The sequence below is a fragment of the Devosia sp. J2-20 genome, assembly GCF_055808475.1.
On record NZ_CM147870.1, the window covers coordinates 3,057,501 to 3,111,278 of the forward strand.

At 61.0% G+C, this 53,778-nt stretch carries 63 protein-coding genes (1 of these 63 cut by a window edge); 16 read left to right on the top strand and 47 right to left on the bottom strand.

Annotated elements, in window-relative coordinates:
- Positions 1-162: 162 nt before the first annotated feature.
- From AC0L37_RS14995 to AC0L37_RS15025, 7 genes are all read right to left on the bottom strand, one after another.
- Entirely contained in the window at positions 163-666 is a 504-nt protein-coding gene (locus AC0L37_RS14995; protein WP_282222804.1) for a DoxX family protein, read from the bottom strand.
- A 51-nt stretch (positions 667-717) separates the two neighbouring features.
- Positions 718-1,425 carry an HvfC/BufC N-terminal domain-containing protein gene (locus AC0L37_RS15000; RefSeq protein ID WP_282222803.1) on the bottom strand — a complete coding sequence of 236 codons (708 nt, stop codon included), beginning with the start codon at positions 1,423-1,425 and terminating at the stop codon, positions 718-720.
- On the bottom strand, positions 1,422-2,285 hold the full coding sequence (gene bufB / locus AC0L37_RS15005; protein WP_282222802.1) for an MNIO family bufferin maturase: 864 nt from the start codon (positions 2,283-2,285) through the stop codon (positions 1,422-1,424). Before bufB ends, AC0L37_RS15000 begins: the two co-directional genes overlap by 4 nt.
- A 67-nt stretch (positions 2,286-2,352) precedes the next feature.
- Positions 2,353-2,643: a BufA1 family periplasmic bufferin-type metallophore gene (locus AC0L37_RS15010; protein WP_212659624.1), complete on the bottom strand. Its 291-nt coding sequence runs from the start codon at positions 2,641-2,643 to the stop codon at positions 2,353-2,355.
- Positions 2,644-2,764: 121 nt separating this feature from the next.
- Positions 2,765-3,088 (bottom strand): ABC transporter permease, encoded by a 324-nt coding sequence (locus AC0L37_RS15015; protein WP_473315427.1) that lies wholly within the window; start codon positions 3,086-3,088, stop codon positions 2,765-2,767.
- On the bottom strand, positions 3,082-3,336 hold the full coding sequence (locus tag AC0L37_RS15020) for a hypothetical protein (protein ID WP_282222801.1): 255 nt from the start codon (positions 3,334-3,336) through the stop codon (positions 3,082-3,084). Before AC0L37_RS15020 ends, AC0L37_RS15015 begins: the two co-directional genes overlap by 7 nt.
- Positions 3,337-3,412: 76 nt before the next feature.
- A complete protein-coding gene (locus tag AC0L37_RS15025; protein ID WP_282222800.1) occupies positions 3,413-4,108 on the bottom strand; it encodes a CDP-alcohol phosphatidyltransferase family protein in 696 nt (231 codons plus the stop codon).
- A gap of 99 nt (positions 4,109-4,207) precedes the next feature.
- On the opposite strand from AC0L37_RS15025, the gene AC0L37_RS15030 reads away from it, so the two are divergent.
- From AC0L37_RS15030 to AC0L37_RS15050, 5 genes are all read left to right on the top strand, one after another.
- Complete coding sequence (locus tag AC0L37_RS15030; RefSeq protein ID WP_269370782.1) at positions 4,208-4,831, top strand: RNA polymerase sigma factor; 624 nt, start codon at positions 4,208-4,210, stop codon at positions 4,829-4,831.
- Between the two features lie 86 nt (positions 4,832-4,917).
- The gene (locus AC0L37_RS15035) at positions 4,918-5,172 is read left to right on the top strand and encodes an anti-sigma factor family protein (protein WP_282222799.1); all 255 of its coding nucleotides are present in this window, start codon (positions 4,918-4,920) and stop codon (positions 5,170-5,172) included.
- Positions 5,162-5,983: a sterol desaturase family protein gene (locus tag AC0L37_RS15040; protein WP_269370778.1), complete on the top strand. Its 822-nt coding sequence runs from the start codon at positions 5,162-5,164 to the stop codon at positions 5,981-5,983. The genes AC0L37_RS15035 and AC0L37_RS15040 overlap by 11 nt, the downstream gene beginning before the upstream one ends.
- Positions 5,984-5,988: 5 nt before the next feature.
- The gene (locus AC0L37_RS15045; RefSeq protein WP_282222798.1) at positions 5,989-6,753 is read left to right on the top strand and encodes a TVP38/TMEM64 family protein; all 765 of its coding nucleotides are present in this window, start codon (positions 5,989-5,991) and stop codon (positions 6,751-6,753) included.
- Between the two features lie 38 nt (positions 6,754-6,791).
- Positions 6,792-8,240 carry a dihydrolipoyl dehydrogenase family protein gene (locus AC0L37_RS15050; protein ID WP_282222797.1) on the top strand — a complete coding sequence of 483 codons (1,449 nt, stop codon included), beginning with the start codon at positions 6,792-6,794 and terminating at the stop codon, positions 8,238-8,240.
- Here the strand turns inward: AC0L37_RS15050 and AC0L37_RS15055 are convergent.
- Complete coding sequence (locus AC0L37_RS15055) at positions 8,237-8,842, bottom strand: arylesterase (RefSeq protein WP_212659617.1); 606 nt, start codon at positions 8,840-8,842, stop codon at positions 8,237-8,239. The genes AC0L37_RS15050 and AC0L37_RS15055 overlap by 4 nt on opposite strands.
- Before the next feature lie 89 nt (positions 8,843-8,931).
- On the opposite strand from AC0L37_RS15055, the gene AC0L37_RS15060 reads away from it, so the two are divergent.
- The 9 genes from AC0L37_RS15060 to AC0L37_RS15100 all read left to right on the top strand — a co-directional run bounded on the left by AC0L37_RS15060 (position 8,932) and on the right by AC0L37_RS15100 (position 21,491).
- Complete coding sequence (locus AC0L37_RS15060) at positions 8,932-9,633, top strand: ABC transporter ATP-binding protein (RefSeq protein WP_282222796.1); 702 nt, start codon at positions 8,932-8,934, stop codon at positions 9,631-9,633.
- Positions 9,630-12,182 carry an ABC transporter permease gene (locus tag AC0L37_RS15065; protein WP_282222795.1) on the top strand — a complete coding sequence of 851 codons (2,553 nt, stop codon included), beginning with the start codon at positions 9,630-9,632 and terminating at the stop codon, positions 12,180-12,182. Before AC0L37_RS15060 ends, AC0L37_RS15065 begins: the two co-directional genes overlap by 4 nt.
- The gene (locus AC0L37_RS15070) at positions 12,179-12,967 is read left to right on the top strand and encodes a hypothetical protein (protein ID WP_282222794.1); all 789 of its coding nucleotides are present in this window, start codon (positions 12,179-12,181) and stop codon (positions 12,965-12,967) included. The genes AC0L37_RS15065 and AC0L37_RS15070 overlap by 4 nt, the downstream gene beginning before the upstream one ends.
- Positions 12,968-13,115: 148 nt before the next feature.
- Positions 13,116-14,981, top strand: coding sequence for a diguanylate cyclase (locus tag AC0L37_RS15075; RefSeq protein WP_473313233.1), 1,866 nt, complete (start codon positions 13,116-13,118; stop codon positions 14,979-14,981).
- Positions 14,982-15,400: 419 nt separating this feature from the next.
- On the top strand, positions 15,401-17,050 hold the full coding sequence (locus AC0L37_RS15080) for an MGH1-like glycoside hydrolase domain-containing protein (RefSeq protein WP_282222792.1): 1,650 nt from the start codon (positions 15,401-15,403) through the stop codon (positions 17,048-17,050).
- A gap of 70 nt (positions 17,051-17,120) precedes the next feature.
- Positions 17,121-18,410 carry an ABC transporter substrate-binding protein gene (locus AC0L37_RS15085; protein ID WP_282222791.1) on the top strand — a complete coding sequence of 430 codons (1,290 nt, stop codon included), beginning with the start codon at positions 17,121-17,123 and terminating at the stop codon, positions 18,408-18,410.
- A gap of 107 nt (positions 18,411-18,517) precedes the next feature.
- On the top strand, positions 18,518-19,411 hold the full coding sequence (locus AC0L37_RS15090; RefSeq protein WP_282222790.1) for a carbohydrate ABC transporter permease: 894 nt from the start codon (positions 18,518-18,520) through the stop codon (positions 19,409-19,411).
- A 3-nt stretch (positions 19,412-19,414) separates the two neighbouring features.
- Complete coding sequence (locus AC0L37_RS15095; protein WP_212659609.1) at positions 19,415-20,308, top strand: carbohydrate ABC transporter permease; 894 nt, start codon at positions 19,415-19,417, stop codon at positions 20,306-20,308.
- 115 nt (positions 20,309-20,423) lie between these two features.
- A complete protein-coding gene (locus tag AC0L37_RS15100) occupies positions 20,424-21,491 on the top strand; it encodes an ABC transporter ATP-binding protein (RefSeq protein ID WP_282222789.1) in 1,068 nt (355 codons plus the stop codon).
- A 264-nt stretch (positions 21,492-21,755) separates the two neighbouring features.
- Here the strand turns inward: AC0L37_RS15100 and AC0L37_RS15105 are convergent, their stop codons facing one another.
- From AC0L37_RS15105 to AC0L37_RS15120, 4 genes are all read right to left on the bottom strand, one after another.
- Positions 21,756-22,418: a hypothetical protein gene (locus AC0L37_RS15105; RefSeq protein ID WP_282222788.1), complete on the bottom strand. Its 663-nt coding sequence runs from the start codon at positions 22,416-22,418 to the stop codon at positions 21,756-21,758.
- Complete coding sequence (locus AC0L37_RS15110; protein ID WP_282222787.1) at positions 22,411-22,530, bottom strand: DUF6471 domain-containing protein; 120 nt, start codon at positions 22,528-22,530, stop codon at positions 22,411-22,413. Before AC0L37_RS15110 ends, AC0L37_RS15105 begins: the two co-directional genes overlap by 8 nt.
- Before the next feature lie 29 nt (positions 22,531-22,559).
- On the bottom strand, positions 22,560-23,075 hold the full coding sequence (locus tag AC0L37_RS15115) for a glycosyltransferase family 2 protein (RefSeq protein ID WP_282222786.1): 516 nt from the start codon (positions 23,073-23,075) through the stop codon (positions 22,560-22,562).
- Positions 23,076-23,231: 156 nt separating this feature from the next.
- Positions 23,232-24,425, bottom strand: a complete 1,194-nt coding sequence (locus AC0L37_RS15120; RefSeq protein WP_282222785.1) for a hypothetical protein — start codon at positions 24,423-24,425, stop codon at positions 23,232-23,234.
- A gap of 179 nt (positions 24,426-24,604) precedes the next feature.
- On the opposite strand from AC0L37_RS15120, the gene AC0L37_RS15125 reads away from it, so the two are divergent.
- Entirely contained in the window at positions 24,605-25,396 is a 792-nt protein-coding gene (locus tag AC0L37_RS15125; protein ID WP_282222784.1) for a sialate O-acetylesterase, read from the top strand.
- Here the strand turns inward: AC0L37_RS15125 and AC0L37_RS15130 are convergent.
- The 34 genes from AC0L37_RS15130 to AC0L37_RS15295 form a co-directional block, all read right to left on the bottom strand.
- Entirely contained in the window at positions 25,393-26,142 is a 750-nt protein-coding gene (locus AC0L37_RS15130; RefSeq protein ID WP_473313237.1) for a sialate O-acetylesterase, read from the bottom strand. The two genes, AC0L37_RS15125 and AC0L37_RS15130, sit on opposite strands and share 4 nt — an antisense overlap.
- Complete coding sequence (locus AC0L37_RS15135; protein WP_282222782.1) at positions 26,139-28,241, bottom strand: hypothetical protein; 2,103 nt, start codon at positions 28,239-28,241, stop codon at positions 26,139-26,141. The genes AC0L37_RS15130 and AC0L37_RS15135 overlap by 4 nt, the downstream gene beginning before the upstream one ends.
- Before the next feature lie 12 nt (positions 28,242-28,253).
- A complete protein-coding gene (locus tag AC0L37_RS15140; RefSeq protein WP_282222781.1) occupies positions 28,254-28,991 on the bottom strand; it encodes a hypothetical protein in 738 nt (245 codons plus the stop codon).
- Between the two features lie 2 nt (positions 28,992-28,993).
- Positions 28,994-29,761 (bottom strand): hypothetical protein, encoded by a 768-nt coding sequence (locus tag AC0L37_RS15145; protein ID WP_282222780.1) that lies wholly within the window; start codon positions 29,759-29,761, stop codon positions 28,994-28,996.
- 4 nt (positions 29,762-29,765) lie between these two features.
- A complete protein-coding gene (locus tag AC0L37_RS15150) occupies positions 29,766-32,213 on the bottom strand; it encodes a hypothetical protein (RefSeq protein WP_282222779.1) in 2,448 nt (815 codons plus the stop codon).
- Positions 32,213-32,653: a DUF6950 family protein gene (locus tag AC0L37_RS15155; protein WP_282222778.1), complete on the bottom strand. Its 441-nt coding sequence runs from the start codon at positions 32,651-32,653 to the stop codon at positions 32,213-32,215. The genes AC0L37_RS15150 and AC0L37_RS15155 overlap by 1 nt, the downstream gene beginning before the upstream one ends.
- Positions 32,653-33,315 (bottom strand): hypothetical protein, encoded by a 663-nt coding sequence (locus AC0L37_RS15160; RefSeq protein WP_282222777.1) that lies wholly within the window; start codon positions 33,313-33,315, stop codon positions 32,653-32,655. The genes AC0L37_RS15155 and AC0L37_RS15160 overlap by 1 nt, the downstream gene beginning before the upstream one ends.
- On the bottom strand, positions 33,312-33,941 hold the full coding sequence (locus AC0L37_RS15165; protein WP_282222776.1) for a hypothetical protein: 630 nt from the start codon (positions 33,939-33,941) through the stop codon (positions 33,312-33,314). Before AC0L37_RS15165 ends, AC0L37_RS15160 begins: the two co-directional genes overlap by 4 nt.
- Positions 33,941-36,115 (bottom strand): phage tail length tape measure family protein, encoded by a 2,175-nt coding sequence (locus AC0L37_RS15170; protein WP_282222775.1) that lies wholly within the window; start codon positions 36,113-36,115, stop codon positions 33,941-33,943. Before AC0L37_RS15170 ends, AC0L37_RS15165 begins: the two co-directional genes overlap by 1 nt.
- Positions 36,115-36,354: a DUF1799 domain-containing protein gene (locus tag AC0L37_RS15175; protein ID WP_282222774.1), complete on the bottom strand. Its 240-nt coding sequence runs from the start codon at positions 36,352-36,354 to the stop codon at positions 36,115-36,117. The genes AC0L37_RS15170 and AC0L37_RS15175 overlap by 1 nt, the downstream gene beginning before the upstream one ends.
- 128 nt (positions 36,355-36,482) lie before the next feature.
- Positions 36,483-36,860: a hypothetical protein gene (locus AC0L37_RS15180; protein WP_282222773.1), complete on the bottom strand. Its 378-nt coding sequence runs from the start codon at positions 36,858-36,860 to the stop codon at positions 36,483-36,485.
- A 35-nt stretch (positions 36,861-36,895) separates the two neighbouring features.
- Entirely contained in the window at positions 36,896-37,834 is a 939-nt protein-coding gene (locus AC0L37_RS15185) for a phage tail tube protein (protein ID WP_282222772.1), read from the bottom strand.
- 2 nt (positions 37,835-37,836) lie between these two features.
- Positions 37,837-37,989, bottom strand: a complete 153-nt coding sequence (locus AC0L37_RS15190) for a hypothetical protein (RefSeq protein ID WP_282222771.1) — start codon at positions 37,987-37,989, stop codon at positions 37,837-37,839.
- Positions 37,989-38,420: a phage tail terminator protein gene (locus AC0L37_RS15195; RefSeq protein WP_282222770.1), complete on the bottom strand. Its 432-nt coding sequence runs from the start codon at positions 38,418-38,420 to the stop codon at positions 37,989-37,991. Before AC0L37_RS15195 ends, AC0L37_RS15190 begins: the two co-directional genes overlap by 1 nt.
- Positions 38,417-38,992 carry a phage virion morphogenesis protein gene (locus tag AC0L37_RS15200; RefSeq protein ID WP_282222769.1) on the bottom strand — a complete coding sequence of 192 codons (576 nt, stop codon included), beginning with the start codon at positions 38,990-38,992 and terminating at the stop codon, positions 38,417-38,419. Before AC0L37_RS15200 ends, AC0L37_RS15195 begins: the two co-directional genes overlap by 4 nt.
- The gene (locus AC0L37_RS15205; protein WP_282222768.1) at positions 38,992-39,426 is read right to left on the bottom strand and encodes a gp436 family protein; all 435 of its coding nucleotides are present in this window, start codon (positions 39,424-39,426) and stop codon (positions 38,992-38,994) included. The genes AC0L37_RS15200 and AC0L37_RS15205 overlap by 1 nt, the downstream gene beginning before the upstream one ends.
- Before the next feature lie 6 nt (positions 39,427-39,432).
- Positions 39,433-40,482: a helix-hairpin-helix domain-containing protein gene (locus AC0L37_RS15210; RefSeq protein ID WP_282222767.1), complete on the bottom strand. Its 1,050-nt coding sequence runs from the start codon at positions 40,480-40,482 to the stop codon at positions 39,433-39,435.
- A 104-nt stretch (positions 40,483-40,586) separates the two neighbouring features.
- Positions 40,587-40,904, bottom strand: a complete 318-nt coding sequence (locus AC0L37_RS15215; protein ID WP_282222766.1) for a hypothetical protein — start codon at positions 40,902-40,904, stop codon at positions 40,587-40,589.
- Positions 40,905-41,004: 100 nt separating this feature from the next.
- Positions 41,005-41,898 (bottom strand): Mu-like prophage major head subunit gpT family protein, encoded by an 894-nt coding sequence (locus AC0L37_RS15220; protein WP_282222765.1) that lies wholly within the window; start codon positions 41,896-41,898, stop codon positions 41,005-41,007.
- A gap of 21 nt (positions 41,899-41,919) precedes the next feature.
- Positions 41,920-42,678, bottom strand: a complete 759-nt coding sequence (locus tag AC0L37_RS15225) for a hypothetical protein (RefSeq protein WP_282222764.1) — start codon at positions 42,676-42,678, stop codon at positions 41,920-41,922.
- On the bottom strand, positions 42,679-43,770 hold the full coding sequence (locus AC0L37_RS15230; protein WP_282222763.1) for a phage protease: 1,092 nt from the start codon (positions 43,768-43,770) through the stop codon (positions 42,679-42,681).
- A 267-nt stretch (positions 43,771-44,037) separates the two neighbouring features.
- Positions 44,038-44,844 (bottom strand): DNA adenine methylase, encoded by an 807-nt coding sequence (locus AC0L37_RS15235; protein WP_282222762.1) that lies wholly within the window; start codon positions 44,842-44,844, stop codon positions 44,038-44,040.
- Between the two features lie 200 nt (positions 44,845-45,044).
- Positions 45,045-45,830, bottom strand: coding sequence for a phage head morphogenesis protein (locus AC0L37_RS15240; RefSeq protein WP_282222761.1), 786 nt, complete (start codon positions 45,828-45,830; stop codon positions 45,045-45,047).
- A complete protein-coding gene (locus tag AC0L37_RS15245; protein ID WP_282222760.1) occupies positions 45,820-47,436 on the bottom strand; it encodes a DUF935 domain-containing protein in 1,617 nt (538 codons plus the stop codon). The genes AC0L37_RS15240 and AC0L37_RS15245 overlap by 11 nt, the downstream gene beginning before the upstream one ends.
- Positions 47,436-49,133, bottom strand: coding sequence for a hypothetical protein (locus AC0L37_RS15250; RefSeq protein WP_282222759.1), 1,698 nt, complete (start codon positions 49,131-49,133; stop codon positions 47,436-47,438). Before AC0L37_RS15250 ends, AC0L37_RS15245 begins: the two co-directional genes overlap by 1 nt.
- On the bottom strand, positions 49,130-49,747 hold the full coding sequence (locus tag AC0L37_RS15255) for a DUF3486 family protein (protein WP_282222758.1): 618 nt from the start codon (positions 49,745-49,747) through the stop codon (positions 49,130-49,132). The genes AC0L37_RS15250 and AC0L37_RS15255 overlap by 4 nt, the downstream gene beginning before the upstream one ends.
- Before the next feature lies 1 nt (position 49,748).
- Positions 49,749-50,063, bottom strand: coding sequence for a VpaChn25_0724 family phage protein (locus tag AC0L37_RS15260; protein WP_282222757.1), 315 nt, complete (start codon positions 50,061-50,063; stop codon positions 49,749-49,751).
- Positions 50,063-50,422, bottom strand: a complete 360-nt coding sequence (locus AC0L37_RS15265; RefSeq protein WP_282222756.1) for a DUF2730 family protein — start codon at positions 50,420-50,422, stop codon at positions 50,063-50,065. The genes AC0L37_RS15260 and AC0L37_RS15265 overlap by 1 nt, the downstream gene beginning before the upstream one ends.
- Positions 50,422-50,634, bottom strand: coding sequence for a TraR/DksA C4-type zinc finger protein (locus tag AC0L37_RS15270; RefSeq protein ID WP_282222755.1), 213 nt, complete (start codon positions 50,632-50,634; stop codon positions 50,422-50,424). Before AC0L37_RS15270 ends, AC0L37_RS15265 begins: the two co-directional genes overlap by 1 nt.
- Positions 50,631-51,065 (bottom strand): hypothetical protein, encoded by a 435-nt coding sequence (locus tag AC0L37_RS15275; RefSeq protein ID WP_282222754.1) that lies wholly within the window; start codon positions 51,063-51,065, stop codon positions 50,631-50,633. Before AC0L37_RS15275 ends, AC0L37_RS15270 begins: the two co-directional genes overlap by 4 nt.
- The gene (locus AC0L37_RS15280; protein ID WP_282222753.1) at positions 51,065-52,282 is read right to left on the bottom strand and encodes an N-acetylmuramidase domain-containing protein; all 1,218 of its coding nucleotides are present in this window, start codon (positions 52,280-52,282) and stop codon (positions 51,065-51,067) included. Before AC0L37_RS15280 ends, AC0L37_RS15275 begins: the two co-directional genes overlap by 1 nt.
- Positions 52,283-52,368: 86 nt before the next feature.
- Complete coding sequence (locus AC0L37_RS15285) at positions 52,369-52,692, bottom strand: helix-turn-helix domain-containing protein (protein WP_282222752.1); 324 nt, start codon at positions 52,690-52,692, stop codon at positions 52,369-52,371.
- Positions 52,693-52,744: 52 nt separating this feature from the next.
- The gene (locus tag AC0L37_RS15290; RefSeq protein ID WP_282222751.1) at positions 52,745-52,993 is read right to left on the bottom strand and encodes a hypothetical protein; all 249 of its coding nucleotides are present in this window, start codon (positions 52,991-52,993) and stop codon (positions 52,745-52,747) included.
- Complete coding sequence (locus AC0L37_RS15295) at positions 52,990-53,199, bottom strand: hypothetical protein (RefSeq protein ID WP_282222750.1); 210 nt, start codon at positions 53,197-53,199, stop codon at positions 52,990-52,992. The genes AC0L37_RS15290 and AC0L37_RS15295 overlap by 4 nt, the downstream gene beginning before the upstream one ends.
- 101 nt (positions 53,200-53,300) lie before the next feature.
- Between AC0L37_RS15295 and AC0L37_RS15300 the strand changes: the two genes are divergently transcribed.
- Positions 53,301-53,492 carry a hypothetical protein gene (locus tag AC0L37_RS15300; protein ID WP_282222749.1) on the top strand — a complete coding sequence of 64 codons (192 nt, stop codon included), beginning with the start codon at positions 53,301-53,303 and terminating at the stop codon, positions 53,490-53,492.
- Between the two features lie 5 nt (positions 53,493-53,497).
- Here the strand turns inward: AC0L37_RS15300 and AC0L37_RS15305 are convergent, their stop codons facing one another.
- Positions 53,498-53,778, bottom strand: the 3' portion of a protein-coding gene (locus tag AC0L37_RS15305) for a regulatory protein GemA (RefSeq protein WP_282222748.1). Its footprint extends 340 nt past the window's final position; the window shows 281 of its 621 coding nt (coding positions 341-621); its start codon lies off the right edge, out of view; its stop codon occupies positions 53,498-53,500.

Genomic DNA, 53,778 nt, shown 5'->3' on the forward strand with positions numbered 1-53,778 from the left:
GTTTGAGTCAACGGCCCCCTGTCGATTTTCGCACGAGGAGCGCGTTTTTCTGTCAGCAGGCCGTTTGGCCTTGTGGATAACTCGACCTGCTGGGTCGCGGAAAGCCCGATATATCAGGGGTTTCAGCCTCTTAACGGCAGCAGGTCGATTTTGTTCCCAATTTTATGAGGCGACCGCGCCGCCACGGCGGCGACCGCCAAAAGGGGCCATGACCGCGTCCAAGGACAGTTTACCGCCGCCAAAAGCCATCAGACCCAGCGCCATGGCCGCCCAGGGCAGGTGGAAGTTGATCAAGCCATCGGGAATGGTGAGCTGGATAATGATGGTCATGGCCAGGATCCCCAGCGCCGCAAGGCGGGTGAACAGGCCCAGCACCAGCAGTACCGGCAAGATGACCTCCCCCAGGCCGGCGAGGAACGCCATGGTCAGCGGAAAGGGATAGCTGAAGGCCTGCCCGAACACATGCAGCTTAAACTCCTGCTCGAACAGATAGCGGGCCCCACTGGAGAGATTGAGAAAGCCATCCCATTTGGTCATGCCGGAGCGCCAGAAGGGAATGGCCAGGGCGGCGCGCAGCGCAAACAGCGCAATAGAATGCGGAATCGCAACAATCAGCTGCTCGGCGGTGCCAAGTGCGCGTTGGGCGGTGTGGATCAGACTGGCCATGAGGTCATCCCTCCCTGGATGATGAAAATGCGCCAAGCGCGCACAGACCGGTCAGGGCCTGGGCAAGATCGAAGCTGGCATGGGTTTCAAGGACTGCTGCAGCGGCGGCGCCAATGGCCTCCCCCTCAGCAACCTGGCAAGGAAAGCCGCATCGGCGGCTGGAATGACCGTGACCTGCACATCGGCCTGCGGGCGCGTGAGCAGCACGGCTTCGGCGCCGGGCCGCACCGTGATGCCGCTGGTCTGGTGGGCCGACCAGATAGTGCCGACGGGAAAGGTTGAGATGATCAGGCTGCAGGCCGGATGAGCGTGCAGCTGCGTCTCCAATAGTGAATGCGGTTCCAGGCCGGCCAACTGCGCGATGACCAGGGGTTCTTGGTCTGCCGCGTTGTAAGCAATGGCCCAGGCTTCTTCGAGCCGGGCGATATCGGCCAGATAGGGCACCGAGCGCGCATTGTCGAAGCTGGCGATGAAATCAGGGAAGTCGGCGCCATAGCTCATCATCACCGGCGTGGCCGGTTTGTGATCGGCAACATAGATCCGGGCCATGGCGGTGAAGAAGTCATCACCAACCAGCCTGGCGCAAACCGGAAATTTGGATGCCAACACGCCGACCAGTCCGACATGGACATTGTTGCGATAGACGGCAAAGCGTAGCGGGTCGGCATCGCCCCTGTAGGAAACGACGCCAGCGGGCACCGGCCGCATGGGGTCCTGCACCGCGGCCGCAAAGCGGGCCTGCTGGCTGGCCGGGCTCATGAGGCGCGCCGCTGGATCTGGCTGCTTGCCTGGCCAATCGCTTCGTCGGCCAGACGGGCTTCGTCAGCCAGAATATCGAAGCTGGGGACGTTGTTGTCCCATTCGACCAGGGTCGGCATAGGGCCGGTGCGGCTCAGCGTATGGCGGAACAGGTCGAACACATCAGCGCTGACCCGCGAAGCATGGGCGTCGATCAGCAGACGGTCGCCAACGGCGTCCTCTGCCTCGTCATAACCGGCCAGATGGATTTCGCCGACCGCTTCAACCGGAAAGCGATTGATATAGCTGGCGGCGTCGGTCTGGTGATTGACCGCCGAGACCATGACATTGTTGACGTCGAGCAGCAGGCCGCAGCCGGTGCGCTGGGCAATGGCGGCGAGAAAATCAACCTCGTCGATCGTGCTTTCGGCAAACAACACATAGGTGGACGGGTTTTCGAGCAGCATGCGGCGGCCAAGCACCTGCTGCACCTGATCGATATGGGCGACGACAGTATCGAGCGTGGTCTGGGTATAGGGCAGCGGCAGCAGATCGTTGAGCGCGCTTTCGTCATGGGAAGACCAGGCGAGATGCTCGGAAAAGGATTGCGGCTGATAGCGATCAATCAGCGCCCGCAGGCGCGTGAGATGAGCGGTATCGAGCGGGCCTTCACCACCGATCGAGAGACCAACACCATGCAGTGAGATGGCGTAGCGTTCGGCTATGGCAGTCAGATAGCGGTGTGGCGGGCCACCATCGCCCATATAGTTTTCGGCATGGACTTCAAAGAAGCCGATATCGGGCGCGGTTTCGATGATCTGGGCATAGTGCTGCGGCTTGAGGCCAAGACCGGCGCGCGCGGGCAGATGATTGGCGGGCATGGTGATCTCCCTGAGACTGGATCCGGAGACCCGATGAACGGATCTCCGGGATAGGGTCGTGGACCGATCAGGTCATTGGCACGTCGCGCTCAAGGGCTTCGAGCGAACCCATGCGGTCGCCGTCGATTTCCATCGACACGCAGGTGCCGGCAGGAACGGCCTTCCAGGCATTACCCTGGTAGTCGACAGTGGAGGTGCCAGCACAGGTGGTGCCGGGGCCGGCAGCGCAATCGTTCTGGCCTGCCATGGCAACGCCGTAGCATTTCTCGGTGTCCTGAGCCAAAGCGGCGGGTGCGGACATGCCGGCTGCGGCGGTGAGCAGGGTTGCGGCCAGGGCCAGCGAAGACATGCGATTCATGATGGATCTCCTTCCAAAAAGGAACCCGTTCGGTTCCATGCCCAGTCATTCGGCGGAAGGGTCCATCCGGTTACGCGATCACGGCACCGTGATTGTCTTTTTTATATTCTGGCGCTGCCCGCTAGCGCGACAGCCAGAGCTGATGGCGCAAAAAGCGTTCCGACACCAGCAGCAGGGCGATGCCGGCGGCGCTGGGATCAAGCGCGCCACCGGCCAGCTTGGAGAAGAGCAGGGTTGGCAGGGTGATGATCTTGCCCTGCCCCAAAAGGAAAGTAAGCAGAAACAGATTGGTCGAGACCAGGAAGGTGAACAGGCTGCCGGCGATGACGCCGGGCAGCAGCATGGGCAGCGTCACCTGCCAAAGGGTCTGGCGTGGACTGGCGCCCAGGATGCGGGCCTGCTCTTCATAGTCAGGGGCGACCCCCTGATAGACCGCGGTCAGCAGCCGAAATCACCCAGATTGAGCGCCGCGCGCGGATCGGCGGCATCGAACTCGAAATTGACGGCATTGGGGATGGCCTGGGCAAATGAGCCGAGCAGCAGGTCTTGCTGCTTGAGCGTGAAGAAGTTTTCGCCATTGAGCCAAATGGCATCGACGCTTCCCTGACCAACGCCACGGCCAGCAGCCGCCTCGGTGATCACCAGATCAACTGCGTCGTTGCTGCCGGTGATGCGGTTGGCGACGAGCGTCACGCCCAGATCAGCCAAACGATTTGGCGAGGCCGCTTAGCCGCACATCAGCCATGGACAGCTCCGCGACATAGCGCGCTCACTTGGCGTCAAAGCTGGTCCAGCCCCACCACCAGCGAATTGCCGTGGTCAGAAAGGCCAGAGCGGCAAAGGCGATGGCGGCAATTGGAAACAGCGCTGGAAACAGGCAGATCAGCACGAACAGGGCGATGGTCTCGGCCCCTTCGGTGATGCCGCCGAGATAATAGATGCCCTTTTTGGGCATGGCGAGCGCGGTCATGCCGCGTTGCTTGGCAATCACGGCAAAGGCCAGAAAGCTTGAGCTGGTGCCAATAAACGAGAACAGCAGCAAGGCCCCCGCAACTCCATTGGCAGCAGGATCGGCCAGCACAAAGGCAAATGGGATCGAGGCATAAAAGAAGAAATCGAGCGCGATATCGAGAAAGGCGCCACGATCGGTGGGTCCGGCCTGCCGGGCCACCGCGCCATCCAGCCCGTCCAGGACACGGTTGATGGCGATCAATAGCAGGGCAAGCCAGAAATTGCCCAGAGCAATGGCGGGGAGCGCGCCCAGTCCGATGACGAAACCGGTCAATGTCAGGGCGTTGGCACTGACGCCGAGGCCGAGCAGCCAGCGCGCCGGATGGCGCAAGACCCGCTCCTGTGGCGGGATAAGATAGCTGTCGATCATGAGCTTAGCCCGCGCGGGTTGGTGTGAGGTCTGCAGGTTCTTACGGCTTGGTCGCGCCAGCAGACCAAATGTTACATTCAGCATGCACTTTCCTTGCAGCGCCATATGACACAATCTCGCGAAGACAGGCGCTTATGCCCGGCTTTGCTGCTAGTGACGCAGTAGCGTCGAGGGGGAACATGGATGGCAGCGAGCGGCACGACAGACGAGACAGCACTGATTGCAGCGCTCAGGCGCGGCGATGAGGCAGCCTTTCGTCAACTCGTTGCGCGCCAGCAGCCCTCCATGCTCGCCTTTGCCCGCAGCTTCCTGCGCGACCGGGCCGCGGCCGAAGAGGCCGTGCAGGATACCTGGCTGGCACTGATCGCGGGCATCAGCGAGTTCGAGGGACGCTCAACGCTCAAGACGTGGAGCTTTTCGGTACTCGCCAATATTGCGCGCAGCAAGGCTCGCCGCGAGGGGCGTACCGTCTCCTTCACCGATATGGGCTATAATGACCCCGGCGTGGATGCCGACCGATTTTCCGGTGACGGCACCTGGCTATCGCCGCCGGGCCAATGGTCCGAGATCGATCCCGAGCGCATTGTGGGTGGCAGACAGACACTGGAACATGCATTGGCGGCCGTGGATGCGCTGCCCGACAATCAACGCGCCGTGGTCACCCTGCGCGACATTGAAGGGTTGAGTGCGACCGAGACCTGTTCGGTGCTCGACATCACCGACGCCAATCAACGCATTCTTTTGCATCGCGGGCGTACGCGCGTGCGGGCCGCGCTCGAACAGGTGCTGTCGCCACCCCCTGCCTGAGATTGTTTGTAACAATGCCGCGCTCCGACGCACTCAGCTAGAGACGGCGCTTGCCAATGCCGGGTACGCGCTCCCAGGAGACCATCATGCTCACTTGCCGCGAGCTCAATGAGAAAGCCACCGATTATCTGGAAGGTCAGATGAGCCTGCGCCAGCGCGCCGGGTTCAAGCTGCATCTGCTGATGTGCAGCAAATGCGGCACCTATGTTGATCAACTGGCCAAGACCATTGCACTGCTGCGCGTCGGCAGGCCGACGCAGGATGAGGCCGCCCCTGATGACAAATTGATCGAAGCCTTCCGCGCCACCGCGGCCAACAGCGAGAAGCCCAATGCCCGATAATGGTCTGTTTCTGCCCGAGCCGATCATTCGCTTCGGCTCCTTCCTGCTGATTTTTGGCACGCTGGCGATCATTGAACTGCTGCACCCGCGTCTGGAGCGGCCCGAGATGCAGGCTGCGCTCAAGACCCGTCGCTGGCTCACCAATGTGGGCATGCTGATCCTGTCCTCAGTGGTGCTGCGCATCATCTTCCCCGCCGCCGCGGTCGGTAGCGCACTATGGGCCGAAAGCCAGGGTATTGGTCTGTTCAACCAGGTCGGCGTGCCGGTCTGGGTTGCGGCGCTGGTGTCGATCATCGTGCTCGATTTCGCCGTGTGGCTGGAACATCTGCTCAGCCACAAGATTCCGCTGCTCTGGCGCATCCATCGCATGCACCATGCCGATACCGGTTTTGATCTGACCACCGCCCTGCGCTTTCACCCGCTCGAGATCGTCATCTCGATGTTCTGGAAGGTCGGCATCGTGCTGGCGCTGGGTGCGCCAGCCTGGTCGGTGCTGGTGTTCGAGGTGATCCTGAACGGCACCGCCATGTTCAATCACGCCAATATTGCCCTGCCCAAACCCATCGACCGGCTGGTCCGACTGGTCCTGGTGACGCCTGACATGCATCGGGTGCACCACTCAACAATCCGGCAGGAAACCGACAGCAATTACGGCTTCAGCCTGTCGATATGGGATCGCCTGTTCGCCACCTATACCGATCAGCCCGCCAAGGGGCACCTCGATATGGATATCGGACTTGCCGCCTATCGCGACCAACAACAGCCCAGCGGGCTCAAATGGTCCCTGCTGCTGCCGTTCAGAAAGAACTGATACCCATGAATGACCCCGTCCCTGCGGCCGATGCTGCCTCCAAAGGCACAGCATCGCGCGGCCTGAGCCGCTTTGTGCCTATCGCCATTCTACTCGGCGTGCTGATTACCGGCCTGCTGCTGGGCTGGCAGCGCTACTTTACGCTCGATTACCTTGCCGAGGCGCGCGAGGGTATCAAGGCGTTTGCGAGCCAGAATGGGCTGCTGGCAGCGCTGATCTATGTGCTGGGCTATGCCGTCGCGACTGCCGTGGCTTTCCCCGCCGCCTGGTTACTCACGGTTGCCGGAGGCTTTGTCTATGGTGCGTTTCTGGGCGGCACGCTGGCAGCAATAGGCGCCACCATCGGCGCGTCAGTGCTGTTCTGGGCCGCCAAGACCGCCTTTGGCGACAGCCTGCGGCAGCGCGTGGGCGGTTTCGTCGATCGTGCAGCCAAAGGCTTTGAGAACAATGCCTTCAGCTACATGCTGGCGCTGCGACTGGCGCCGATCTTTCCATTCACCGTGGTCAACGTCCTGCCTGCTTTGCTCAAAGTGCCCTTTAGCACCTATTTCATCGCCACGCTGATCGGCATTCTGCCCGGTGCTCTGGTCTATGCCTCGATTGGGCAGGGACTGGAAACGGTGCTGATCGAGGTGGCTGAAAGCGGTCGCGATGTCAGTATTGGCGATCTGATCACGCCCGGCCTGTCGCTGGGCCTGTTGGGCCTGGCGCTGCTGGCTATCGCCCCGCCCATCTTCAAGGTGGTGCGCTCCCGCTGGCTCAAAGCGTAGCCCGCTCATTTCGATTTGCCCAAAGCGAGACCAACATCATGACTGCCAACAACCAAGCCAGCCATCTGATCGAATGCGATGTCTGCGTCATTGGCGCAGGCTCGGCCGGGCTCAGCGCCGCCTCTGGTGCGGCACAGCTGGGCGCCAAAGTGGTGCTGATCGAGCGCGGTGCAATGGGCGGAGATTGCCTCAATACCGGCTGCGTCCCCTCCAAATCGCTCATCGCCGCCGCCCATGCCGCTCATGCGTTTAAAGCCGCCATGGCGATGGGCGTCGGCGAAGGGCTAGCCCCCAAGGTCGAATTTCAGACCGTGCATGATCACGTGCACGCCGTCATCGGCGCCATTGCGCCCAATGACAGTGTCGAGCGCTTTGAAGGCATGGGCATTACCGTGCTCAAGGAAAGTGCCAGCTTTGTCAGCCCGACCGAAGTGGCCGCAGGCAATCACCGCATCACGGCGCGCCGCTTTGTGGTGGCGACGGGGTCGCGCGCCAGCCTGCCGCCCATTCCGGGCCTCGCTGCGTGCAAACCGCTGACCAACGAAACCATATTCGAGCTGACGACAAGGCCGGACCATTTGCTGATCCTGGGTGGCGGGCCGATCGGACTGGAAATGGCACAGGCGTTCCGGCGTCTCGGTTCTGAAGTCACCGTGGTCGATGCCGGTGAAATTCTGGGCAAGGACGAACCCGAGGCCGCGCCGCTGATCCGCAAGGTGTTTGCCGATGAAGGCATTGCGCTGCACGAAAATGCGCAATTCGCCGATCCCAAGCTGGTCGATGGCGGTGTGCAGGCCACGGTCAAAACCGCATCCGGCACCCGTACGATTAGTGCCAGCCACTTGCTGGTGGCCGCCGGTCGCACACCCAATCTCGACGGGCTGGGTCTGGACCTTGCCGGGGTCAAGACCAACAAGCAAGGCGTCGAGGTCGATGCCAGGCTGCGCTCGAGCAATCACCGCGTCTATGCGCTGGGCGATGTGGCTGGTGGTCCGCAGTTCACCCATATCGCGGGCTATCACGCCGGCATTTTTGTGCGCAATGCCGTTTTCGGCCTGCCATCCAAGGTCGATTATGCCGCCCTGCCCTGGGTGACCTATCTCGATCCCGAGGTGGCCCATGTCGGGCTGACCGAGGCCGATGCGCGCAAGCAGCATGGCGAGGTCACCACCATCATCGAACATTTCGCCGAAAACGACCGAGCCCAGACTGAGAAGCGCACCGAAGGCTTTATCAAGCTGGTGCTGACCCCGCGCGGCAAGGTGCTCGGCGCGACCATGGTCGGGCCTCATGCAGGAGAGATGATCACCCTGTGGGGGTTGGTGATCTCGGGCAAGGTCAAGCTTTCAGCCGTCGCCTCGATGATCGCGCCCTACCCCACGCTGGCGGAAATCTCCAAGCGCGCAGCCAGCGCCTATTACAAACCCAAACTGTTCGGCAAGCTGCCCAGGGCCTGGGTCGGTCTGGTGCAAAAACTATTGCCCTAGGGCAGGCGTTGCACCAGTTCGGCAACATAGGGCAGCAGGTTTTCGACAATCCTGGCCACGCCATCGGCATTGGGATGGCGCATATCGGGCTGGTTGAACGCCGGGTCGAGCGCCACGCCGTCGAGATAGAACGGGTAGAACACCGCTCCATACTGCTCGGCCAGTGCGGGGTACATGCCATCAAAGGCGGCGACATAGTCGGCGCCCAGCCCGCGATCGGCCATCATGCCCAGCAGCAGCACCGGCAGGCTCTCGGCGTCAAACCGGCTCAACATGGTCTCAAGGTTGTCGCGCGCTGCGGCGGCAGGCAGACCCTGCAGCATGTCATTGGCCCCCAACCCCAGAATAATGGCATCGGGCGCGTCAGACAGCGACCAGTCCAGATGCGCCACGCCGTCAGCTGTCGTGTCGCCCGAAACGCTGGCATTGAGCAGGGTGGCATCAATTCCTGCGGCGTCCATGGCCGCCTGCATCTGGGCAGCAAAACCCTCTTCGGGTGGCAGGCCATAGCCGGCAAGCAGGCTGTCGCCATAGAGCATGATCGTGCGCTCGACAGCGGCCACCTGCGGGGCGAATGCCGCAATTGTGGTCAACACAGCCATTGCGCAAAGCGTCTTATGCACCCAACTTCTCAAAACAATACCCGTCCTTGCCAATTCAAATTCCTCAGACCAGCACCTGGCCCTTATTCATGACCGAAACCATCGCCCAGACCCAAGCCATGAACCTGCACCTTAGGTCGGGCAAGGAGGCGCTTCATATCCTCAAAGACATCAATTTTACGATAGGCCGGGGCGAAGTGGTGTCGATTGTCGGACCCTCGGGCAGTGGCAAGACCTCAATGCTGATGGTGATGGGCGGGCTTGAACGAGCCAGCGATGGTCTGGTCAGCGTTGGCGGGGCTGCTCTGGGTGGCATGAACGAGGACGATCTGGCCGATATGCGGCGCAATAATATCGGCATCCTGTTCCAGAACTTTCACCTCATTCCCTCCATGACGGCACTGGAGAATGTGTCGCTGGCGCTCGACATCGCCTTTGACGACCTGCCGCTGAACCAAATTCGCGCCCGCGCCAAGGCGGCACTGGCCGAAGTCGGACTGGCCGCACGTGAAGATCATCTGCCCAGCGCGCTGTCGGGCGGCGAACAGCAACGCGTCGGTCTGGCGCGCGCCATTGTTACGCGCCCCAAACTGCTGCTGGCCGATGAGCCCACGGGCAATCTCGATCAGGAAACCGCCAAATCGGCCATCGACCTGCTGTTCAATCTGGCGCGCGCCAATGGCATGGCGGTGCTGCTGATCACCCATGACAACAGCCTGGCGCAGCGCGCCGACCGGCAGATGCGCATGGATCGCGGCGAACTCAGTGAACTGACCGCGGTGCCGGCATGAACCGGCTGATTGCCTGGCTGCGCGTTGCGCTGATCGATCTGCGCGGCAGCGCGGCACGCTTCACCATCCTGATTGCCTGTCTGGCGCTTGGCGTGGCCGCCATTGGCGTGGTCAGTTCGGTGCGCAGCGCGGTGGAAACCGCCATTGCCCGCGATGCCCGCGCCATTCTGGGCGGCGATCTCGAACTGCGCTCGCAGCGCACCGATATTACGCCCGACGTGCTGAGTGCGCTCGAAAAGCTCGGGCCGGTCAATCGCGAGGTTCAGCTCAATTCACAGGCCCAGAAGGGCTATCTTTCTGCCTTTCTGTCTTTGCGTGGCGTTGGCGATCTCTACCCCTTGGTCGGTGACGTTGTTCTGGCCCCCGGCGCCTTGCCCGGCAGCACTGCCGATCTGCTTGGCCAGCAGAATGGTGTGTGGGGCATTCTGCTCTCACCACAGGCTGCTTTGCGGCTGGAGGCTGCGCCGGGTGACACGATCCGCGTCGGCACGCTCGAGCTGCAATTGCGCGGCATTATCGATACCCTGCCCGATCAGGCGACGCTGGGCTTCCAGCTTGGCGCCCCGGCGCTGGTCTCTGACGCTACCCTGCCACTGGCGGGGCTGAAACAGGAAGGCGTGCTCAACCAGTTCCAGTACAAGGTGCTGCTTGAAGACACAGACTTCGCCAGTGCCGAAACGGCGCTGGAAGAGCAATTCCCCGACAGCGAAGTCCGTATCCGCTCGCCTCGCGAAGCCACGGCATCGATTGCCCGCTTCATCACGATTTTCGGCAATTTCATGCTGCTGGTGGCCCTCTCATCCATGGTGGTTGGCGGGCTGGGCGCGGCCAATGCGGTCACTGCCTATGTCGGTGAGCGCCAATCGGCCATCGCCACCATGCGCTCGCTGGGTGCCAGCGGAAACCGCATCATGGTGCAATTCCTGGCCCAGATCATCTTCCTGTCATTGCTGTCGATTGCCATCGGACTGGTCGCCATTGCTGTGGGTACTTTCGCCATCCTGCCGCTCTTGGCCGGGCTGATCGGGCTTGATCTGCCGGCTGCGCTGGACCTGCGCTCGATGGCGGCGGCCGGCGGCATTGGTCTGGTGACGGCCATCATCTTTGCCTGGTTGCCGCTGCTGCATGCCCGTGCCATTCGCCCCGCCCTGCTGTTCCGTGCGGGAGGCTCAAGCAATCTTGAGCGGCAGGACTGGCGCAGCTGGCTGACCCCGATTGCTTCGGTACCGCTGCTGATCGGCTTTGCCCTGCTGTTTGCCCTGACACTGAGCATTGCCAGCGATATGCAGCTGGTGGCCATCTATTTTGCTGGCACTGTTGTCGCGTTCCTGCTGCTGCGACTGGCGGCGGCCCTGCTCGGACTGATCCTCTCGCGCGTCCCACCACCGCCCAACCGGCTGCTGCGCATGGCTCTATCCGCCATCGTCCGACCGGGTGCGCCCACGACCACAGTACTGGTGTCGATGGGCATGGGGTTGTCGCTGCTGCTGCTGATCGTGACAACGCAGTCCAACATCAACAACCAGATCGCCACCGAGGTTACCACCGAGGCCCCGGCCTTTGTACTGCTCGATCTGGACAAGCCCAATCTGGCCGCGCTGACCGATTTCGTGGCGGCCACGCCTGATATCGAGGCGCTGACCACCATCCCCATGCTGCGTGGCACCATCACTGCGCTAAAGGGCGCCCCACCGCCGACTTCGGAGGATGATATTTCGCGCGATGTGGCCGACATGTTCCGGGGCGATACGGCACTGACCTGGTCTGCGGCCATGCCCGCGGATACCGTCATCGCCGAGGGCGAGTGGTGGACTGAAGATTATTCAGGCGACCCGCAGGTTTCCCTGAGCACGGAAATGCGTGACGCGCTGGATCTGTCGATTGGCGACAGCATTGAAATTGCCGTTGCCGGGCGGCCGCTGGCAATGACCATTGCCAGCTTCCGGCTTATCGACTGGCGCAGCCCCAATTTCAACTTCCGCATCATCGTCTCGCCTGGGCTGATCGAAAGCGCACCGCAATCCTATTTCGGCACCATCACGGTTGCCGAGGGCGCCGATGGCGTTGTGGAAGCGGCGCTGTTGGGTGACTTCCCGCAGCTCAATTTCGTGCCTGTCGGCGATACGCTGGCGCGGGTGCGGGCCGTGTTTGACGGGCTGATCAATGCCATCGCACTGGTCAGCGGGACTGCGGTTCTGGCCGGCATTCTGGTGCTGGCTGGTGCGCTCAGCGTCGGGCGGCAACAACGCCAGGCCGATGCCGTGGTGATGAAGGTGCTGGGCGCCAAGCGCAGTGACGTCATCGCCGCCTTCCTGATCGAATATGCCTTGCTCGGGGCCATCGCTGCCGTGCTGGCCAGTGGCATTGCCATGCTGGGCGCCTGGGCGGCCGCGACCTGGCTGCTGGAGATCGACTTCATGGTCCCGGTCGGCCAGCTCGGCCTTGTGGCGCTGCTGGTAATCGTGGTCACCATCGTGACCGGCGCTGCGACCACATGGTCGGCCATGTCCACCACGCCCGCCGCCAAACTGCGAATGGAAACGCCATGAGTGTACTGCGCCCAGTCTTGTTTGCCCTGCTTGTCCTGACGGGCACCGCGAGCGCACAGGAACGGCTACCCGATGGCGGCATCGCCACGGCCAGCGGTGATGTTGCCCAGGCGTGGTATGGCCAGCCCACAGCGCGCTATGACCACGGCATTCTGGGCGACCGGGTCGAAGGCGGATCGCTGGTGGTGATTGATCGCACCGGCACCCGGCACGAACTCGTGCTGCCTGAACGCTATGTTTTTGAGGATCTGACCCCACGGCTGGTCGATCTGGATGGCGACGGAGCGAGCGAAATTATCACCATCCGCACCGATGTGGGCGCCGGCGCCGCAGTCGCGGTCTATGGCCTGCGCGATGGCACGCTGGTCGAGCGGTCCGCCACCGCGCCCATCGGCCGGTCACACCGCTGGCTGTCGATTGCGGCAATTGCCAATTTTACCGCCGACGCAGGCAAGGAAATCGCCATCGTCAAAACGCCCCATATTGGCGGTGTGCTGGAAATTCTGTCGCTAAAAGGCTCCGTGCTGGAGACGATCCTGCCGCCGCAATCGGGGTATTCGACCCATTTCATCGGTTCGCGCGACATCAGTCTGGCGCGCGCCGAAGATACTGACAGTGATGGATTTTTCGAACTCGCTTTGCCCACACAGGATCGCCGGCAGATCGTCGTGCTCGGTTTTTCGCCCGGCGTGCAGGCAGTCGCCCGGTTCGATACGGGTGCGGTAATTACCCAGCCAATTGGCAGTTTTACAGCTGCAGTGACGGCGGCCCGACGGCCTCAATAAGTCGCATTTGATTCAGGTTTGGCAAACTGTTGGCTGTTAGCTTGCTTGTTCAGTCGGGCATGGTGCCGACACCGGGATCGCTCGGACTGGACTAGGGTAGTTGCAATTGACGGCGTCCGTTTGGCAAATTCTGGCAGGCAATTTGGCAGTGGTCGCACTGTTTGTGCTGGGCTGGTCGCGGGCGAGCTACTGGCTCAAGGCAATCCCCCGCCCCTATCGTAATTTTCTGCTGTCCCTGACCATGGGTCTGGGTGCCATCGCTACGATGAGCCTGGCAATCGAATTCAAGCCGGGCATGTTTTTTGACCTGCGCTATTCCCTGCTGGCCGTTGTCGCGCTGTTTGGTGGATGGCCGGCGGCCCTGATCAGCAGTGCTGTTGCAGCGGCTTTCCGGTTCTGGCTGGGTGGTGCTGGCCTCATGGCTGGACTGGCCGGCATTGCGCTGGCGAGTGGCGCCGGTGTTCTGGTCAGTCTGGTGGTTGGCAATCGCACCCATAAATTGTGGCATGTCGGCGTAGTGGCGCTGATTACCGGCATCGTGACATCGGCGGGCCTGGTGTCGCTGCCGGGCGAAACCTTCCAGGCGATCCTGCCCACCCTTGTGCCGCTGGCCCTGCTCAACATTGTCACCACCGCTTTTGCCGGTGTTGTCTATCTGCGGGCATACCGGCTATCGGCCGATCGCGAATTGCTGGCGGCGGCGATAACCCATGCACCAGCCTATGTTTATGTCAAAGGCCGTGACGGCAATTTCGCGATTGCCAACAAGGCGTCGGCGGCGCTGTTCGGGGTAGCCGATTCCAGCCAATTGCTGGGTAAGAGCAGTTTTGACATTGAGCCACCAGATCGCGCGGCGCGCACCGCTGAGCGCGAGCGGGCGGTGCTTGCTGGCAATACCAAGGTGCTCGATTTCGAAGAAGAAATCATCGACAAAAATGGTATCTCACGCTGGTATTCGACTACCAAGGTCCCGCTGCACGACCCTGATGGCAAGCTGATCGGGCTGGCCGGGGTCACCCGCGACGTCACCGGCGAAAAACAGATCCAGCAGGAACTGATCCGCAGTCGTGATACGTTGGGCTATGCATTGGCCGAAATGACCGGCGGCCTGGCCATGTTCGACAATGGTGGCGAGCTGATCTTCTGCAATGAACAATATCGCGAAGCGTTTCCCGAAACCGGGGCGTTGCGCGTGCCGGGTGCGCATTTCCGCGACATTCTCAAGGCAGTGATCGATACCGGCGAGCAGCAAAACGCACCGACCGAAGTTGCCGCAGCGGCCGAGTGGATCGACGCACGCTTTGCCGATCTGCGCCGCGAGAGCGAGCGAGAAATTCTGCTGGCCAATGGACGCTGGTTACAGATCCGTACGCGCCCCACCAGCAATGGCACCACTATGGTTGTGGCCATTGATGTAACCCGCTTCAAGCAGGCCGAACAGGACCTGCACACAGCGACGGACGAACTCAAGCATCTGGTGCGCACGGACGCCCTGACGGGGCTGCTCAATCGACGGGCCTTTGATGACGCCATTGACGCGGAAATCCGCCGCACCAGCCGCGCCGGAACGCCACTGAGCCTGCTGCTGGTCGATGTCGATCTGTTCAAACCCTATAATGATCACTACGGCCATCTGGCGGGCGATGACGCCCTGCGCAAGGTCAGCCAATTGCTTAAGCAGAGCCTGAAACGTCCCGCCGATGTGGTGGCGCGCTTTGGTGGCGAAGAGTTCACCGCCATCCTGCCCGATACCGACGAGGATGGCGCTTACCTGGTGGCTGAAAGCTTCCGTCGGGCGCTGGCCGAGGCCCGTCTGCCCCATGCCGCGAGCGACAAGGGCTACATCACCGCCAGCGTGGGCGTTGCGACCTATATGCCCGATGTTGTCGAGCGCAGCGCCACAGATCTGATCGGCACAGCTGATGGCGCGCTGTACAGCGCCAAGGCGGCTGGTCGCGATCGCGTGTTTGGTACGCGCGTGTCTGAACGCACCCATTTGCGCGCCCTCTCCTGAGCCATCACAGCGGCCGGGCAGACGGCTAAAAGGCCGCGATCTTGTATGGCAGATTTGTCATACCAACCCATTGGCAGACTTGAACAAATTCGAGTCACTGGGAATTAGTGCAACAAAATCATTGACTTCACCGGCTGCTCCGCACAATCATCCGGCATCTGAGTGGGGACAAACCCTCAGGAACGGCCGGAGACACGTCATGGGCCCAGGGCCCAGCCAGGGTATGTGGTTAAGCGTGAGCTACGCGGAATGTCATTTGGTCTGACCGGAAAAACCGGACCAGTGCTCGTTTCGACCTTCTGAGAGACCCGCAAGGATCTCAACCGTGCGGTCGCGGTTGGCGGGCAGGTCTCTTCCTCTTCCCAGCACACCGCACCCGGACATCGGACAACCGATGCCAGTGAGCGGGAGGAACGAGGATGAACCATCAGCCGACCAATCTCGCCCTGCTCGACAGGTTGCGGTCCACTGACGTCGCCGCGCGCGTCGGCGCAGTTGATGCCCCCGATATCCTTGCCGAATTTATCGCCTCGGGCGTGCGCTTTGTGTCGTCGGCCGCCCATATGGAACGCCGTCATGATGATGCGGTGCGCGAACTGATCGCCTGCATCAGGCCGACCGGGGACGCCGAACCCATCCTGAACGAGGGCGGCATCTATTTCGGCTGCTGGCTCGAAAGCACCGGCACGATCAATGCCGAACTGCTCAGTCGCTTTATCCCGTCGGTGGCCGCTGCCACCTTTGCCGGCTTCGCCACCCATCAGCGCGACGATGGCCTGTTCCCCTACAAGCTGACCGCGACAGGCCCGGTATCCTCGCAAATCCAGATGGTGACACCGCTGGCTCGCTCGGTGTGGACGCATTACTGCCTGAATGGCCGCGACAAGGTCTGGCTGGCCCGCCTTTACGCGGCCATGACGCGCAATGATGCCTGGCTGGCGCAATGGCGCGATACGCGCGGCACGGGCGCCGTCGAGGCATTCTGCACCTTCGATACCGGCCATGACCTGTCGGCGCGGTTCTGGCATGTGCCCGACAGCCCATTCAACAATGATCCAAAAGCCTTCCACCCCGACAATCCGCTGCTGCCGTTCATCGCGCCGGATCTGACCGCCAATGTTGCCTGCCAACGCCTCTATCTGGCGCGCATGGCCGAGGAGCTTGGCGAAAGCGGCGACGTCTGGTTGGACAAGGCGGAAGCCAGTACGGCGGCGCTCTTCACCCAGTGCTTTGATGCCGAAGATGGGTTCTTCTACGACCGCGACCGGCATGGTCGCCACGTCCGGGTGCAGTCCGATGTGCTGCTGCGCGTGCTGGCCTGCGAGATTGGCGACGATGCTTTCTTCGCCAAGGCGCTGGAGCGCTATCTGCTCAACACGTCCAAGTTCTTCGCCAAATATCCATTCACCTCGCTGGCGCTGGATGATCCGCGGTTTGACCCGGCCTTTGATTACAATAGCTGGTGCGGGCCCTCGAACTTCCTCAGCCTGATCCGGGCGCCGCATGCCTTTGAGGCGCACCACCGTCATGTCGAGCTGAGCTGGGTGCTGCAGCCGGTGCTGAGCGCGCTGTTCAAGTCGACGCGCTTTGCCCAGACCATCAACCCGTTCACCGGCGCTGAAGGCTTCACCGAGGTCTATTCGCCTTCCATTCTGTGCCTGCTCGATTTCGTCGAACGACTGTGTGGCATCCAGCCTCGCCCCGACGGCGCAGTCTGGTTCACCGGGCTGACGCCGCAGCAGATCGAGCACCGCGATGTGGCACACGAAACCGGCTATGCCCGCACCGTGGACGGCCAGGATTTCGAGCTGATCAACACCGCCAGCCATATCGCGGCCTATCGCGACGGCGCGCCGCTGTTCTCGGCGCCGCGCGGCGTCCGCATCATTACCGACCGCACGGGCCAGATCACGGGTCTGGTCGGCATGAGCGCCAGCACCGTGACGGGCGAGCTGACCACCGCAGAAGGCAATTATTCCTTCGCGATTGGTCCCAATGAACAACTCGATCTGAAGGGACAAGAACTGGTCCGGGTACGCGACCCCGCTCTGGTGGCCCCGACATACTGAATTCTGCGGCCCGGTGAGGGGCCGAACCGCAGATGATCTGACGTACGTAGCTCAATAGGGAGGAACCAATATGAGCAAGTTCAACCGCAGGCAATTCCTGCAAACCACAGCCGGCGTCGCCGCGCTGTCTGCATTCGGCCTGCCCGCCTTTGCGCAGGACCGTCAGGTCCGCCACTTCTGGTGGGGTAATCCCGAGCGTGACAAGCGCACTTTCGGTGTCATCGAGCTCTATAACAGCAAGACCCCCGGCACCGTGGTCTCGGGCGAGACGCTGGGCTTTGGCGACTATTTCACCAAGCTGACCACCCAGATCGCGGGCGGCAACATGCCCGACGTGATCCAGCAGGGTTATGGAGTGCTGTTTGAATATATCGACAATGGCGCAGTGGTCCCGCTGGACGAGTATGTCGGCAAGAGCCTGGATATCTCAAAAATCGACCAGTCGGCCATTGATGCGGGCACGGTGGATGGCAAGTTCTACGCCCTGTCGATCGGCGCCAACTCGCATATGGCGATGTATAATAGCCGCCTCTACGCCGAGGCCGGCATCACCGCAGGCGAGAACTTTGACCCCTTTGGCTACACCTATGACGATCTAAAGCGCATGGGCGTGGAGATCAAGAAGGCCACTGGTGTCGCGGGCACGGACGACAACACCGCCGACTATCAGAACTTCTCCGACTTCGTCGCCCAGAAGGGTGCGCTGCTGTTCAATGAAGATGGCAGCTATGGCCCGACCCAGGACATCGTCGAGGAATACTGGAGCATCTGGGCTGATCTGCGCGATGCGGGCGCCACGCTTGCCGGTCAGGAATCGGCCGGTCTGGCGGGTGTGTCCGAGCTGAGCCAGCTGGGTGTCGTCACCGGCAAGACTGCCACCTCTTATGCCTGGAGCAACCAGTTGGTGGGGGCGCAGGGCCTGATGGAAGATACCCTGGCTGCCGCCATGTATCCCAATACCCCCGAGATGATCCCCGGCTCGATCGTGCAGCCCAGCCAGTTCGTCTGCCTGACGCGCGACAGCAAGGATCCTGAAGCGGCCACCGCCTACATGAGCGCCTTCGTCAACGATCCCGACCTGACCGGCATTCTGGGTCTGGAACGCGGCATTCCGTCCAATGCGGATGTACGCGCGGCGCTGGAGCCCGATCTGTCCGCGGCCGAGGCCGTCTCGGTTGCCTTCTTTGATGGCATTCAGGGCAAGACCGCCAAGCTGGCGCCGCCACCACCAAGCGGGGCCAATGAGGTCGAGCAGACCTTTGAGCGTGTTGCCGTCTCGGTGCTGCTGGGCGAACGTCCGATTGCCGAGGTCGCCAGCGACTTCCTCAACCAGTCGCGCGCCATTCTCGCCCGCGCCTGATCATAGCGAACACCGCCTCCCCATTTGGGAGGCGGCACCCGGGTGGGGGTCCTGTGGTCTCCCTGACGCAGCGCCTCCACCCAGGCCACGTTTTCAGAGAAGAGCCCATGGTAAAATTCTTCCGCCGCAACTTTGCCGGTTACACCTTTCTGGCGCCGTGGCTCATCGGCTTTTTCCTTTTGGCGATTGGCCCCATCCTGGCCTCGCTCTATCTCAGCTTCACCAAATACAATGTGGTCAAGCCGCCGCAATGGATCGGCTGGGACCATTATCTCTACATGTTCCAGTATGATGCGCGCTTCTGGAAGGCGCTGCAGGTCACCTTCACCTTTGTAGTGGTTTCGGTGCCCGCCAAGCTGATCTTCGCGCTGGCCGTGGCCATGGCGCTCGACAAGGGCATTCGCGCCATTGGCTGGTATCGCGCGCTGTTCTATCTGCCCTCGATCCTGGGCGGCTCGATTGCCGTGGCCATCCTGTGGCGGCAGTTGTTTGACTATGACGGGGTGATCAATTCGGTGCTGCGCCTGTTTGGCAGCCATGGACCCTACTGGCTGAGCGATCCGCGCTATTCGCTGTGGACGCTGATCGTGCTGGCGGTCTGGCAGTTTGGTTCGCCCATGCTGATTTTCCTGGCGGGGCTGCGTGCCATTCCGCAGGAGCTGTATGAAGCCGCCGAGATCGATGCGGCCGGGCCGGTGCGCAAGTTCTTTGCCATCACCGTGCCGCTGCTGGCCCCGGTGATCTTCTTTAATCTGGTGCTGCAGATGATCGAGGCGTTCAAGAGCTTTTCGGGCGCCTTCATCATCTCGGGCGGCTCGGGCGCACCACTAGACAGCCTGCTGTTCTTCACCGTCTATCTCTACAACGAGGCGTTCAGCTTCCTGCGCATGGGCTATGCCTCGGCGCTGGCATGGGTGCTGCTGCTGATCATCGCCGCCTTCACCGCAATTGCCTTCTGGACATCCAAATACTGGGTCCATTACGAAAACGAGCGGGGCTGAGCCATGACCGATACCGCCATGACCAACACCGCCGCGCTTGCTGCTGAATACCGCGCCGCCCGGGCCAAACGCGCACGGCGCGCGGGGCTGCTCAAGCACATCTTCCTGATCGCCACCTCGTTGATCATGGTCTATCCGCTGATCTGGATGCTGGCGAGTTCGCTCAAGCCGGACAACCAGATCTTTGGCGATCTATCGCTCTGGCCGAGCCGTTTTGAGTGGAGCAATTACTGGCAGGGCTGGAATGCGCTACCGGTCAGCTTCACGCGGTTCTTCTGGAACTCCACCGTGGTCACCGTGCTCTCGGTGATCGGCAATGTCATCTCGTGCTCGTTTGCCGCCTACGCCTTTGCCCGGCTCGAATTCACCGGCAAGACCATCTGGTTCGCGCTGATGATGATGACGCTGATGATCCCCTACCACGTGGTGCTGATCCCCCAATATCTGCTGTTCCTCAATCTGGGCTGGGTTGATACCTATTTGCCCCTGATCGTGCCCAAATTCCTGGCCGGCGACGCCTTCTTTGTCTTCCTGATGATCCAGTTCTTCCGCCAGTTGCCGCGCGATCTGGACGAGGCGGCGATGATTGATGGTTGTTCGCCGTTCAAGATCTACTGGGCCATCATCATGCCGCTGTCCCTGCCTGCCATGGCGACGGCGGCGATCTTCAGCTTCATCTGGAGCTGGGAGGATTTTCTGGGGCCGCTGGTCTATCTCAACGACATGAACGACTACACCGTGCCGCTGGCGCTGCGCATGTTCACCAGCCAGGACAGCGTTTCGCAATATGGCCCGATGTTCGCCATGTCGATCCTGTCCATCCTGCCCATTGTCATCTTCTTCGTCATCTTTCAGCGCATGATCATCCAGGGCATCGCCATGAGCGGGCTGAAATGATGGCCACACCCATTCGGATGTCCGCACCCCCTCCCCGCCTCCCCCATCGAGGGGGAGGTGCTGCCTGGTGGTTGGTCCACCATCCAGCCACCCCCTTTTCTTCAAGGACTAACCCATGGCCTCCGTCACCCTCAGCGATGTGCGCAAATCCTATTCCAGTCTGGAGATCATCCATGGCGTCAATCTGGACGTCAAATCGGGCGAGTTTCTCGTGCTGGTGGGACCCTCAGGCTGTGGCAAGTCCACCCTGCTGCGCATGATTGCCGGGCTTGAGGAGATCACCGACGGCACGATTGCGATTGGCGATCGCATCGTCAACGATCTCCCCGCCAGCCAGCGCAACCTCTCCATGGTGTTTCAGAGCTATGCGCTCTACCCCCATATGAGCGTGCGCAAGAACCTCGCCTTCGGGCTGGGCAATCTGCGCATGCCCAAGGACGAAATCGCCCGCCGGGTCGCTGACGCCGCCAAAATCCTGCAGATCGAGGAATTGCTTGAGCGCAAGCCGCGCCAACTGTCCGGCGGGCAGAAGCAGCGCGTTGCCATTGGGCGGGCCATTGTGCGCGAGCCGCAATTGTTCCTGTTCGATGAGCCGCTCTCCAATCTCGACGCCGAATTGCGGGTGCAGATGCGCGTCGAGCTGGCCGGGCTCTACAACCGGCTGGGCACCACCATGATCTATGTCACCCATGATCAGGTCGAGGCCATGACCATGGCGAGCCGCATCGTGGTGCTGCGCGGCGGCAATATCGAGCAGGTCGGCACGCCCTATGAGCTGTACAATTTCCCGCGCAACCAGTTCGTGGCCACCTTTATCGGCTCGCCCAAGATGAACATCATCGCGGCCAGCCATGCTGACGGTCAGGCCCATCTGCCCGATTTTGGCGACATCGCCCTGCCTCTGGGCACTGTTGCCCCGGGCATGCTCTCGGTGGGCATCCGCCCCGAACAATTCACCATCGGTACGACCGGCGACCGCACCGCAACCGGCACCATCACCCTGGTCGAATATCTGGGCAGCGAGATCTTCATCTACGTCAAACTGGCTTCAGGCCAGACCGTTCTGGTGCAAGCCTCCGGCAAGGCCCAGCACAGGCTCGGCGAAACCATCGACATCGCGTTCACCGCACAGAACGCGCATTATTTCGATGCGGATGGGCAGCGGTTAGGGATGTTTGATTGAGGGGAGTTGAGACGGGGATCGGCCCGCGACGCCCAATTTGATATCGATGCGCGCCGCCTGATCTTTGCGGCCTTATGTATCAAACGCACCAAGCCGGTGTCTCGCCATGCCCCCGGCGCTGCTGGGTGGTCTAGTCACCTCGGTTGTTCTTACCGCTGGAGTTTATAAAGGGGGTGCCATCTGGGAAGAACGACAGATGCCCTCGCATCATGAATCGACGCTTGCGACCGAATACGTCCCTGTATTTGACCAAGCCGCCGACGACTATGAAGTATTCGTTGTTGATAAATGCTGCGCTAGCTTCCTCGCTGAGTGGAACAGCACCAGTACAAGCTGCTGTATAGGCCTCCCCGGACCAAGCTCCATTCGGTCGCTAGTGACGAAGGAGCCTTTACGAAAAAACGCCTTCTCAGGGTCGCTTCCTCCAACTGTCAACAAGGACAACTGGATACGCTTGGCTGGGGTTTGCCCAGTATTCACGAATACCGCTTCAATCCGTGTGTTTTTGCCAACGCCAAAAACGGCAACCCTGACTTCGCGAACGCTGATGTATGCTCTGAGCTGCCTCTCGGCAGTGTCGCGGGCAATTTCATTGGATTCGATAGCAGCAGTTGCCGTGCGTTCGGTTTCTTTGAACGTGTCTCGGAGAAGGCGGATGCCATACAGGCTAGCGCCGGTAGCGACGATGGCAAAGAGAGACATAATCCACTGAGCCAGCCCATCGCCAAAGTACAAGAAATCGTCCGGACAGATGGTAGAGCGTTGCTCTACGCCTTGCTCATTTACATCGGAAGAAGTGTAGCAGCCTACCTGATAATTTGCCTCGTGACGGGCGTAGAGCCCTATCAGCGAAACAAGGATAATCGCCCCGACAAGAAATCCTAGAATTATGAGTGCAGGTCGGTCGTCTCTATAGCTGCTAGACATTGCAATAAAACGCCGCCGTAAATTCGCCCCTGGAGAGATTATTCCGCACGTTGGCCTCTTTCCCGTCAACGCCTATTGCTGCGAGGCAATAAACTAGGCCGGCATAATTCACGATTCGCGCGTGAACATAGCCTCAACGTGTCACCGCCCCTCCCCCGCCACAGGATCATGCGGTGTCTTGAACCAGTAGAACGGCCGCTGCAGCAGTTCGCGCAGGGCGTTCAGGGTCGCGCCGGTGATGAGCAGCCAGTAGACCGGCAGCAGCAATTGGGTGCCCAGCAGGCGCAGGTTTCTGGTGCGGGCCAGGCCCAGCGTGATGATGGCGAAGGTGCTGGCGTAGCCCAGCACCAAAACGCCGGAGTAGAACACCGCCCAGTTACGACCATCAAACAGCGGCGTGCCCATGGCCAGTTGCAGCGCCAGACCAATGGTCAGCCCGCAATGGAGCAGCGGCGCCACGATCATGCCGAGCACCAGCACCTCGAACACCAGTGTCGGCCCCCAGCCCATTTCGGCAACCAGTTTTCCCGGATTGCGGTTGTGGACGATGAAGGTCTGCATCCAGCCTTTCATCCAGCGCGTGCGCTGACCGCGCCAGTTGCGCAGGTTGAGCGGCGCGTGTTCGCGGGTGTTGGAGGCCAGCGTCTCCACCCGCAATCGCAGCTGTAGCGCGCAAGTTCATTTGGCATCGCGCGCAAGTTCATTTGGCAGCAGTTTGAACTGCTTTTTGGACCAGGCTCCAACAGTGTTCGTCGGATTGACCACTGCAGTACCGCGGCTTGCTTCTTGTTCCCGTCGCTAAGATCAGAGAGGCTAGGGTACCTGCGCGTCTGTGGCTTGTCTGAGATATATCGACGCGCAGAATAGCACCACAAACAGCGGGGCAAACAGCGCAGGGTTCCACCAAGAACTCACGAGGAACCCCATCACGCTCACAGCGATTATCATCTCCGGTTTGAAATCACTTCTGATCAGCGCCCGCAGGCTTTGAGCCATATGCACCGCGACACAAGCCAAAAATGCTAGCAGTCCAAGGAACCCAACCTTGTGTGCAAGCGAAATGTAGCTCAGTTCGAACGCATAGGTGAATATCGGATCACGCGCGTAGCCAGAACCGAGCGCAGCGCCAAGTCCATGGCCGAATAGGTTTAACTCAGGCAGCATTGCCGCCAGTTGCTGCGACCGCGGGCTACCGCTCTCGATTTCCATTTCGATAGACTGTGCGACCGCCTGCCCCACTTCCGCGGTCCCGCCTGAGCTGAGCATCGCGAGAAACAGACCGCTCATCAGAAAGCCAATACCCAACAGAGTAGCCCGAATAAGCAGCGACCATCTTGGGATTAATGCAACGCCGAGGAACAGCATGGTCACGGCCAGCGCGGCATAGAACGCCCTCGACCCGCTGTAGAACATGCAAACGAAGATCGCGGGGGCCAGCAGAAAGTGCAGCTGATTACCGTCGCGGAAGACGACAGCGCGGCCAGCGATCAAAAGCATCACGGCAATCGCGGGAATTGTCGCAAGATAGTAGTGATAGCGGAACGTCATTAAGCCGATGGAATCCACGGTGCCTTGAGGGTTTACCGTCAACAGCAGATACGTGACCATGTAGACAAAGCCGACGCTACCCAACATCAACGCACCCACCAAGAGTCGAGGGTTCGGCTTCAGCAGCACCATCATACCGTACACGAATGGGAACAGCGCCATGCCGGCGAAATTCCGGAACACCATCCCAGGAGCGGTTCCACTGACTAGGCCCAGAAGGACGCCATACGTCCAGATGGCGAAAAGACAGAAGGGCAATGCGCTGAAATCTCGCCAAGGAATGCTTCCACCACGACGAAGAAACAGCCCGGCACCCCCGATCAGAAAAATCAAAGTGGCGGCATATGCAACGTCGCTGACAAAGCGCGGATTATGATCAAGCGCACCGACCATCATCAGGAACAAGTATCCCGGCACCCAGTACTCGGTAACGCGATCCAGAATTTTGTGACGTGACACTGGCATCCCCTATACGGTCCAAGGCTCGTTTAGCCTATGCGACTGCACATCAAAAGACCCCGTTTAGCAAACTACCGACCTAGTTGCGTTGATGGCACAATGCCCAACCAAGCGATTTAATGAGGCATGCCATTGTCTTGGGGATTGAATGTCATGTTAGGCTATGGATAAGTCCAGCGGTGAACAAAACTAGCCTCATAGCAGTCATTGCTGCGGTCTTTTCTGCTCTCGCTGCACTGTTAAGTGTCGGTCTTGTCCCCCAATTTTGGGGTACTCAATACAAGATTGTTATCTTGGCCGGGCAGTCAAACGCTGTTGGTCGCGCCCCAATCCTGCCCGAGTGGCGAATCGACAGTTTGGGCATCTCGCAGTTGGGAAGGTTCGGCGATACAAACCTGACCATTATCCCTGCTGTTGAACCATTGGCGCATTGGGACTCTAGCGGAGCGGCCTTCGGTCTCAAGGCGGTCAGCTTGCTGCGCGGCATCGAAGGCGGCGACATGCTGATTGTTCCCGCTGCTATGGGCGCCAGCGGCTTTGTCGACAACATGTGGACCGCCAAAACCGGGCCGCTCTATGTCGATCTTGTTCAGCGCACGCGATCCGTCTTGAACCGATACCCAGGCTCGACCATTCGCGCTGTTCTATGGCATCAGGGCGAAACCGAGTGGGAAGAGTCCGCAGACGGTTATAACGCGCTGTTCCCGCAGCAGATGACAGAGATGGTAGCGGCACTTCGCGAAGACCTGCCCATCGCTGACACCCCGTTTGTCATGGGCGGGACCGTGCCGGCTTGGTCGGATCGACAAACGCCAAATGCCAACGCTGTCCTCGAACGGATTGCTGCGGATATCGGTGCTTGTTTCGTGTCTTCAGAAGAACTTCTGCCTATGGCTGATGGCATCCATTTCGAACTAGGCAGCCAGATCCGGCTGGGCCAGCGATACTTCGACGCGATGCAAAACTGCTAGAGCAGATCGAGCATCGCCGGGGCGATCCGATCCGCGCCAAGCGTTAGCTGCCCCGCCGTTGCAAGGTGAACCTTTTGTTCCGGATCGTCTGTTCGAAAGGCAAGGCCTTCGGCTGATACACGGGCCATGTTGAGGCCGGTCAACACAATTCCCTCCTGCGAGGCGGTGACATCGTCCCAATAGGGCGCGCTCGCGAGCGAAGGGTTATCGCAAAGGGAAACGAACACCACCGGGATAGACACGCCAAGATCCGCTCGGAAGTCACTGACGAACAGTAGGAAATTCTCGTCCCATGCTTGAGCAGCAACCAGTGAAGTCTGCGCTTCGGTTTCGCCCTGGTAGAAAGCCATCCCGTCGATTGTGCCACCCTCAGACAGCACCAGGCGCGCCCTGTTCAATAGCCCACCATAGAGCGACGACCGCAGGGCGCTCTTTTGCCACTGCGAGATTGACGAGCCACCATATGCGCCATTGACCAAGTTTATGCCCACGTTGGGAAGCAACCCCGCAAGAGCATTGGCAAAGGCCATCCCAAAGCCGACACCCGCTCCCGGATAGGTAGGCTCAGCCCCAGCCACCCAAGCGTTGGAAACCCGCATCCTTGTTCTGCCCGACCGAGGAAATTCAGCCCCGGTTAGATCGGCGGTAAAACCTCGCCCCTCGGCATTGGATTGGCCGGCGATAAGAAACGTTTTCCACGATAGCGGTAAACTCTCAGGCAGCGCTGTTGAGATTATCAAGATCAATTCCCCAGCAAGAGGCCGACAGCGAGCAGCTCGGGCGCTTTGTTATTGGCAGTGGTCCATCGCCACTTGCAGCTCGTGCCAGAAGTGATCCCGCTAATGTCAGCTCGCCCTGACGCATAGAGTTTCGACCCATCAGGACGCGCATACTTTTCGATCAAAGTCAGCGCTCCGTAGGCTGCACCATTGCGCGAAACGCTCATGATAAAGTCCGTATTCAGAACTGCCGTTTCCAGTTTGGCGAAGGCAAACAGCATCGCCCATGTCGGAGGAGTGGCAAGCGTCATGGCCACGCTGGAGACTATGACATTGTTGCTACCTGATATTTGGGTTGCGCGGGTGCCGATGCGATTGCCGCTATCCTCTGTGAAGGTGACGCCTGCTCCTGTCGCCGTCCCTGTGTAGTAGAGCCGGGTGCCTGACCACACGAGCGATGCCATGGTCGTGGTCTTGACGGCAACATAGTAGTCGCCGCTTGCAGGGACGCTATAAGGGACAGAAAGCGATTTGTCGGTCCATCCATCAGCCCCTATTGTGTAGGTGTGGCTTTCGCTGACAACAACGTCATAGTTGCCGGGGCTGTTGCGCTTCAGGATCATCATTGTGACCGTCTGAGTGCCCGCGCGAGCCATGAACCCCAGCTTAGTGCAGACCTGACTATTGTTCAGCTTCCACGACCTGTCGCCCATCGTGAAGGTGGTGAAGTCGGTTGGAGTTGAAAACGGCCCTGCGCTAGCTGGCGTAACCGTGGATGGGGTTGGTTTGAGCTTGCCCACCACCGAACTGTCGAGATTGGTCGCGCCGGCAACGTTAACATTCGTAAGGGTTCCGAACCCGTCAAATATGCCGTTACCGTCAGGACCGGCAAGAATCGACCCGCCCGTTGTGCGCTCAACGGCTTCCATATTGGTGACGGAGAAGAAAGTGAGCAACGAGTCTTCTGTGACATCCGCCGAGACAATAGGGGCGGTTGGATCGGTGATATTGACCGCAATACCCTCGCCAGCGACGATCTCCCCAACGGTGCCAGTACCGCCTGGACCTCGCACGTCAGCGGCGTCTTCGATGATCGCGGTGAAGGACCCATCGCCCTTCAGATAGTCCCCGACATTGGCGGTCGGCGCTGCGCCTTCCCCGCCAACATAGCCAGAAAGCTGCCAGACGCGGCGTGCGCCGTTAGATACCATGACCATCCGGGGCGACCATCCTTTGTCCCCTTGATCGCCTTTGGCACCCTGCACGCCCGTGTAGAGGGCAGCCAGCTCCCAATCAGGTCCAGCAATCAACCTGACGACGCCGCTTCGTCCGATGTAGGCTGAAGAATACAGAGTGCTGAGGTCGGTGACGAAGACTAGATAGCCAGCAGTTTCGCTCTCATAGACTGCTAGCCCCGAGGGATCGGCAGTATCTGCGTCCGTAATGAACCCGTCGCCTCGGTCGCCCTTTGGCGAAAAGAAGGCCATCAATTCTTCGTCGGCCACAAAAGAGCCCGAGCCCCCAACATAAGCCCACGACACCTTCCGATAGCCGCCGCCATCGACGATGGTGCCGCTGACCTTGAACAAGTGGCGAGCGGATGGATCGGATAGCGACCGCAGCGACAAAAAGCCTTTAGTGATCGAAGAACTGTCGTCCCAGGTGTCTATTTCTACATCAGCTGCAGCGCCATCGCCGTCCAAATTGTCGAAATACCCCAAGGTCGCGCTTGCGATACTAGCATGATCGATTGCCATATAGCCGGGCCCAGGAGCGGCGTCTGTCGTGTTGGCGCTGAAGCGCACCAGGAAACCCCTGCCATTGGCTTCGATTACGGAGATCTGCGCGAACACTTCCGCCGCACGCTTATTAAGCGTTGCGGTAGCGACTTGGTCCGGCGAAAGCTGTTCGATCTCGGCCGGATGGCTAGCATTCGTCGCCTCGGCATAAACACGCGTGAAGACGCCATGCGAGGTGTCGGTGAGCTCCTTGACGAAATAGCCGAGGCCATTGACGACGATCGAGGCCCCGACCACGCAGTTCAGGGGAGTGAGCGGCGCGCCCGTCCAGGTAAACGTGTCGAGACCGTTCTCGACGGCAACGGTGCCAGTCAGGGGCAAAACCATCTTGGCTGTCTCCTAGGATTTAATGTGGCCAGGCGTGATGAACACGGTCCCACGCCACAGTGATGAATAATTGGAGGTGTCGACCAGCGAGCAGGCATTGGCCTCACCGCGGCGCTTGCTGATGCTTCCGCCAGTGCGCGTGTCCAGCAAAAAGGCAGGCCATGCGTTTGGATTGCTGCCGTATGTCCAACCACGTTGGATACCGCCGGAGCCAGTCGATTGACTATTGCCGGGCGCCCAATAACCTTGGTTGCCGATATCCTCTACCGACTGCTTCCGTCGTAGGTAGATCCCGTCTCCAGAGCGCTCGAAACGGAACATGCGGATAATCGGCCCCAACCGCTCAACCTCGCAGGATCCGCCGTTGAGCCAGGTCCGTTCGCCGTCCGCCAAAGACTTTGCGATCGTTTTGCCAATATAGGTGGATGGCTCCACGACACGGCTCAGCTCCACGTCGATTTCGAAGTGGTTGACGCCCGTGGGGAGAGTTGCGATCGGGCCGGTAAGGCCGCTGTCCCATTCTTGCGGAATTATGCTGGCAAAGGATGCGCACCAGGACTGCGCAAACGTTCCGGCGGCGTAGTCAAGTCCATAGGCATTATCCTTGGCAAAATCGGGAAATGACACGTCGAAATTGATCAAGGTGCTCGTGTAGCCTGGTAGCAGCAATAGGGGCGCACGAGTTGTAGCCCAGCGAATATCGCTGCCCTCGGTGTGGTAGATTTCGCCGCCGCTTTTGAACACTGGCATGACTACAAACCCACCGTGACGAAAGGTGGAGCCGCCATACTGCCGGTGTAGCCGACTTCCGTCGTCAGGACGCCACCACTGGCAGTTCGCTTCTTGCCGTTGGCGATGTCTATGGTCGGGCCGCCATCCATAGAGAATGCCTCGTCCCCGACGCCCGTGCGGCGGAGGTATTTTCTATCCGAGCGGATCACCCCGCGGGCCACATTTAGAAGGCCTGCCAATTTGCTGAACATCGGCAGTGCTGGCGTTGGTGATGCCTGCCGAAAGACATAGAGCCGATAGGTCTGATTGTGTGCGGGCAGCGTCGCGTCTTTGGCCCAGGCTTGCTCCCGAAGGTAGACTCCGGTTGTAGTCACGTAGACCGAAACGCTGCGCCAATATGAGGTCGTATCCTGGATCTTTTGCCCGGCGTTAATCACCGCGCCACCGATAGTCACCTTTGCTCGCGGCTTGTAACCCAGGCCGTGGTTAAAGAGGAGAATGTCTGTCGTCCGCGCCCCGCTTGAAGCGTGAATGATGAGGGTGTTGACCCCTATGGGGGTAGTGGCGGTTGCCAGGGGTGTATGGCCAACGGTGACGTCGGTCGGATCTGCGGTCAGCTCGAATTGATCAAAAGTGGAGTGCCAGGTCACCTTGTCGAGATGATTGATCGGGTCTTTCATGGGCGCATTACGCGGCGCGTTGATATCCCGTTTACTGCCCCCTCCGGCCGTCTCGGTGAAACAGGCAACGACGTTGGTGGTTAGATTGCTTCGGATGGTCTTGTTCATACCGTCACCCGAAACTGAAGTCGCCGGCCGCATCGAGCATGCCGGTCAAGCCGTCGATGGTCACTGTCGTTCCGTCCAGGCTCTTGAGCAGCTCGAACCGTAGCTCTTTGAGCACCAGCGAACCGGTCGCTGCGTCGAAGCGGAAGGCATTTGAGGTGTTGATGCCATCGGTCACCAGAAGGCGATCGACGTTGATCAGCAGGTCCCGCTTGATCACGCCAGCATCAAGATAGGTCTTCACATAGAGCCCGCCCTCGCCACGGTCACCGTCATGCTCGATGGCAGTCATCAGCGCGATCGCCGAGGACACTCCTGTTTCGCTGGCCACCACGTCAAAGGAGATCAAGCCTGTGGCTAGGCTGTTCTCGATCTGCGCTACCACTTGGGTCAGCGCCATTGCGAAGGCAGCGTTGTCCTCCACGCGTGCAGCTTCTTCACGGATGACCGCTGCAATCGACTTGCCGATCGCGGCGGCAAGTACGTGGCTCCTTTTGCGGTTGGTGGTGCTATCAGTAAAGCCTGCGGAGGCCTGTTCGGCCTGTTCTCGCTCCAGCTGGGCAATGCGCGCCGGAATGTCGCCGACAACCCCGTCGAGCCGATTGCGGGCCTCCTGCACCAGCTTTTCAATCCCGACGCTATTGTCAGGGATATCGAGGGGCACGGTCAGGGCGCCACTTGTCGCCAAGAATGGATTGGTCGGCACGGTTATCCGGCCATCTCGTCGAATCGGGAGCGCGTAGCCGGTATAGTCAGTTGCCGGCGCCACCGGGCCGCACAGCCTGGTCGATGCCAGCTTGGCGCTGGCAAAGAAGTCCTCGCGGTCATTAGCCTCGGTACCGGCCACGGGCCAGATGCGTATCATGACCTGGTCAACATTGGGATCGGTGATCGGTGTCCAGGTCGCCTTGAGGAAGGGCAGCACGGCGCCGCCGCTCTCACGACTATAAGCGGTGACATTGAGGCCGGAGACGGCGATGGTGCGATCCGCCGGCGATTGGCTGGCGCCGGGCTCGGCCGGCAGATCAACAAAGCTGTCGCCCGAGGCCGGGACTATGGAATTATGCCATTCGGTCATCGTGATGGTGACCCCGCTCTTGTCTGGCAGCGGATCGGCCCTTTCCACGATCATGAGCGTTGAGCCCCATTCGCTCTGCCGGGTAAATGCATCACCGGGTTCAAGCACCAGGGCCTTGGGCGTGAAGGTCTCGACGCGCATGGCCGGGTAGAGCTGCCGGCGCAAGGCAATCTCGGCGCGTAGTTGGGCACGGGTTTGGACGTGCTCGTAAGGCTGGTTCATGACCGCCGCGCGCCGGCCGCCGATTAGGCTCTCCAGTTCGACATCGATGCGCGGGGTGAACGGCGCCTCGGCCCAAGCCAAATCCTGGCTGATGAACTGGCCGTGCCACATTGTCCTTTTCTGGCTGACAGAACCCTTGCGATCAGCACGGATCGGTTGGCCGAGAACACGGTCGATATCGGCCAGCGTCAATGCTGGGACCATCTGTTGGGCTGGCAAGGGAACATCGGCCCCGCCGCGCTTGAACGAAGACCCGCAATAGGCATCCTCGAGCTGGCGCAGCACGGCGAGTTTTTCTTCATCGTCCGAGATCTGCCGTCCGAAGGAGAAGACCGGAAAGGTCGTATCGCTGATCGGGTCGTAGAAGGTTTCGTCGCAGCGGTTGGCGGCGGCGGTATAGCCGGCCAGGTCGCAGCTGAGGGACGAGAAGCCCTGGCCGAGCAGGCGCACCCCATTAGACCAGATACCGCGCCGGAAATTGTAGCGGATGACGACCGGGTTGCTGGAAAACACATAGGTCGCCTGGTCGCCCCAAACCGCGCCTGGCACGCGCCAATCGTGCAGCCGCAGACCGCGCCAGACAGAGCCAAAGCGCGGAATCGTGTTGCCGAAGAAGGTCTCATCATAGCGGCAGGTGATGATCATATAGGCGCAGCCGCTGACCTTGTGGTTCGCTGTCCAGCGGCCGGTAGGGTTCGACTGCGCCACCAGCTCGGCATCGGCTGTCTGCCCCGGTGCGCCGGTGTAGTGCTTGACCCAGAGATAGGGGGTGCCCTCACGGGTAAACTCAGCCACCGACTGGCCACGCGGGTCGGCGTTGGACCCAGCTAGGGTCACTGGCTTTTCATCGACCAGGAAGTATTGGAGACCATCGTGCCAGCCATGGCCGGTCTTGATGACGAACTGGACGAACTCATTGTTCTCCCCAAACTCGTTGATGAACAGCAGCTGGCCACTGGCACGGCCGAGACCGAAAATACCGCTAACGGCAACGGCCTCACCCACTTCTAGCTCAACCGAAAGGCCGGACCTGGCCGTGACCTGCTGGGTCTTTTGTGCCTGCTGCGGACGGAATACATTGGCCAGGAGCGAAGCCCCGACGCCAATAGCCAGATTGATCGCGATGTTGCCGATAATGGGTGCAACTGCTGGCATCAGACTGCCCCGATCGCAAAGCAGCGCTTAAGACGCTGGGTCGGCACATAGACCGGTCCGCGCGGTCCCTTGCCCATGGCCCGATCACCCAAAACGATCAGTGTGGATAGCCAGGGCTGGCCATAGACCGACTGTTCCAGGACGCCGCAGTCGCCGCGACGCGCGTAGGCGATATCGATCGGCGGAAACGCCGCCTCTAGCGCCTCTTCAACGGTTCTAAAACCGGCCTTTAACAGCAACTTCATGGCGCCGGTTTCGGTGCTATAGCGGCGCAGGCCACGCATCGGGTCCACTCCGGTCATACCCCTGGCGAGATCCGCAGCGATGATCAGGCAGTCGGACGAGTGCCAGCCGAAGGGCAGCTCGGCATGGTGGGTCATGATCTCGACATAGGCCCGTTCCCAGCCAGGCAGGCGCGGCGCAGTCAACCGCTTCACCATCACGCCGCTCCCTCAATGCGGCCGAAATTGATCTTCTGCATCTGCCGGACGGTGGTGCCGACGTGCTCAAACGCCAGATCAGTGGGATCAACCAAAGCCTGAAAGGCTGCGTTGGCGGTTTTGCCTTCCACGTCGCGCTGGGTAATGTCGGGCTCTTCAAGCACCAGTGAGCGCACAACGTTGCCCTCCTGGTCGGTCTCGATCGGCATGGCATCCATTTCGCGGACGGCAACCTGTTCGCGATAGATCGGCAGCCCGCTGGGCCCAATCCAGAAGATCGACAGCACGGCTGGGCGGCCCTGCCATGGCTCCTCGTCGATCGTGGCGCGCACGTCATCATCAAAGGTGTTGACCGGCACGTCCGAGCCTTCGGCCATATAGGTTTCAAAGACGCGGGCAGTGATCGCCTGGCTCTGCGGCCCGAGCGCATTTGCTGGCACGTCCAGGCTTACCAGGGAGCCGCCACCATAGAAGATGGCCGGAGGGGCGCCTTCGCCATCCCAGGGAGGCAGTACGCCCAGGGTATCGTCCCAGCCGAATTGCCCCCGGCCGCCAATGAACAGGCGCACGACGCCACTATCGAACACCAGTTCGATGGCATCACGATAATCGACCTGGCCGGCGTCGAGCATATCGAGCAGCTCGCTATCGAATGGCTTCACCGCAGCGCCTCCTGAATTTCGAAGGCGATCGGACTGGGTCCGTAGCTCTCGCCGGCACTGTCACGCCAGCTTTCGGGGACGATCATGAAGCGCATCTTCGGGTCTTCGAGCACAACGGCCGCAGCAGGCGCCAGCACGCCGATTGGCAAGCGCGGCGTCAGGGCGATCGACTGGCTGATCGTGCTGGAAACGACAAGGTCGGCCGAGATCCAGCGGTGAATGATGATGTCGCCCTGCATGATCGAAAGACGGTCGCCGCGCTGCAGCACCAGGCCGTTGGTCAGCCCGGAAAGGACAATGGTGCGCAGATCGGGCACATCGACGAGGCTGGCATTGCCAACCATCGGCCAGGTCCCGGCCGTATAGTAGCGTGGCATGCGGTGCCGGGGATGAACCCAGTCAACGCGCAGGTTCAGCTCAACCGTATTGTAGAGCCAGGCTATCAGGCTGGCGCGTTCATTATCGCCGCTCGAGCTCAATGGGCCCGAGGTCAATCGGCCGCTCCAATATGGATCGGCCCGCCGCGAGGTGATGACCAGACCGCCTTCGGAACGCTGGGTGTTGATGCCAAGCACCGGCAATGCGCCGATACCGGAAAAGCCGGTGATGGGAAGATCGACGGCCATCAGGCAGCCCTCGCCCGGCGCTGCACATCGGCAAGGGCGGCTGGCAGTTCTTCCATGCGGCGGCGTTCATTGTCTGCCATCAGTCGAAGGGCCTGTTCTTCGGTGAAGCCGGAGCCGTAAAAATTATAGGTGGCAGGCAGCGAATACTGACCGCCGCCCATGTTGAGGGTGCCACCCTTGTTGATGGTCTCTAGCAATTGGCGGTTCTGCGCCGCAGGACCCGCGCGAACGACAAATTCTTCTGCGTGTACAATGCCGCGAACCTGTCCATTCGTGCCGCCTGTCCAGCCGCCGGTGTCGAACGATCCCCAGGCCGAAGCACCACCACCCAGGAACCCGGTACCGCCCGCGCCAAGGCTCAATGGATTGCCGCCAAATCCGCCGCTGATGCCGCCCATGATGGCGTTGAAGATCAGGTCAAAGGCACTGTTGGCCGCCAGAGCAAGTGCGTGGTCTGCGATACGATCAAAGGCATTGGCGCCAGCATTGCCCAGAACCGTCAGGGCATCAGCGCCATCTCTGGCGCCAGACTTGAGGTCACTGAAGAATGAGCCGAAGACACCCTTGCCGAACTCATAGGTTTCAGAGAGCGACCTAGTGCGCTCCTCGGCCGTGGCGATGGAGGCCGCATAGTGGTCAAGCTCGGTAATCTGCTTGGGTGTGAGCCTGATGTTGTCGTTGACGGCCTTGTTCTGCAGCTCCTGCGCAATCGTCAGACGCGCCACACTTTCACGTGTCATGCCGAGTGCGCTGGCCTCAACCTCGGCCATGCCAATCCGCTGCTGCGCCGTGCGTATGAGGTCGCGATACTTCTCGGCGGCCTTTTCGGCCCCTGTTTTGGCACCTTTGGCGGTCGATGAAATCCGTTCGATTGATGTCGCAACGCCTTCGCTGAACGTGGTGCCCAGGGCGTCATCAAGACCCTCTGTCGCGATCTTGGATAGTTCCAGATTGGCGCGCATTTCCTTGAGCTGGTCATTGATCGGATTGGCGTCGATCAAATCCTGCGTGGTCTTGAGCAAGTTGGCCTGCTGCGGCGAACGAACGAACTGACCGACCCTATCATCGGCATACCCGCCGGCAATCGGGTCAAGAACGCCATTCTGCGTCTTGGACTGCACATCTTTGGCCAGATTGCGCCCAGCGATTGTGAGTTCAGCCTCGCCAACGGCAATGGCCGCCTTCTGCCGCTTCAATTCCAGCTCAAGTAGAGACTTCTTGGCGTTAAACTCACGCTCCGAGTTTGCGATGATCGCTGCTGATGCAATCGACTGGTCCTTGGCGGTGCCGCGTATGGCCTTGGCATAGGCGTCGGTGATGCCCTGCAGCTCGGAAATTCTGGCTTTAATCGAGTCGATTGGCGCGGCCTGTTCGGCAAGCGCCTGGGTGACGCCGTCAATCCCATTGGCCGCCTTGCCGCTGGCGCTGATCCACCCCATCATCGCCTGAATACCTGTGGCACCGAGCGTGACGGCGGCAATGGTCAAAAGTGATACTGGGCTGAGCACAGAGGCAAATGCAGCACCTAGCGTCTTGACGGCATCGGTCAGCTTCATGGTGCCAAAGACAGCGGCAAGCTGCGTGCCCTGCTGGAGCCCGATCATCCGTGGGTCCATACCCATGCCGGCCGTGACCCCAATGTCCTGAAATTGGGCGGCGGCGTTGGCGGTGTTGAAGTTGTTTCTGCCGGCTGAGTGGTGAGCCAGCGCGGCCTTGTTCTCGTTCGCTGCCTGGCTGTTCTGGCGCAAGGCGGCGGTTGTCGCCAAAAGGGCCATTTCCTCACGGCGAATCGCTGCCGCAGCCTCCGACGCACTGATCGCTCCTAGCTGCTGGGCGCGATGGATTTCGCCCGACAGCGCTACAAACTGCTGCTGCGCGGCAAACACGGGATTGAACCGCGCGCGCAACTGGTCGAGTTCGCGGCCATAGGCGGCGATATCGGCTGATCGTGCTGCACTGTTGAAATTGTCCTGGACGCCGAGCGCCGAATTGACGCCCGATGCCCTCAGAGTACCCGCGCGCTGCTGCTGCTCGGCCATGCGCGCAATTGAGGTAGCAGCCGAGCCCGCCGAGGCCTCGATCTTGCCGAACTCCTGCCTGATCTGATTGGCCGAAGCGATGCCGCTGCTGCTGTCGAGCGTAAACTTGGCCGATATGACGAAGGGTTTTGCCATTAGCGCTCGATCTCCCCGAACACGTCCAGCGCCGCGCCCTCCATGACCAACAGATCGCCAAACAGAGCATCGTCGTTATCGCGGGCGCCGCGCCGGCGCATGATTACGTCGACACCCTGGTAATCCAGACCAAGCCAGATCAGGACACCAGACATGCCCACGCTTATGACCCGCCACTGGCTCTGGGCAGCCAGGAACAGATCGAGGGAAGCGGCATTGATGTCCCAGACTTCGAACAAATCTTCCTCCTGCTCTATTGGTGCGACGGGTACTTTGAGGGCAGCAAAGCCACTGACGTCGACAGGGGCCGGTTTGGCTGGGTCATTTCGCTCCTGCAGCGCGAAGACCCAGGCCCGCGCTGCAGCCTTCAGTTTCCCAGTTCGGCAGCCCGGCCGGTCAGCGATTCCTGGTAGGCCGAGTAAAGGCCGATGCGATACCAGCTGTGCAGTTCCAGCATCTCGTCCAGGAGCGCCGGCGTGAACGCGACCGGCTTGTTGTCATCGCCGATCACCTGGTCATCCCAGCCGACACACACCTGGCGCAGCATGTCGTGCTGGCGTGCGTTGCGCTCAGCTTCTGGGAGCGCCGCGATCTCGGCATCGAGCTTTTTGGCTTCATCGAGCGGCATGGCGCGGAAGGTCATATTGAACCGCTGCTCAATGATGGCGCCAGCCTTGTCCGGGTCAGGCACGTTCACCTTCACTGGCCAGGGGTAGATATGCTCGCGGGTCAGTTTAAACTTCATGGAAGGCTCGCTTCTAAGAGGCCCAAAAGGGCCATTTAACGGATGGTGAGAACGAACTCGTCATTGCCCGCCACCGGGGTGAACATCAGCGGCAGCGAGTAATTAGCGATCTTCTGGGTCTCGCCCTGGTTGACGCGGCCAAGTTGGACGCCATCAGCAGCCAGTTCGATGATGTTGCCGACCGTCAGACCATGCTGCAGGGCAAGCGCGCCCTTGGTGTGGGCCTCGGCCAGGGCGAACCAATTCTTGGTCGCCAGCGACGTAGCCTGGACGACAGCCGTACCGGTGGACATGCGGTCGGAAAGCTTGATGCTCTCCTCGCCAATCAGGAAACGCGGCTCGATAGTTGCGGCCAGATCGACGTTGATGCTCTCGGCAATCGCGGCCCAGCCGAACAGCGACATCGTGGTATTGGCCTTGTTCACCGGCACCGGCTTGATGAAGGCACTCAGATCCACCGTGGGCAGAGCCGTGTCGGTGATCGTGCCGGACAACCCGGTGAAGTTGAAGGTGATGCGCGGGATCTGCTGGGGCACCAGCGAAATGCTGAACGTTCCACGGCAGCCGAGCAGGACGTGCAGCACGCCGTCCAGATTGTAATAGATGGTGGCCGCTTCAAAGCCGCCCGAAACCGGATTGTAAGCGACGTCGGTCAGAGCGGTGATGACCTCGGCCATGCCGCAAGCGCGCAGCAGCACGCCATAGGCGGGCACATCGCCTGCAGCGCCCGCGCCAGCCAGTTCGACCGACCCCTGCAGTGTGCCGTGCGTGCCGGTCAGGATCACGCCCTGGTGTCCCATATAGGGCAGCAGCAGATCTCGCGAGACCTCGCCGCCGGCCATCGGGTTAACCGTGACATTGTTGAACTGCATGGCATTGGCTGCGCCGGTTGGCACAGCGTCGGTACCATAGGCGACTTCGATCTTGGCAAGTGCTGCCATGTTGCGCACAAAGCGCGCGGTGCTCTCAGCCATGGTTACTCGTCTCCCTGGACGGTCTCAGCCGCCGGTTCAGTCTTTTCGGTTGCTGGCGCCGGGCTCAGGGCACCGGTTGCCTTGTCGCGGATCAAGCTGCCACCACTGCTGGGCAGCACGCGCGCTGGTGTCTTTGCTGTCGTGGCCTTGGCCATCAGGCGATCTCCATCAGGTAAATCGGGGCGGAAAAGGTGTCGGCCCACCACACCACGCCATCGGCTGCCTCAAGCACGGCGCCGCGCAGATGGGTAATGGGATCGGCCATATCGGTGGGCACAAAGCCGATCAGGCGGCCTCGGCCATAAGCCTTGATGACTTCGAGCGGATCGGCCACATCGCCACCGTCTGCATCACCCAGATGCTCCAGGACATAGACCACTGTCACGTCGCGCTCAGCGCGCTGCAGCACCGGGCCAGTCATGCGCTCATTATCGGCGCTCTCTTCCTCGGACACGAACACATAGGCCACCGGCAAGGTTGCGGCCGGACGATCCTTGACCTGGGCAAATGAGGTCGCGCCAAGCACCACGGTGAACGGCGTGCCATCAGCGCCCAGGCGGGCCTTGAGCTCGGGGATCGTACTCACTGGCCGGCCTCTTCGCGCAGATAGTCAGCGATGATCAGCGGCACCTGCTCGCGGTCATAGGCAGAGATGCCCAGGAACGGGCGTGCCGGCATATTCACCTTATGGCCCGCAATGGCAGCGACCCGGCTTTGGGCATTCTTGGTGCCCGGACGAACGAAGCGATTGCCCTTACGCCGGATATTCTTGAGGTGCACCGTGGCTGTGCGCGCGGGCATGGTGATTGTGCCACCCAACTGGTGGATGCGGGCGTAGGCGAGGTTGCTGCCCCACTCCAGCCCGTTCGGCAGGACGTCGTAGCTGACAGACTGCTGCAGCCGGCCGGACAGGCGCAGGATATGGTCAAAGCCCCGGCGCCGGCCACGGCCAACGCGCTTGGCAGCCGTACGGGGCGATAGCGGTTTCCACTTGCGGCCATCGGGTCCGGTCTCGGTTTCAAAGGCACGGTGGGTCGAAAACACGAAGTGAGCGCCAAGCCGGTGAAAGGCCTCGACAGGATTGCTGGCGGCCCGCTCAATACGGCCGAGTGCGTCGAGCGCGTCGCTATCGTCGATCGAGAAGGAAACCCCGGCCATCAGAAGTCACCCAGCTTGTCGCGGGTGAAAACACGGTTGGGCGTGCTGGTCTTGATCTGGCCGCCACCGGCGGCCGCAATGATCTCGCCCGCGCCTTCGATGACGACGCTGCCCTGGGAGACTGCTTTGAGCCAACGCAGGGCATCATCATAGGCCATACGCACCGGGCTATCCTTGCCGGCTGCTTCGCCATGCAAGAGGAACCAGGTGATGTTGATCGCATAGGTGGTGAGCACCTCTGGCACCGCCACGGTCAGCGGTAGCTCATACTTCTTGGCGAGGTAGGAGTTGATCAACGAGACGGCGTCCTCGATCCGCTTGGTGACTGTCGTGCCGTCGATCGTGCTGGCCGGTTTGTTGACCCGGTCGGTGAGCTGAACAAGCTTCGTCGTTCCGAACCGATCGACCAGATCCTGTTGGCTGCAATAGGTCATGATGACTTATTCGCTCACTGCAACGGTCAGCAGTGGATCGGCCTGCAGGCGGGTCAGTTCGTCCGCGCTCAGCGAGCCGGGCGCAAAGGTCTCCGGTTCGGCCGTGAAGTAGTGGCCGATGCGCCACCGACCAGCAGCGGGGCCGGTCACCTTGACCGTACCAGCGACACGCTCACCTGTAGACGTGGACACCTTGGCGATCTCGGCGTCCAAGGAAGCACCAAATTCGACAGCCAGCGCAGCCATGAGCGTCACTTCTGATCGCGCTTTGGTCAGCATGTCGAGTGCTTCGTCGCCGCCCAAATCTAGCGCCGTCGTGAGCTGGTCCTGAAGTGCTGCACGCATAAGGCCCGCAAGATCGAGAACATCCTGGTTGACCGACAAACCATCGGTGGCGAGACCGGCCGCATTGCCGGTCTCGCCTTCCTGGCCATCGTCGCTCTGGGTGGTATTGGTGTCCGCTGCGCTCGCAACCGCAGCGGTATTGGGAGCCGTCTCTGCGGTTGTCCCGCCGAGGCCTTCATCGGTGGCGCCGGGCGTCGGCGCGGCGGCGCTGGACTGTGCCTGGCCATCGATGTGCGAGCCCGCTGGTATTTCAGCCTGTTCATTGGTCTGGCTTGCATCGGGCAGCACGACGCCTTCTGGCAGCGGTGCTAGGGCGGCGATCTTGCCTTCGACGGCCTTCACGAGTTCCTTGGCCACATCGAGGTCGGCCTCGATCTGACTGCGATCGGTTCCAGCCTCAATGGTGTCGAGTTGATAATGGATGCTTACAACGGCGTCGCTGGCAGCCATCAGCTCGGCCCGCGCATCCACCCAGGACTGTACCAGGTCAGAGAGCTCCTCGGCCGTCATCTGCCGTTCGGTCGGTGTAGGCGCCATTTCTGCAGCCGCAGCAATCATGGCCACCCAATCGCTGGGACCGCCCGCTACCTGCGCTGCACTGAGCTGATCGGGAGTGGCACCAGCAAGTTTGGCAAAGCTATCCAGCCCTGCGCCCAGCAGCTTCTTCTCGGTCGCTCTACCGACGCCTTTGAGGGTTGTCAGATCGTCCATGTGAAGGTGGTCCTTTCGGGTTTTGCAGAAAGGGTCACGGACCCCTTTTGGAAAACCCGCCGGCCGGAGCCGGCGGCAAGTCAAAGTCAGGAGGAAGTCGCCGGCTAAATCGGTGGGGAGGCGCGGGCGAGAGAGCACGACACAAGTGGCGGTTGGCCGTTGGCGTCCATCAAGACCACCAGGTGTGCCAGGCGCACCTGATTGGGCGCACGGATCTTGATGGGTCCATTGCTCGCCAGGCAAAGGGCCGGGGCTTCGACGATTTCGATCGAGGCCATGGGCGTGGCAGGCGCGTAGCAGACATCGAAAGTGACTTCGGGTCGGCCCAGCTGGAGGATATCGGGCGCGGCGGCAGCGAAGGCCGGAGCGGCGAGCAGCATGGTGGCAGCGAAGGCCACGGCAATGAGACGCTTGAAGTGCATGCAGGCTTCCTTGGTTTCGGGGCTTACAGAAGCGGCCGGCTGGTCGCTTCTCTAAATCCAGCCAGCGCCCCAGGGCGCTGGCGAAAGGTATTGCGGGTGGCTAGGCCAGCCAGGGCGACATCATGTGCTTGGCGGTGCCAGCCCACGGGTTGGTTTCGCCGCCATTGACCAAGGTGCTCTGGACGATTGCCTTGGCCGCGCCTTCCAGCGTTGGGCCGGTGATGATGGTGTCCGGCACGATGCCCAGCGGCAGGCCGTGGTCGGCCTTGAAGCCGATCATGGCCGCGCGCGCCGCTTCGTAGTTGGCGGCATTGAGTGTCTGGCGCGACCGGATGGCGAGCTGCGGGAAGGTGAAGCCCACATTGCAGCGGCCATCAACGCCGTACTGGAACTCTTTCTTGCTGAAGACAGCCGGGCTGGTGTCGTCATCCATCCTAGTCAGGCGGAATGGTTCGCGAGACTGAAAGACGAGCGGCTTGATGGCGCGACTTGTGTCGACCAGATACCAGGCTGTTCCCGCGCCGCCCAGGTCATTGGAGAAGACGCCTTCGCTGCCGTCTTCTAGGATTACGGGGTGGTCAGTGTCGAAGTAGTTCTGGCCATCAAAGCATAGGGTCGAAGCGCCATCCTGCAACAGCGCCCAGCACAGCTCATCTGGGAACACCGCAGCCGAACGGCCGAACTCGGAAAAGATTGGCGTATAGATGCCGACCTGGTCGTCGCGGATATCATCGCGATCGACAGCGATAGTGCTTTCAAACGAGCGGTTGCGGATGGTGTAGCCATGCTTGCCGAGCGCATTGATCACGCGATCACCGATCCACTCGCGCATGCGGGGGAACTTGCCCAGCCAGCCATATTCGTTCGAACGAGTCACCGAGGTGACCGTCATGGCGATCTGGGTATAGGTGGGCGTTACCCCATTGAAGCCACCCTGATACGCGGCGCTATAGCCGGTAAACAGGGAGACAAGAGCGGGTCCGGTAATTTCCATTGGTGAGAGCTCCAGCGCCGCTTAGCGGACGATTTCGAGGGTGAGATTGGCCGCCACTGCGGCGGCGTTGGTGCCCCCAACGGTGAACGAGATGATGTCGCCAGCGGCCACGGTGTTCAGAGCCGTGGGTTCCGCCGTGTCGATGTCACCAGCGGCCGAGCCTGCCTGGGTGATGGTGAGCACCCCAGTGGTAACGGCGACCCCATTGATGGCGACAGTGATGGTCGCGTTGCCCGTGGTCAGAGCGGCCTGCAGCACCGAGGTGATCTTCTTGATCTTGCCAGCGCGGGTGGCGATCATGCGCACAACCGGCGTGCCGGTCAGCGTGGGCAGATTGATCCGGTCGAACTCGGTGGCGCGATTGGCCGGAGCCCGGAAGTCGACCCAGACGCCGTTGGCATCGACATCATAGACAATGCCGGCAACTGAGCGTGCACCGTTGCCAAGCGTCTTGGCGACTGTCTGGTCATCGACGCCATAGCACTCGCGGCCGATATCGGCCGTGGTGATCAGGTCATCGCCGGCAGAATTGGCAAAACGATGAATGCCGGCACTCACTCGGGCATTGATCGCGCCGTCGGCGCCGTCGCTGTTGTCAGCATCGCCTTCGCAGCGGCCCAGGCCGCGCAGCCCAACGGCAGCCGACATCGGCACCAGCAAACCAGCGACCGTGATTGCCGCCAGGGACCCGGCAAACAAATGGGTGGCCGCCAGGACGCCATGCTCGCGAATATCACCACTACGTGCGGGCGTGGTGCGCCCCTTGGTCAGCGGGGCCATCTAGTTTGCCTCCTGTTGGCGGGAGGCAATGAACTGCTCTTCGGATAGGCCGAGCGCCTTCATGGCCACCAGATCTTGGTCGGAAAGCGCGGGCTTGCCGTCTTGGGGTTTTGCGGGGGTTAGTTGGCGGGCGGTCAGCTGCGGCTGGTTGCCTACGAATGCTTCAAAGCCTGCCAAGTCCCGCTCGGCATAGCTAAAGGCCCACTCCTTGTTGGCAGGCGTAATCTTGCCGGCCGCAATGGCCTTGTCGACTGCCTCGGTGGCCTTGGCCTTGGTCGAGCCGGTCACCGTCTCATTGAGCCGGTTTTCGAGGTCCTTGAACATGGACATAGGCACGAACTTAGTCGGATCGACATCAACGGCCTTGGTGCCGTCAACCTTTTCCGCCTCGGTCTTGAGGGCCCCAAAGGCGGTCAGGACTTCATCGGTGGTCGCATCGGCATTGATGCCAACGGCGACGGCGATTTTGCCGCGATCAACCGCAAAGGCGTTGGCGGCGGCGACGATGGCTGTCTCGTCTGCACCATCCTTGAGGCCAAGCGCTTTCGCGAGCTTGGCGAGCAGCTCATTCATGTCTGTCTCTTTCCGTTGTGAAAAATGCTCTGCCGCAGCCGCTATGGCTTCGAGCGGCAGGTTCGACTGATTGACCAGGGCGGCGTTGTCGATCCGATCGACCTTGCCATCTGGTGCGGTAAACAGGGGGGAGATGTAGCGATACTCGCCAGCCTTGATCTTGGCGGCGGCAGCGGGCGTCCACTGGATCTGGCCATAGATGCCGTCGTCGCGGACTTCAAAGGCCTTGAACCAGCCCGAAGCTTCAGCGCGGCCGCCCTTGTTCGGACCTACAGCCCATAAACTCTGGTGATCGTAATCCACCATAAGATCACTGCCGGCGTAGCGCGCCATTGAGCGATCAACGATTGCCTGCATTGCAATCTTGTCACCGGCATCGAACGGCCCACGGCCGTCGCGGCCCTGGAACTGGCCTGCAGGCATGATCTTGTGCCAGACGGCATTGATTTCGCCCTCAGGCGCGCTTGCGGTCTGTAGGGCGGAGAAACCAAAAAGGAGAGAGTTGACGGGCTTGCTCATGACCGCCAAGTTGACGCATTCGCTGCAGCCAAACCGCCCGGACAAATGTCAGGGGCAGATTTGGGTCACCAGGCGGCAGTTCCCCACATTGCGCTAGCACATCCCACGGTGCTGCCACCATCGGGCCACGCTGGGCCATTAAACGGGTTTTAAAGGGGGCAGCGTTAGCAAATGGCCATTCTTGGCCATGGTTGGTGCCCAGAAGGGGCCTCTGGCGCTCCAAGGCCCCCTGTTATTGACACTCGCTTGAATTGTCACGGGCACTTCCTAACCCACGATGATCAGCTCTCTGGCTGCCTTTGCATTCTTGCCGCCGGCAACAGTGTAGGTCAGCGCCACCTCGTGCAGTTCGAAGCGGACGAACAGATCCCGGACTTCTGGTCGATCATTTATCGACATCACGAAGCGCCCTTTCAGCCCGCCCAGGATGTCCGCCATCTCTGCGAACTCCTCACGCCCGAACATGCCGGCGCCATAGTCCTTCTCATTCCCGAAATACGGCGGGTCCAGATAGAACAGGACATTGGCGCGGTCGTAGCGCGCCACGAACTCCTGCCAGCGCAGGTTCTCGATGATGACACCTGCCAGGCGCTCGTGAACGTCTTCCAGCGTAGCCGCGAGTTTGGTGATGTTGAACCGGCCGCCCATTCCTGGACTGACCCCAAAATTCTGACCGGCGACCTTCCCACCGAACGCCAGTCGCTGCAGGTAAAGAAACCGGGCAGCGCGCTCCAGGTCGGTCAAGGTCGCTGGATCACTGGCTTTGAGACGCTCGAACTCGCGGCGGCTGGTGATCTGGTAGCGCAGCATTTCCATGAAAGGCGTGTAGTGGCGCTGCAGGATGCGAAAGAACGTCGTGACGTCACCAGAATAGTCATTGATGACCTCAGCCGGCGGCGCCGATCGGCGTTTGAGAAAGACGCCCCCCATGCCAACAAATGCCTCTGCATAGGTCTGGTGAGGGATGGTCTCGATCAAAGCAGTGAGACGCTTGGAGAGGTTGCGCTTGCCGCCGATATAGGCGGCCGGCGTGTTGGTAGGTGAAACGGCACGGGAAAAGCTCTCAGAGGTCATGGTGTTTCCTGGTGGACTCGCTCTAGCCCGTAGGGGCGCCCTCGTGGCGCAACGGGTGTGGTGAACGATTTCGGCACCTTGGGGGTTTGGTCGCCAAACTGGAGCCCCCAGCCAGGGTAACCTGGCCGCCCGTTGCTGGTTACTCCGGGTCTTTGGCTGCACGGAACAAAGTCTTGCCCGCTGAATATTCGCGCTCCCGCTTATCGGATGTTGAGTGGGTCAGGCTTGGTCCCGAGACGTTCCACTGTCGGTCCCCAGCCCGACTTGCCGGGGTTATGGTCCCAACCCGGATCAATGCCAGTGTCGATCTTGCGCACTTCGCCGGTGACCTTGTTGGTCCATTCGCGCAGCTGTTCGGCTGGCGCCTCAAACCGCAGCACTTCGCCATCGGCGATCAGGCGATCGACATCACGCTGGCTCAGGCTCTGGATCGTGCAATGGCAGTTCCAGCCATTGGGTGCGAAGTGGGTATTCCACCAGGGATGGTCCACCAGCAGGCAGACATTGTGCCAGGCCTGGTGATGCAGGCGCGGGTGCTCCTGGCCAACCAGGTGCACATAGCGCAGGAATGGCCGCGCGGCTTTGTTGCGCTGAAAGCTCGCCCAGTGCCCAGCTGCGTAGCTCACCCGCATGTTGACATCAAAGATCAGCTGCAGCCGGCGTGTTGAGCCGAGCTGGGCGATCTCGGGAAGACCGGTACCAGGATTGGTCACCGCCTGACGCCCCCACCAGCCTTTGACCTGCAGCAGCGGGATCAGATCCCTAGCGAAGTCCTGATAGGTCTGCCCATCTTCAAGGGCCACCAAAAGCCCGTTGAAGATCTCTTCAAGGATGTCGAACCCGGCTGACTTGGCCACTGTGAACATGGTGCCGTGGATCTCGGCATAGACCTCCTGCCAGGCAAAGCTCGGATAGAGCTGCATGCCGCGCGTGATCAGGGCGTCGATCGCGGCCTTGGGGGCGACTGGCTTGAGGTCAATTGCCATCAAGCGGTTCCTCTAGCTCGCCTGCCAGGCGCGCACCAAAGGCCAGCTTGGCAAGGATATCGGTGAACTCGCCAACGCTGATGGTCGCTGCGCGCCGTATCAGGATTGCTTTGACCTCTTCAATGCTGGTTGCCGCCGCGATCTCCTCGGCAAGCCCCTTGACGATCGGCTCCACCAGCGGTTGCCAGTCGTCGCCGGCGAGCAGCTCGGTGACGGCCGTTTCAATGGCATCGTCGGTAGGCTGCATGGCAAAGGGTTGCTGGTCGGCACTGGCGCCTGGCTTGGCAGGGTCAAAGGGCTCGGCTGGTTGCTGGTTGCGGGGCGTGGGGTCCGACTGGACAGGCGCGGGCGCCTGCCGAGCTGCCACCAGGAGAACCTCTTCTTCGCCGGGTGCCGGCAGCCCGATCTTGTCTTGCATGGTGGCAACGCTCACTGGCAGGCCCAGCGGCACCAGCTTGACGACATTGTCCACCAGTGCTTTGAGATCGACCTCATCGGGCCGCCCGATGATGACTTTGGGATATTTTCGGCGCGGACCCATATTGAGGTCGATTGTGGGCCGCACCAGGTCGCGATTGAGCGTGGCGCTAAGCTGGCGGGCATCGGCCTTTTCGATATCGTCGCGCACACCGTCATGCACCTTACTCGATGCGTAGCCGCCGCCAGTGGGGGCATCGACCGTGCCGGTCGCGCCCAGCACCAGCTTGGAGACCTGCCGATCAAGCCAGTCGGCGCGCTTTTCATAGAGTTCATGGCTGCCGGTAATATCGGCCTTGATGAACTCAATCTGCATGGCCGTGGGGATGATCGCGGCGAAGTCAGTGCCAATGTTGGAGACCGCCTCGAGCAGGGTATCCTTGTCGGTCTCGCTGGCGCCGGGATCAAACTTGCCGACCCGCAGCGGTTGGCCGTAGGCCTCGGCAAAGATCGCCCAGTCCTTGATCGTGAAGGTCTTGAACAGGAACGACCAGGCAACCGAGCGCGCCAGACCGCCACGAATGGTCAGGCCAGACTTGGCCTTGGCCCGATGCACGATCCAGCCAAAGGGCTTGAGTTCCTCATTGCCGGCATCTCCGCGCAGCAGCAGCCGATCAAAGGCGATATCGTCGAACTCGAAGTGTCTGGGGTCGCGCCATTTGATGGCCTGGGGCATCCATTGCCCCTCGCTGGTGTCCCAGATGATCTCGCTGGCCGAATAGCCCTTGCCGATGGCGTCGAGAATATCGATCAGCTCGTCCTGGAACTCATCACGGCCAATCAGGTCGCGGATCAGCTCGGCAGCCTTCTCGTCTTCGGCATCCTCGCTCGCAGCTTCGACCGTGATCTCCAGGCCTGAGACCTGGCGCTTGCGGATGGACAGCACGCCGGCGTAATGCAGGTCGCGTTCTTCCATGTCCTCGGCCAGCTCCAGATAGCGCTCCGGGCTCCCCTCAATGCTGGCGCGCAGCACATTGGCCAGCCGTCCCGGTGTCAGCCCGGCTGCCGGGTGTCCACCATAGGGCTGGCGCACCCCACGGATCGTCGGGCCGGCCTGTTCGCTAGTCAGGCTCGCCTTGGCGATCGGGCGTCCGAACTGGTCGACCAGGCCTTTGAAATAATCGGCCATTACCAGCCACTCCCTTTGCCGCGCATGGACCCCATGCGGAACCCGCTGTCGTAATCATCGCTGCGTGTTTTCCAACTGTCGTCACTGCCGCGCTCTTCAAACCGGCTGCGTGGTGGCGGCACGCTCTGATAGCCATTGTGGGCGACATGATCCTGGCGGCTGGCGAAATAGGCCAGGCACCCGGCGACGGCGGTGTCGCCATGCCGATCAAACCCGTCACTGCCTTTGAAGCGGAAGTCGCTGGGCACCATCTGAACGCCGCCGACATAGGCGATGGCCTGGTGATCGAGCAGAACGTCCTCGTGCATGGGCAGCACTACGGTCTTGTCGCCGAAGGCGGACGTGTAGGCCGTCATCTGCACCCGGTACCAATTCTGGCTGAGGTGGACTTCATTGACCTTTGAGCCCCAGCGCTGGGCCGCCACTTCAGCGAGATAGGCGCCATTGCCGGTGGCATCGAGCGCCGCGCCGGTGAACCGAGGCAGTCGATCGCCGATATAAAACAGGATGTCTTTCTGCTGCTCGAACGGGATATTGCGCAGCTCGACCACGAACGGCACACGCCGCACTAGGTCAACGCCCGTTTCCATCGGAATGATGTCGGTCGCGTCGCCGCTGCGGGCAAAGTCCTCGCCCAGGACGTGCGAGCGCTTGGGGTCCAACCCGGCCAGCAGCGGCGCCAGGTCGCGCCGGCAGAAGTCGAGCGCGATCTGCTTACGTTCCCGCTCTGGCAGGTTCTTGAAGCTGTCGGGTTGCGTCCAGCGCACTACTGGAATCCCCTTGACCATGCAGCTCTCGATCATCACGCGGGTCAGCACGGCGCCGGCGGCTTCCGATGGGATAGCATCCAGCTCCTGGCGCATGGCGGCTTCACGTACACCATAGGCGCCCCGGATTTTAGCCTCCCAGGCAGCCTCCTTTTCAGCGGTCCATTCCTCGCCCTTGATCAGGCAGACGCGCTTGAACAGGCCGTTGGCGACGGCCTTGCTGAACGGGATATGATGCACCGAGAACGGGATCTTGCCGGCGTTGGCCTCGCGCACCAGTTCATTGAACGGGTTGAGCACACCGTTGTGGGTGGAGATCACCCGGATTTTGCCGCCCCAGATCAGCAAAGCGTTCACCGCATCGAGCACGGCGCGGACGTCACGGTGATAGGCAGCCTCGTCAATGCACACCGTGCCCTGAAGGCCGCGAATGTTCTCCGGCCGGGATGATAGCGCCTCGACGCGGAACCCCGAGGCGAAGGCACAGCGGAAGGCCGGGATCTTGACGATGGTCTGTTTGCCGTGCTCGTCCTCGACCACGTCATCAAACAGGAACTCCTGCACGGTCAGCAGCTCAGACGCGACGAACTTGGCGAAGTGCGCAACATAGCCGATGAACTCGCGGCCCTTGTCCTTGGTATCGCCGATGTAGAAATAATTCTGCCCGCCGGCCGAGCGCCTGGCCGCAGCGATGAACGTCGCATCAAAGGCCTCAGCAAACGTGATGCCGGTGCGGCGCCCCTTCTCCCCCAGTTTGAGGTCGCTTTCGTCCTCAAGCCATTCCGCCTGGTGGCGCATAAGGACGCCCTCGGCCAATGGGTCGAGGTCATCTGGAATATCGGCGCCGCGCAGCAGTTCTGCCGGCAGCTTTTCGGGCTGGCGCGGCAGGATGGGATCAGACCAGCTCGTTTCGAGGTCCTGCTCACTCATGGTGACGGGTCCACTGGCTTGTCGCGCACGCCCAGGAACTCGCGCTTGATCTTGGCGATAGTCAATTTGGTAAGTCCGGCTTCCTTGCCCACGGTCTCGATCGCGGTCTCTGCGTTGTCGGCCATGCGCGCGAGATCCGCCTCAACCTTTTGCCGGCGGGCAGTAGAGACGTTCTCTGCGGCAGCCAGCGAACGCAGCGCATCCGCCATGGCCTTGGCATCCTTGGGGCTGAACCCAGCCTCCCCGCCTTTTTCTGCCAGTTCCAGGATTAGGGTCTTGATGGTCAGCGTGGCGGCCATGGTGACATCGTCGGCACTGGTAGCGTCTTCGCGCTCCACAATAGCTGAGGCGACGGCCTTCATGCGCTGCAGGCGCCGGGTCAGCGCCGACAGGCGAACTGAATGACGATGAAACGAGGAAAAGGACGGGATCTCGAACCCAAGCTCGAATTCACCCTGAAGGTCGATCAGCTTATCCTTGAACTCGGCATAGATATCGATTTGGGTGCGCTTGGTGTCTGCAAGCTCTTCTGCCGCCCAGGCAACGATCAGCTCTGCCTCTTCGGGCAGAAGGTCGATCGAGGAGAGCCGGCCACGCGTCTGGCGGTCACCCATCTCAATCGTCCAGCGCTTTGGAGGGCTTCTGCACGCCGTGCAGCACCCGGCGCCGTGTCACATGATCACGGCCTGGATCAACCAGTGTGGCGATGATGGCACTGCCGGCATGGCTGGTGCGGACGGCACCAACTTCCTTTTCTAGCCAGGTCAATTCATTGGCGATGAAGTCGCGGCTGCGACTATAGCCAAACTGCTCTAACACCACCTGGAGTATGGTGTCGTTGAGGCTTTCATTATCCTCTTCGGCTAGGGCGCGCAGGATGATCAGACGGATGTTGGCGAGTACAAGGGCCGAGCGGTCGATTGGTGGCATTAGGCTGTGTCCTTCAAGAGCATGTCGCGTGTCATTACGGAGATCTCGCGGACGTTCTTCATCTCGGACCCCATCGCCTTCACGTCCCCAGCCATGGCGGTCATGTTGACCTCAAGCCGGTGGATGCTCTCCTTGTCGGGCAGGTGGCGATAGTCGTCTTCCAGGGTGGAGATGCGCTTTTCAACGCCGTCTATGCGGCCAACAAGACGGTCTCCAAGTGCGGCGAGCGCGTCGGACAATTTGACGATGGCATCCGCATTGCTCTTGGCCGAACTTTGCAAGATCGCCCATACCAGACCGCACAGGTTGATGAGGCCAATGCCGATTGGCACCCAGGTCTGCAGGAGTGATATGTCCATCAGGCTTTGCTTTCGAAGTCAGATTGGCAGCCAGCGCAGCGGCAGGCGGTGGGCATCGCCTTGCGGCGGGCGGGATCGATTGCTTCGAGACAGTCGATGCAGTCGTTAGTGCCGGTACCAGCCATCGCGGACATGACGCGGCGCAGACCTTCGGCACGCTCCTGGTCGGCGCGGCGGTCGGCCAGGTCAAAGTCGCGGTTCGAGAAATTCACTTGCGGCCCCGCGTCACCAGGCCAATACCAACGCCACCGGCTAGACCGACTGCTCCGACCGGGCCAAACACCCATTGGAAGGCACTACGGGCCCAATCATCAAACGGGGCCTGGTAGGCGGCAATCGTCCAAGGCTGGGGGAACATGCAGCCCCGGCACCAGAACACGTCGTAAAGGTTGATCATGCCCCACTTGAGGGCCAGTGGACCCAGAAAGACGACAGCGATCACCCAGAACATCGGGAACTGGAATTGCGCCTTTTGCCGATCGGCCTCTGTGCGGCGGTTCTGCACGTCGGCATCGATCTCGGCTCGCTCAACTGAGACGTCGCCCGTCAGCCCCCGCTCTACGAAGTTGATCGCTCCCACGGCGAAGTCGGCAACGCCGCCGAGTCCAAACCATCCAAGAACACTGCGAATGAGTCCGCGCATCAGCCGACATGCCTCCAGGACTTGGCATCCTCAAGCCTGCGCGCCTTGAGGCGCTGGGCGATGACCAGGACCACGATGCCTGCCAGCCCAAAGCCCAGGATGGGGTTGGCCGTGAATATCGCGATGATTGGCTCGACCGGTTTCTTGACCGCTTGAATGAGGTTTGAAACCCCGTTCAACCACTCGATCCCAGCAAAGCCCTCAGTGCCCTTGCCAGCTTCTCCGGCAATGCCGACAACGCCAAACAACGCACCAATGCGCGACAGCCAGTCGGCGCTCTTGATGGTTTCCGATCCCCGCTTGCGCAGGTCCTTGACCGTCAGATCCTCGCGGCTATTGCCAGGCTCCTGCGCCAGCGGCACGGCGACATCGAGGGCGGCCTCGGTGAGCGGTCCAACCCGGCCATCGGGCAACAGGCCATGTGCTTTCTGGAAAGCCACGATGGCGCGCTCGGTAGCCGGGCCAAAGTCTCCATCAGCGACGACATGGTATTGCAGCTCGATCAGGCGTTGCTGTAGTGCCTCAACGCGATAACCCTTGGACCCAAGGCGCAGCATCGCCTCGACCTTGGGATTGGTTATGGGACCAACACCACCAGTCATTTTCACAAGCTCATCACTGATCATGCCGGCATAGGCATCAGCTTGTCCTGAACCATTATAGCGGCGGGCGATGGCCTGGATATCTTCTGCCTGCAGCGCGGCCACCAGGCCAAAGCTCACCAGCAGCTCGATCATTGCCGCTATCTGCGCATCCTCCCGTTCAGCGAACGCAAGGACGAATTCTGTGACGGTGGGAAAGCCCGCCTGGGCATGATTGAACCCCATAATCTGGGGTGCACCATAGGAGGCCGACCGCAATGCGGCCGTCTCGTGCAAACGCGCCATATCAGCCAAACGCGTCCAGCGCGCATCAGAGCCGGACTTGCCTAGGCCGACATAATTTTTGACCTTGTTCCAGCGCGGCGTTGCCAGACCAAGCGCCTGCGCCTTCTCACGCAGCGCCTTGGGCAGCTCGCGCCAGAAGACGTGCTTTTCGGTGAGGATGATCAGTCGGCCCTTGTCGTCAAATGGCTGGCCACCGCTTTCGACATTGACGAGGGCCTGCAGCAGCGCAACACGGACCTTGAGGCGCTTGCCTGCGGCTTCGAGCAAGGCTGGCAGGTTGCCCTTCTTGCCCTTCATGGTGGCAAGCTGGTCGACAATAGTAGAAGTCATAGAACAAGCCGTCCGACGCGGTGAATGTTGTCGGACTGTGGCTGGTCGGGGGCCCGTAATCAGGGCGGACAAATGTCCGGGGGTGCCTAGAACAGCTTGCCTTGGCGGGTGTCGCGGAGCCTGGCACGGTGTCGCCTGATCGTCCGCTCATGCTTGCCAAACTCGCCGGCCAGTTGATTGGCCGACCCACCTTGCTCGATGGCCTTGGCAATCTCCGTCTTAGTCCGCACCGCACTGCCCATCGGGATCAGTAGCTGCATTCCCGAACTGTTCGCTCGGTAGAAGGCGCATATTTTTTGCGCCGCCTCAAGCCCCACTAGTTCGGTCAACCAATGACCGGCTGCTGCCTGAGCCGGAATATAGACCTGCCGGCCGCCCTTTGCCCGCGCGATCGTCCAGGCAGCATCCATCCCGGCGACCTCAGCGATCTCCGCAATGACAGCTGGCAGTGGAGCGTTAGCATCAGACATCGTCGTTTGGAATGCCTTTGAAAATGAGGGTTATCGTGCTGACCCCAGCTGCAGCGATGTCGCGTTGGCGGTAGACTAGGCGGGCTGTCATTCCACGCTTGCTGGACCAACATCTGCTGCCAGCACTGAGGGCGTATCCATCGCCAACCAGGTGCCGGAAACTAGAGCCCGGCAACAGCTTGGCGGCGAGTGCCGCGATCTCGGTCTGGGTCTTGGGGAGCTTGGTGCCGCGCATGGTCATTTGACGGTTTCCTGTCGGGCGAGTTGGGCTTCGAGCGCCAGTTCCTGCTGGGTCAGATCGTGAAGGACGCCTTGCAGCTGGACGCGTTTGAATGAACGTGGACGAAGGGTTGGGATGCGACTGGCGATCTCGGCGCGGCGGCGCGTGATCTCTGCGATCCTCTGGCGCTCGGGCCAGTCGAACAGCGTCCCAGTCGGGAAGGGCATCACACGGCCTCCCCACCAGGGCGATTGACCGCGATTTTGTTCTGCTCAATCTTGGCGGCATGACCGCGAGCGAAGCCGACCAGCGAATAATGTTGAGCCGAATGACCCTGGCAAAGTATGTCCAGGCCGGAGGTGTCCCCACGCCGATCGACAGCAACCTGGCTTTGTTCACCCAGGAGGTCGCCATTCTCGAAAGCATCGCTGAGGCGCATCCCATCAAGGCCGCAAAAATCGCGGTCCTCGTTGGCGAGTGGCGACGCTACATGAGTGCCGCAAGAGCGAAGCTGCACTGACAGCATCAATTCGCTCCAACCTGCCGAAGATCAGCTATCGGCGCTTCAGCTGCTTTGGCGCGGATCTGCTCGCCCAGCAATCGCATCAATGCCACTTTGGCGATGCTGTCGACGGCCTTCGCTCCTGCAGCACTGGTGATACCGGTGGCTTTGTAGCCAACGCTGTCCCGGCTCCGGCTGAGGGCCTTCAACTGAGCGGCAATCACGCAATCCTGCGCGTCACTAAAGGCACTCCAGTCGACGCCGCCGGCACGCGTAAGCCAGCCCTTTAGCGCTTCCACAGCCT

What these genes read in the sequence shown, in the direction of transcription:
- AC0L37_RS14995 (WP_282222804.1), bottom strand. Translation starts at nt 666, where the DNA reads ATGGCCAGTCTGATCCACACCGCCCAACGCGCACTTGGCACCGCCGAG.
- AC0L37_RS15000 (WP_282222803.1), bottom strand. Translation starts at nt 1,425, where the DNA reads ATGAGCCCGGCCAGCCAGCAGGCCCGCTTTGCGGCCGCGGTGCAGGAC.
- bufB (WP_282222802.1), bottom strand. Translation starts at nt 2,285, where the DNA reads ATGCCCGCCAATCATCTGCCCGCGCGCGCCGGTCTTGGCCTCAAGCCG.
- AC0L37_RS15010 (WP_212659624.1), bottom strand. Translation starts at nt 2,643, where the DNA reads ATGAATCGCATGTCTTCGCTGGCCCTGGCCGCAACCCTGCTCACCGCC.
- AC0L37_RS15025 (WP_282222800.1), bottom strand. Translation starts at nt 4,108, where the DNA reads ATGCTGAATGTAACATTTGGTCTGCTGGCGCGACCAAGCCGTAAGAAC.
- AC0L37_RS15030 (WP_269370782.1), top strand. Translation starts at nt 4,208, where the DNA reads ATGGCAGCGAGCGGCACGACAGACGAGACAGCACTGATTGCAGCGCTC.
- AC0L37_RS15035 (WP_282222799.1), top strand. Translation starts at nt 4,918, where the DNA reads ATGCTCACTTGCCGCGAGCTCAATGAGAAAGCCACCGATTATCTGGAA.
- AC0L37_RS15040 (WP_269370778.1), top strand. Translation starts at nt 5,162, where the DNA reads ATGCCCGATAATGGTCTGTTTCTGCCCGAGCCGATCATTCGCTTCGGC.
- AC0L37_RS15045 (WP_282222798.1), top strand. Translation starts at nt 5,989, where the DNA reads ATGAATGACCCCGTCCCTGCGGCCGATGCTGCCTCCAAAGGCACAGCA.
- AC0L37_RS15050 (WP_282222797.1), top strand. Translation starts at nt 6,792, where the DNA reads ATGACTGCCAACAACCAAGCCAGCCATCTGATCGAATGCGATGTCTGC.
- AC0L37_RS15055 (WP_212659617.1), bottom strand. Translation starts at nt 8,842, where the DNA reads ATGGCTGTGTTGACCACAATTGCGGCATTCGCCCCGCAGGTGGCCGCT.
- AC0L37_RS15060 (WP_282222796.1), top strand. Translation starts at nt 8,932, where the DNA reads ATGACCGAAACCATCGCCCAGACCCAAGCCATGAACCTGCACCTTAGG.
- AC0L37_RS15065 (WP_282222795.1), top strand. Translation starts at nt 9,630, where the DNA reads ATGAACCGGCTGATTGCCTGGCTGCGCGTTGCGCTGATCGATCTGCGC.
- AC0L37_RS15070 (WP_282222794.1), top strand. Translation starts at nt 12,179, where the DNA reads ATGAGTGTACTGCGCCCAGTCTTGTTTGCCCTGCTTGTCCTGACGGGC.
- AC0L37_RS15080 (WP_282222792.1), top strand. Translation starts at nt 15,401, where the DNA reads ATGAACCATCAGCCGACCAATCTCGCCCTGCTCGACAGGTTGCGGTCC.
- AC0L37_RS15085 (WP_282222791.1), top strand. Translation starts at nt 17,121, where the DNA reads ATGAGCAAGTTCAACCGCAGGCAATTCCTGCAAACCACAGCCGGCGTC.
- AC0L37_RS15090 (WP_282222790.1), top strand. Translation starts at nt 18,518, where the DNA reads ATGGTAAAATTCTTCCGCCGCAACTTTGCCGGTTACACCTTTCTGGCG.
- AC0L37_RS15095 (WP_212659609.1), top strand. Translation starts at nt 19,415, where the DNA reads ATGACCGATACCGCCATGACCAACACCGCCGCGCTTGCTGCTGAATAC.
- AC0L37_RS15100 (WP_282222789.1), top strand. Translation starts at nt 20,424, where the DNA reads ATGGCCTCCGTCACCCTCAGCGATGTGCGCAAATCCTATTCCAGTCTG.
- AC0L37_RS15105 (WP_282222788.1), bottom strand. Translation starts at nt 22,418, where the DNA reads ATGTCTAGCAGCTATAGAGACGACCGACCTGCACTCATAATTCTAGGA.
- AC0L37_RS15135 (WP_282222782.1), bottom strand. Translation starts at nt 28,241, where the DNA reads ATGGTTTTGCCCCTGACTGGCACCGTTGCCGTCGAGAACGGTCTCGAC.
- AC0L37_RS15140 (WP_282222781.1), bottom strand. Translation starts at nt 28,991, where the DNA reads ATGCCAGTGTTCAAAAGCGGCGGCGAAATCTACCACACCGAGGGCAGC.
- AC0L37_RS15145 (WP_282222780.1), bottom strand. Translation starts at nt 29,761, where the DNA reads ATGAACAAGACCATCCGAAGCAATCTAACCACCAACGTCGTTGCCTGT.
- AC0L37_RS15150 (WP_282222779.1), bottom strand. Translation starts at nt 32,213, where the DNA reads ATGCCAGCAGTTGCACCCATTATCGGCAACATCGCGATCAATCTGGCT.
- AC0L37_RS15155 (WP_282222778.1), bottom strand. Translation starts at nt 32,653, where the DNA reads ATGGTGAAGCGGTTGACTGCGCCGCGCCTGCCTGGCTGGGAACGGGCC.
- AC0L37_RS15165 (WP_282222776.1), bottom strand. Translation starts at nt 33,941, where the DNA reads ATGGCCGTCGATCTTCCCATCACCGGCTTTTCCGGTATCGGCGCATTG.
- AC0L37_RS15170 (WP_282222775.1), bottom strand. Translation starts at nt 36,115, where the DNA reads ATGGCAAAACCCTTCGTCATATCGGCCAAGTTTACGCTCGACAGCAGC.
- AC0L37_RS15180 (WP_282222773.1), bottom strand. Translation starts at nt 36,860, where the DNA reads ATGAAGTTTAAACTGACCCGCGAGCATATCTACCCCTGGCCAGTGAAG.
- AC0L37_RS15185 (WP_282222772.1), bottom strand. Translation starts at nt 37,834, where the DNA reads ATGGCTGAGAGCACCGCGCGCTTTGTGCGCAACATGGCAGCACTTGCC.
- AC0L37_RS15190 (WP_282222771.1), bottom strand. Translation starts at nt 37,989, where the DNA reads ATGGCCAAGGCCACGACAGCAAAGACACCAGCGCGCGTGCTGCCCAGC.
- AC0L37_RS15200 (WP_282222769.1), bottom strand. Translation starts at nt 38,992, where the DNA reads ATGGCCGGGGTTTCCTTCTCGATCGACGATAGCGACGCGCTCGACGCA.
- AC0L37_RS15205 (WP_282222768.1), bottom strand. Translation starts at nt 39,426, where the DNA reads ATGACCTATTGCAGCCAACAGGATCTGGTCGATCGGTTCGGAACGACG.
- AC0L37_RS15210 (WP_282222767.1), bottom strand. Translation starts at nt 40,482, where the DNA reads ATGGACGATCTGACAACCCTCAAAGGCGTCGGTAGAGCGACCGAGAAG.
- AC0L37_RS15215 (WP_282222766.1), bottom strand. Translation starts at nt 40,904, where the DNA reads ATGCACTTCAAGCGTCTCATTGCCGTGGCCTTCGCTGCCACCATGCTG.
- AC0L37_RS15220 (WP_282222765.1), bottom strand. Translation starts at nt 41,898, where the DNA reads ATGGAAATTACCGGACCCGCTCTTGTCTCCCTGTTTACCGGCTATAGC.
- AC0L37_RS15225 (WP_282222764.1), bottom strand. Translation starts at nt 42,678, where the DNA reads ATGGCCCCGCTGACCAAGGGGCGCACCACGCCCGCACGTAGTGGTGAT.
- AC0L37_RS15230 (WP_282222763.1), bottom strand. Translation starts at nt 43,770, where the DNA reads ATGAGCAAGCCCGTCAACTCTCTCCTTTTTGGTTTCTCCGCCCTACAG.
- AC0L37_RS15235 (WP_282222762.1), bottom strand. Translation starts at nt 44,844, where the DNA reads ATGACCTCTGAGAGCTTTTCCCGTGCCGTTTCACCTACCAACACGCCG.
- AC0L37_RS15240 (WP_282222761.1), bottom strand. Translation starts at nt 45,830, where the DNA reads ATGGCAATTGACCTCAAGCCAGTCGCCCCCAAGGCCGCGATCGACGCC.
- AC0L37_RS15245 (WP_282222760.1), bottom strand. Translation starts at nt 47,436, where the DNA reads ATGGCCGATTATTTCAAAGGCCTGGTCGACCAGTTCGGACGCCCGATC.
- AC0L37_RS15250 (WP_282222759.1), bottom strand. Translation starts at nt 49,133, where the DNA reads ATGAGTGAGCAGGACCTCGAAACGAGCTGGTCTGATCCCATCCTGCCG.
- AC0L37_RS15255 (WP_282222758.1), bottom strand. Translation starts at nt 49,747, where the DNA reads ATGGGTGACCGCCAGACGCGTGGCCGGCTCTCCTCGATCGACCTTCTG.
- AC0L37_RS15260 (WP_282222757.1), bottom strand. Translation starts at nt 50,063, where the DNA reads ATGCCACCAATCGACCGCTCGGCCCTTGTACTCGCCAACATCCGTCTG.
- AC0L37_RS15265 (WP_282222756.1), bottom strand. Translation starts at nt 50,422, where the DNA reads ATGGACATATCACTCCTGCAGACCTGGGTGCCAATCGGCATTGGCCTC.
- AC0L37_RS15275 (WP_282222754.1), bottom strand. Translation starts at nt 51,065, where the DNA reads ATGCGCGGACTCATTCGCAGTGTTCTTGGATGGTTTGGACTCGGCGGC.
- AC0L37_RS15280 (WP_282222753.1), bottom strand. Translation starts at nt 52,282, where the DNA reads ATGACTTCTACTATTGTCGACCAGCTTGCCACCATGAAGGGCAAGAAG.
- AC0L37_RS15285 (WP_282222752.1), bottom strand. Translation starts at nt 52,692, where the DNA reads ATGGATGCTGCCTGGACGATCGCGCGGGCAAAGGGCGGCCGGCAGGTC.
- AC0L37_RS15290 (WP_282222751.1), bottom strand. Translation starts at nt 52,993, where the DNA reads ATGACCATGCGCGGCACCAAGCTCCCCAAGACCCAGACCGAGATCGCG.
- AC0L37_RS15295 (WP_282222750.1), bottom strand. Translation starts at nt 53,199, where the DNA reads ATGCCCTTCCCGACTGGGACGCTGTTCGACTGGCCCGAGCGCCAGAGG.
- AC0L37_RS15300 (WP_282222749.1), top strand. Translation starts at nt 53,301, where the DNA reads ATGACCCTGGCAAAGTATGTCCAGGCCGGAGGTGTCCCCACGCCGATC.